The 46,860-nt window shown below is 72.8% G+C and carries 50 protein-coding genes and 3 tRNA genes; 28 read left to right on the forward strand and 25 right to left on the reverse strand.

Annotated features, from left to right (window positions below; all coding sequences use genetic code 11):
• The 7 genes from HGCM_RS16795 to HGCM_RS04175 all read left to right on the forward strand — a co-directional run.
• Positions 1-428 (forward strand): DciA family protein (locus HGCM_RS16795; protein ID WP_019135622.1); only part of this gene is annotated, 428 nt, incomplete at its 5' end.
• A gap of 199 nt (positions 429-627) precedes the next feature.
• Positions 628-2,667 (forward strand): DNA topoisomerase (ATP-hydrolyzing) subunit B, encoded by a 2,040-nt coding sequence (gene gyrB, locus HGCM_RS04150; RefSeq protein ID WP_019135623.1) that lies wholly within the window; start codon positions 628-630, stop codon positions 2,665-2,667.
• Positions 2,668-2,715: 48 nt separating this feature from the next.
• Positions 2,716-5,337 (forward strand): DNA gyrase subunit A, encoded by a 2,622-nt coding sequence (gyrA, locus tag HGCM_RS16800; protein WP_019135624.1) that lies wholly within the window; start codon positions 2,716-2,718, stop codon positions 5,335-5,337.
• Positions 5,334-6,335: a DUF3566 domain-containing protein gene (locus HGCM_RS04160; protein ID WP_019135625.1), complete on the forward strand. Its 1,002-nt coding sequence runs from the start codon at positions 5,334-5,336 to the stop codon at positions 6,333-6,335. The genes gyrA and HGCM_RS04160 overlap by 4 nt, the downstream gene beginning before the upstream one ends.
• Positions 6,336-6,417: 82 nt before the next feature.
• Positions 6,418-6,494: transfer RNA gene (locus tag HGCM_RS04165), tRNA-Ile, on the forward strand.
• A gap of 21 nt (positions 6,495-6,515) precedes the next feature.
• Complete coding sequence (locus HGCM_RS20240) at positions 6,516-6,635, forward strand: DLW-39 family protein (RefSeq protein ID WP_019135626.1); 120 nt, start codon at positions 6,516-6,518, stop codon at positions 6,633-6,635.
• A gap of 30 nt (positions 6,636-6,665) precedes the next feature.
• Positions 6,666-6,741 (forward strand) — tRNA-Ala (locus HGCM_RS04175).
• A 46-nt stretch (positions 6,742-6,787) separates the two neighbouring features.
• On the opposite strand, the gene HGCM_RS04180 is transcribed toward HGCM_RS04175, so the two are convergent.
• From HGCM_RS04180 to HGCM_RS04195, 4 genes are all read right to left on the reverse strand, one after another.
• Positions 6,788-7,333 (reverse strand): hypothetical protein, encoded by a 546-nt coding sequence (locus tag HGCM_RS04180; RefSeq protein ID WP_019135627.1) that lies wholly within the window; start codon positions 7,331-7,333, stop codon positions 6,788-6,790.
• 74 nt (positions 7,334-7,407) lie between these two features.
• Positions 7,408-8,073, reverse strand: coding sequence for a GNAT family N-acetyltransferase (locus HGCM_RS04185; RefSeq protein ID WP_019135628.1), 666 nt, complete (start codon positions 8,071-8,073; stop codon positions 7,408-7,410).
• 33 nt (positions 8,074-8,106) lie between these two features.
• Positions 8,107-8,691, reverse strand: coding sequence for a TM2 domain-containing protein (locus HGCM_RS19045; RefSeq protein ID WP_019135629.1), 585 nt, complete (start codon positions 8,689-8,691; stop codon positions 8,107-8,109).
• 146 nt (positions 8,692-8,837) lie between these two features.
• Positions 8,838-9,692 (reverse strand): hypothetical protein, encoded by an 855-nt coding sequence (locus HGCM_RS04195; protein WP_019135630.1) that lies wholly within the window; start codon positions 9,690-9,692, stop codon positions 8,838-8,840.
• Between the two features lie 161 nt (positions 9,693-9,853).
• On the opposite strand from HGCM_RS04195, the gene HGCM_RS04200 reads away from it, so the two are divergent.
• Positions 9,854-10,393, forward strand: a complete 540-nt coding sequence (locus tag HGCM_RS04200; RefSeq protein ID WP_019135631.1) for a peptidylprolyl isomerase — start codon at positions 9,854-9,856, stop codon at positions 10,391-10,393.
• 113 nt (positions 10,394-10,506) lie between these two features.
• A complete protein-coding gene (locus tag HGCM_RS04205) occupies positions 10,507-11,274 on the forward strand; it encodes a rhomboid family intramembrane serine protease (protein ID WP_019135632.1) in 768 nt (255 codons plus the stop codon).
• 144 nt (positions 11,275-11,418) lie between these two features.
• Here HGCM_RS04205 and HGCM_RS04210 read toward each other — a convergent pair whose 3' ends face one another.
• Positions 11,419-11,667 carry a cell division protein CrgA gene (locus tag HGCM_RS04210; protein ID WP_019135633.1) on the reverse strand — a complete coding sequence of 83 codons (249 nt, stop codon included), beginning with the start codon at positions 11,665-11,667 and terminating at the stop codon, positions 11,419-11,421.
• Positions 11,668-11,832: 165 nt separating this feature from the next.
• Here HGCM_RS04210 and HGCM_RS04215 point away from each other — a divergent pair, with 165 nt between their 5' ends.
• Genes HGCM_RS04215 through HGCM_RS04230 form a run of 4 tightly spaced genes read left to right on the forward strand, consistent with a single transcriptional unit; the run spans position 11,833 to position 14,418 of the window.
• Positions 11,833-12,687 carry a DUF881 domain-containing protein gene (locus HGCM_RS04215; RefSeq protein WP_019135634.1) on the forward strand — a complete coding sequence of 285 codons (855 nt, stop codon included), beginning with the start codon at positions 11,833-11,835 and terminating at the stop codon, positions 12,685-12,687.
• Entirely contained in the window at positions 12,680-13,576 is an 897-nt protein-coding gene (locus HGCM_RS04220) for a class E sortase (RefSeq protein WP_019135635.1), read from the forward strand. Before HGCM_RS04215 ends, HGCM_RS04220 begins: the two co-directional genes overlap by 8 nt.
• A gap of 25 nt (positions 13,577-13,601) precedes the next feature.
• On the forward strand, positions 13,602-13,763 hold the full coding sequence (locus HGCM_RS20050; protein WP_019135636.1) for a hypothetical protein: 162 nt from the start codon (positions 13,602-13,604) through the stop codon (positions 13,761-13,763).
• A 1-nt stretch (position 13,764) separates the two neighbouring features.
• Positions 13,765-14,418, forward strand: a complete 654-nt coding sequence (locus HGCM_RS04230) for an aminodeoxychorismate/anthranilate synthase component II (RefSeq protein WP_019135637.1) — start codon at positions 13,765-13,767, stop codon at positions 14,416-14,418.
• Between the two features lie 64 nt (positions 14,419-14,482).
• Here the strand turns inward: HGCM_RS04230 and pknB are convergent, their stop codons facing one another.
• From pknB to HGCM_RS04265, 7 genes are read right to left on the reverse strand one after another with little or no spacing between them, the layout of a single operon-like run.
• The gene (gene pknB, locus HGCM_RS04235) at positions 14,483-16,468 is read right to left on the reverse strand and encodes a Stk1 family PASTA domain-containing Ser/Thr kinase (protein ID WP_019135638.1); all 1,986 of its coding nucleotides are present in this window, start codon (positions 16,466-16,468) and stop codon (positions 14,483-14,485) included.
• Positions 16,469-16,470: 2 nt separating this feature from the next.
• Positions 16,471-17,763, reverse strand: coding sequence for a serine/threonine-protein kinase (locus HGCM_RS04240; protein ID WP_081596434.1), 1,293 nt, complete (start codon positions 17,761-17,763; stop codon positions 16,471-16,473).
• Positions 17,764-17,768: 5 nt separating this feature from the next.
• The gene (locus tag HGCM_RS04245) at positions 17,769-19,214 is read right to left on the reverse strand and encodes a peptidoglycan D,D-transpeptidase FtsI family protein (RefSeq protein WP_019135640.1); all 1,446 of its coding nucleotides are present in this window, start codon (positions 19,212-19,214) and stop codon (positions 17,769-17,771) included.
• Positions 19,211-20,728 carry an FtsW/RodA/SpoVE family cell cycle protein gene (locus HGCM_RS04250; RefSeq protein WP_019135641.1) on the reverse strand — a complete coding sequence of 506 codons (1,518 nt, stop codon included), beginning with the start codon at positions 20,726-20,728 and terminating at the stop codon, positions 19,211-19,213. Before HGCM_RS04250 ends, HGCM_RS04245 begins: the two co-directional genes overlap by 4 nt.
• A 1-nt stretch (position 20,729) precedes the next feature.
• Positions 20,730-22,082, reverse strand: coding sequence for a PP2C family protein-serine/threonine phosphatase (locus HGCM_RS04255; RefSeq protein ID WP_019135642.1), 1,353 nt, complete (start codon positions 22,080-22,082; stop codon positions 20,730-20,732).
• A 5-nt stretch (positions 22,083-22,087) separates the two neighbouring features.
• Positions 22,088-22,594: an FHA domain-containing protein FhaB/FipA gene (locus tag HGCM_RS04260; protein ID WP_019135643.1), complete on the reverse strand. Its 507-nt coding sequence runs from the start codon at positions 22,592-22,594 to the stop codon at positions 22,088-22,090.
• A 7-nt stretch (positions 22,595-22,601) separates the two neighbouring features.
• Positions 22,602-23,309 (reverse strand): FHA domain-containing protein, encoded by a 708-nt coding sequence (locus HGCM_RS04265; RefSeq protein ID WP_019135644.1) that lies wholly within the window; start codon positions 23,307-23,309, stop codon positions 22,602-22,604.
• A 279-nt stretch (positions 23,310-23,588) separates the two neighbouring features.
• Here HGCM_RS04265 and HGCM_RS04270 point away from each other — a divergent pair.
• The 9 genes from HGCM_RS04270 to HGCM_RS04320 all read left to right on the forward strand — a co-directional run bounded on the left by HGCM_RS04270 (position 23,589) and on the right by HGCM_RS04320 (position 28,534).
• Positions 23,589-23,671, forward strand: a tRNA-Leu gene (locus HGCM_RS04270).
• A gap of 126 nt (positions 23,672-23,797) precedes the next feature.
• Entirely contained in the window at positions 23,798-24,187 is a 390-nt protein-coding gene (locus HGCM_RS04275) for a hypothetical protein (RefSeq protein ID WP_019135645.1), read from the forward strand.
• A gap of 283 nt (positions 24,188-24,470) precedes the next feature.
• A complete protein-coding gene (locus tag HGCM_RS04280; RefSeq protein WP_147572650.1) occupies positions 24,471-24,941 on the forward strand; it encodes a hypothetical protein in 471 nt (156 codons plus the stop codon).
• Between the two features lie 271 nt (positions 24,942-25,212).
• Positions 25,213-25,827: a hypothetical protein gene (locus HGCM_RS18705; RefSeq protein WP_161604960.1), complete on the forward strand. Its 615-nt coding sequence runs from the start codon at positions 25,213-25,215 to the stop codon at positions 25,825-25,827.
• Between the two features lie 441 nt (positions 25,828-26,268).
• On the forward strand, positions 26,269-26,676 hold the full coding sequence (locus HGCM_RS04300) for a hypothetical protein (protein ID WP_147572654.1): 408 nt from the start codon (positions 26,269-26,271) through the stop codon (positions 26,674-26,676).
• 81 nt (positions 26,677-26,757) lie between these two features.
• Positions 26,758-27,081 (forward strand): hypothetical protein, encoded by a 324-nt coding sequence (locus HGCM_RS04305; RefSeq protein ID WP_147572656.1) that lies wholly within the window; start codon positions 26,758-26,760, stop codon positions 27,079-27,081.
• A gap of 190 nt (positions 27,082-27,271) precedes the next feature.
• Complete coding sequence (locus HGCM_RS04310; protein WP_147572657.1) at positions 27,272-27,643, forward strand: hypothetical protein; 372 nt, start codon at positions 27,272-27,274, stop codon at positions 27,641-27,643.
• Between the two features lie 123 nt (positions 27,644-27,766).
• Positions 27,767-28,249, forward strand: a complete 483-nt coding sequence (locus tag HGCM_RS04315; protein ID WP_019135651.1) for a hypothetical protein — start codon at positions 27,767-27,769, stop codon at positions 28,247-28,249.
• A 48-nt stretch (positions 28,250-28,297) separates the two neighbouring features.
• Positions 28,298-28,534 carry a hypothetical protein gene (locus HGCM_RS04320; protein WP_019135652.1) on the forward strand — a complete coding sequence of 79 codons (237 nt, stop codon included), beginning with the start codon at positions 28,298-28,300 and terminating at the stop codon, positions 28,532-28,534.
• A gap of 242 nt (positions 28,535-28,776) precedes the next feature.
• Here HGCM_RS04320 and HGCM_RS04325 read toward each other — a convergent pair whose 3' ends face one another.
• Positions 28,777-29,715, reverse strand: a complete 939-nt coding sequence (locus HGCM_RS04325) for an NADP-dependent oxidoreductase (RefSeq protein WP_019135653.1) — start codon at positions 29,713-29,715, stop codon at positions 28,777-28,779.
• A 103-nt stretch (positions 29,716-29,818) separates the two neighbouring features.
• Entirely contained in the window at positions 29,819-30,862 is a 1,044-nt protein-coding gene (locus HGCM_RS19275) for a MarR family transcriptional regulator (protein WP_019135654.1), read from the reverse strand.
• Between the two features lie 99 nt (positions 30,863-30,961).
• On the opposite strand from HGCM_RS19275, the gene HGCM_RS04340 reads away from it, so the two are divergent.
• Complete coding sequence (locus tag HGCM_RS04340) at positions 30,962-32,065, forward strand: alkene reductase (RefSeq protein ID WP_019135655.1); 1,104 nt, start codon at positions 30,962-30,964, stop codon at positions 32,063-32,065.
• Between the two features lie 51 nt (positions 32,066-32,116).
• On the opposite strand, the gene HGCM_RS04345 is transcribed toward HGCM_RS04340, so the two are convergent.
• The 10 genes from HGCM_RS04345 to HGCM_RS04390 all read right to left on the reverse strand — a co-directional run bounded on the left by HGCM_RS04345 (position 32,117) and on the right by HGCM_RS04390 (position 40,165).
• Complete coding sequence (locus tag HGCM_RS04345) at positions 32,117-32,878, reverse strand: ABC transporter permease (RefSeq protein WP_019135656.1); 762 nt, start codon at positions 32,876-32,878, stop codon at positions 32,117-32,119.
• Entirely contained in the window at positions 32,875-33,672 is a 798-nt protein-coding gene (locus HGCM_RS04350) for an ABC transporter ATP-binding protein (RefSeq protein WP_019135657.1), read from the reverse strand. The genes HGCM_RS04345 and HGCM_RS04350 overlap by 4 nt, the downstream gene beginning before the upstream one ends.
• Positions 33,669-34,037, reverse strand: coding sequence for a DUF1048 domain-containing protein (locus HGCM_RS04355; protein ID WP_019135658.1), 369 nt, complete (start codon positions 34,035-34,037; stop codon positions 33,669-33,671). Before HGCM_RS04355 ends, HGCM_RS04350 begins: the two co-directional genes overlap by 4 nt.
• On the reverse strand, positions 34,034-34,363 hold the full coding sequence (locus HGCM_RS04360; RefSeq protein ID WP_019135659.1) for a PadR family transcriptional regulator: 330 nt from the start codon (positions 34,361-34,363) through the stop codon (positions 34,034-34,036). Before HGCM_RS04360 ends, HGCM_RS04355 begins: the two co-directional genes overlap by 4 nt.
• A 96-nt stretch (positions 34,364-34,459) precedes the next feature.
• Positions 34,460-34,954 carry a GNAT family N-acetyltransferase gene (locus tag HGCM_RS04365; RefSeq protein ID WP_019135660.1) on the reverse strand — a complete coding sequence of 165 codons (495 nt, stop codon included), beginning with the start codon at positions 34,952-34,954 and terminating at the stop codon, positions 34,460-34,462.
• 39 nt (positions 34,955-34,993) lie between these two features.
• On the reverse strand, positions 34,994-35,404 hold the full coding sequence (locus HGCM_RS04370; RefSeq protein ID WP_019135661.1) for a rhodanese-like domain-containing protein: 411 nt from the start codon (positions 35,402-35,404) through the stop codon (positions 34,994-34,996).
• Positions 35,401-35,889, reverse strand: a complete 489-nt coding sequence (locus HGCM_RS16820) for a cysteine dioxygenase (protein ID WP_019135662.1) — start codon at positions 35,887-35,889, stop codon at positions 35,401-35,403. The genes HGCM_RS04370 and HGCM_RS16820 overlap by 4 nt, the downstream gene beginning before the upstream one ends.
• Before the next feature lie 312 nt (positions 35,890-36,201).
• Complete coding sequence (locus HGCM_RS04380; protein ID WP_019135663.1) at positions 36,202-37,116, reverse strand: endo alpha-1,4 polygalactosaminidase; 915 nt, start codon at positions 37,114-37,116, stop codon at positions 36,202-36,204.
• A 121-nt stretch (positions 37,117-37,237) separates the two neighbouring features.
• The gene (locus tag HGCM_RS04385) at positions 37,238-39,052 is read right to left on the reverse strand and encodes a glycoside hydrolase family 2 protein (RefSeq protein ID WP_019135664.1); all 1,815 of its coding nucleotides are present in this window, start codon (positions 39,050-39,052) and stop codon (positions 37,238-37,240) included.
• A 96-nt stretch (positions 39,053-39,148) separates the two neighbouring features.
• On the reverse strand, positions 39,149-40,165 hold the full coding sequence (locus HGCM_RS04390) for a LacI family DNA-binding transcriptional regulator (protein ID WP_019135665.1): 1,017 nt from the start codon (positions 40,163-40,165) through the stop codon (positions 39,149-39,151).
• A 213-nt stretch (positions 40,166-40,378) separates the two neighbouring features.
• Between HGCM_RS04390 and HGCM_RS04395 the strand changes: the two genes are divergently transcribed.
• From HGCM_RS04395 to HGCM_RS18710, 5 genes are all read left to right on the forward strand, one after another.
• Complete coding sequence (locus HGCM_RS04395; RefSeq protein WP_026075252.1) at positions 40,379-41,695, forward strand: ABC transporter substrate-binding protein; 1,317 nt, start codon at positions 40,379-40,381, stop codon at positions 41,693-41,695.
• Complete coding sequence (locus HGCM_RS04400; protein WP_019135667.1) at positions 41,688-42,671, forward strand: carbohydrate ABC transporter permease; 984 nt, start codon at positions 41,688-41,690, stop codon at positions 42,669-42,671. The genes HGCM_RS04395 and HGCM_RS04400 overlap by 8 nt, the downstream gene beginning before the upstream one ends.
• Complete coding sequence (locus tag HGCM_RS04405) at positions 42,668-43,573, forward strand: carbohydrate ABC transporter permease (RefSeq protein WP_019135668.1); 906 nt, start codon at positions 42,668-42,670, stop codon at positions 43,571-43,573. Before HGCM_RS04400 ends, HGCM_RS04405 begins: the two co-directional genes overlap by 4 nt.
• Positions 43,570-44,556, forward strand: coding sequence for a glycoside hydrolase family 43 protein (locus HGCM_RS04410; protein ID WP_019135669.1), 987 nt, complete (start codon positions 43,570-43,572; stop codon positions 44,554-44,556). The genes HGCM_RS04405 and HGCM_RS04410 overlap by 4 nt, the downstream gene beginning before the upstream one ends.
• A 141-nt stretch (positions 44,557-44,697) precedes the next feature.
• Positions 44,698-45,828: a M23 family metallopeptidase gene (locus HGCM_RS18710; protein ID WP_026075254.1), complete on the forward strand. Its 1,131-nt coding sequence runs from the start codon at positions 44,698-44,700 to the stop codon at positions 45,826-45,828.
• A 64-nt stretch (positions 45,829-45,892) separates the two neighbouring features.
• Here the strand turns inward: HGCM_RS18710 and HGCM_RS16830 are convergent.
• Positions 45,893-46,860, reverse strand: a 968-nt coding sequence (locus tag HGCM_RS16830; RefSeq protein WP_161604961.1) for a YhgE/Pip family protein, incomplete at its 5' end; no start/stop codon positions are given.

Here is a 46,860-nt window from a genome sequence, read left to right on the forward strand (position 1 = left end):
GCGGCTTCCGGCCGGGAGACCCGCCGCGCCGGCGGGGTGCGGCGGTCGCGACGGGGACGGCGGGCCCGGGACCGCGGGACCCCGTGACCGCCGGCGCAGCGCTCAACGCGGTCGTGGGCCAGCTCGGGTGGGCGCCGGGGATCGCGGCCGGGTCCCTGCAGGCGCGGTGGGCGCAGATCCTGGGCCCCGAGGTCGCGGAGCACGCGCAGTACGAGTCGTTCGAGCACGGCGTGCTGCGGATGCGGGCCTCGTCGACGAGCTGGGCGACGAACCTGACGTGGGCCGTGCCGACGATGCTGCGCCGGTTCGCGGAGGAGCTCGGCGAGGGCGTCGTCGTCGAGGTCCAGGTGCTCGGGCCGGGCGGGCCGGGGTTCGGCCGAGGGCCTCGGCGGGTGCCCGGGCGCGGGGTGCGCGACACCTACGGGTGAGGGCGCTGTGAGCCCGTTGCGAACACCCGTCCCGGGAAGCCGTCCCGAGGACGGGCGACGGGTAGACTGGAACCCGTCAATCCTGGCGCATCCAAGGCTGCGTCACGGCCCGAACTCCAGCGTCATGGAGTGATCCGACCTCTTCCGGGTCGGGCGACGCCCTACGACGCGCGAGTGACCTTGAGGAGCACCCCCGCCCGTGGCTGAGCAGACGACCGCAGCGAGCAACGTGTCGACGGGCAGCAACGGCGGGTACGACGCCAGCGCGATCACCGTCCTCGAGGGCCTCGAGGCGGTGCGCAAGCGTCCCGGCATGTACATCGGCTCCACCGGCGAGCGCGGGCTGCACCACCTCGTGTACGAGGTGGTCGACAACTCCGTCGACGAGGCCCTGGCCGGCTACTGCGACCACATCGAGGTGACGCTCCTGGCCGACGGCGGCGTGCGCGTCGCCGACAACGGCCGCGGCATCCCGGTCGAGCTGCACCCCACCGAGCGGCGCCCGACGCTCGAGGTCGTCATGACGATCCTGCACGCGGGCGGGAAGTTCGGCGGCGGCGGCTACGCGGTGTCCGGCGGCCTGCACGGCGTCGGCATCTCGGTCGTCAACGCGCTCTCGACCCGCGTCGAGTCGGTCGTCCGGCGGGACGGCTACACGTGGCAGATGAACTTCGCCGACGGCGGCAAGCCGCAGGGCGAGCTCCAGCAGGGCGAGCCGACGCAGGAGACGGGCACGACCCAGACGTTCTGGGCCGACCCGTCGATCTTCGAGACGGTCGACTACGACTTCGAGACGCTGCGCGCCCGGTTCCAGCAGATGGCCTTCCTCAACAAGGGCCTGCAGATCACCCTGACGGACGAGCGTCCCGCGCACGTCGTCGAGGACGACGAGGTCGCCGGCGAGTCCGACGAGGCGGACGAGGACAAGCCGAAGGCGCGCGTCGTCACCTACAAGTACGACGGCGGCCTGACCGACTACGTCAAGCACCTGAACTCGGCGAAGAAGGTCGAGCTCGTCCACCCCGAGGTCATCGACTTCGAGGCGGAGGACACCGAGCGCAAGATCTCCGTCGAGATCGCGATGCAGTGGACGTCCGCGTACTCCGAGTCGGTCTACACGTACGCCAACACCATCTCGACGACCGAGGGCGGGACGCACGAGGAGGGCTTCCGCGCGGCCATGACGTCCCTCGTCAACCGGTACGCGCGCGAGAAGAACCTGCTCAAGGAGAAGGACGAGAACCTCACCGGCGACGACGTCCGCGAGGGCCTCACGGCCGTCATCTCCGTCAAGCTCGGCGAGCCGCAGTTCGAGGGCCAGACGAAGACGAAGCTCGGCAACACCGAGGCGAAGACGTTCGTGCAGCGCGTCGTCAACGAGCAGCTCGGCGATTGGCTCGACTCGCACCCGAACGACGCGCGCGACGTCATCAAGAAGGCGATCCAGGCATCGGCGGCGCGGATGGCCGCCCGCAAGGCACGCGAGGCGACCCGGCGCAAGGGCCTGCTCGAGTCCGGCGGCATGCCGGGCAAGCTCAAGGACTGCCAGTCCCCCAACCCGTGGGAGTGCGAGGTCTTCATCGTCGAGGGCGACTCCGCCGGCGGCTCGGCGGTCCGCGGCCGCAACCCGCGGACCCAGGCGATCCTCCCGATCCGCGGCAAGATCCTCAACGTCGAGCGCGCCCGCCTCGACCGCGCGCTGGGCAACCAGGAGGTGCAGGCGCTCATCACCGCGTTCGGCACCGGCATCGGCGAGGACTTCGACATCGCCAAGCTGCGGTACCACAAGATCGTGCTGATGGCGGACGCGGACGTCGACGGCCAGCACATCCGCACGCTGCTGCTGACGCTGCTGTTCCGCTACATGCCGGACCTCATCACCCACGGCCACGTGTACCTCGCGCAGCCGCCGCTGTTCCGCATCAAGTGGAGCAACGCCGAGCACGACTACGTCTACTCCGACCGGGAGCGGGACGCGGTCATCAAGGACGGCGTCGCGGCCGGCAAGCGCCTGCCGAAGGACAACGCGATCCAGCGCTACAAGGGCCTCGGCGAGATGGACTACCAGGAGCTGTGGGAGACGACCATGTCCCCCGAGCACCGGACGCTGCTGCAGGTCACGCTGGACGAGGCGGCCGCCGCCGACGAGATCTTTTCGGTGCTCATGGGCGAGGACGTGGAGTCCCGCCGCACCTTCATCCAGCAGAACGCGAAGAACGTGCGGTTCCTGGACGTGTAGCGCCCCGCGCACACCCGGACCCCACGTCACCCCGAGGTAAGGACACCCGTGAGCGAGATCAACGACGGCGTCGAGCACGGCCGGATCGACCAGGTCGACCTGCAGCTCGAGATGCAGCGGTCGTACCTGGACTACGCGATGGCCGTCATCGTCGGCCGCGCGCTGCCCGACGTGCGCGACGGCCTCAAGCCGGTGCACCGCCGCGTGCTGTACGCGATGTACGACGGCGGCTACCGGCCGGACCGCCAGTTCTCCAAGTGCAGCCGCGTCGTCGGCGACGTCATGGGCAAGTACCACCCGCACGGTGACGGCGCGATCTACGACGCGCTCGTGCGGCTTGTCCAGGACTGGTCGCTGCGGTACCCGCTCGTCGCGGGCCAGGGCAACTTCGGCTCCCCCGGCGACGACCCGGCCGCCGCCCCGCGGTACACCGAGTGCAAGATGGCGCCGCTGGCCATGGAGATGGTCCGCGACATCGACGAGGACACCGTCGACTTCCAGGACAACTACGACGGCCGCACGCAGGAGCCCGCCGTCCTGCCCGCGCGCTTCCCGAACCTGCTGGTCAACGGCTCGGCCGGCATCGCGGTCGGCATGGCGACGAACATCCCGCCGCACAACCTGCGCGAGGTCGCCGACGGGGTGCAGTGGTACCTCGACCACCCGGACGCGACGAAGGAGGAGCTGCTCGAGGAGCTGCTCGTCCGGATCAAGGGCCCGGACTTCCCCACGGGCGCGACGATCCTCGGCCACCGCGGCATCGAGGACGCGTACCGCACGGGCCGCGGCTCGATCACGATGCGCGCCGTGGTCGAGGTCGAGGAGATCCAGGGCCGCCAGTGCCTCGTCGTCACCGAGCTGCCCTACCAGGTGAACCCCGACGCGCTGGCGAAGAAGATCGGCGACCTCATCCGCGAGAACAAGATCGCGGGCATCGCCGACCTGCGCGACGAGACCTCCGGCCGCACCGGCCAGCGCCTCGTCATCGTCCTCAAGCGGGACGCGGTCGCGAAGGTCGTGCTCAACAACCTCTACAAGCACACCCAGCTGCAGGACACCTTCGGCGCGAACATGCTCGCGCTCGTCGACGGCGTGCCGCGCACCCTGTCGATCGACGCGTTCGTCCGGCACTGGGTCACGCACCAGCTCGAGGTCATCCGCCGGCGGACGCAGTACCGCCTGCGCAAGGCCGAGGAGCAGATCCACATCTACCGCGGCTACCTCAAGGCGCTCGACGCGCTGGACGAGGTCATCGCGCTGATCCGCCGCTCCCCCGACGCCGACCAGGCTCGCGTGGGCCTCATGGAGCTCCTCGACATCGACGAGGTCCAGGCCAGCGCGATCCTCAACCTGCAGCTGCGCCGGCTCGCCGCGCTGCAGCGCCAGGAGATCCTCGACGAGCACGCGAAGCTCGAGGCGCAGATCGCCGAGTTCAACGCGATCCTCGCCTCGGAGCAGCGCCAGCGCACCATCGTGTCGGAGGAGCTCAAGGGGATCGTCGACAAGTACGGCGACGAGCGCCGCACGCACATCCTCCCGTTCGACGGCGAGGTCTCGATCGAGGACCTCATCGCCGAGGAGGAGGTCGTCGTCACGATCACCCGCGGCGGGTACGCAAAGCGGACCCGGTCGGACAGCTACCGGGCCCAGCGCCGCGGCGGCAAGGGCGTGCGTGGAGCGCAGCTGCGCGAGGACGACATCGTCGACCACTTCTTCGTCACGACGACGCACCACTGGCTCCTGTTCTTCACGAACCTCGGCCGCGTGTACCGGGCGAAGGGGTACGAGCTGCCGGAGGGCGGCCGCGACGCCAAGGGCCAGCACGTCGCCAACCTGCTCGCGTTCCTGCCCGGGGAGCGCATCGCGCAGGTGCTCGACATCCGCGACTACGAGCAGGCCGAGCACCTCGTCCTCGCGACGAAGCGGGGCCTGGTGAAGAAGACGCGCCTGGCGGAGTACGACTCCAACCGCACGGGCGGCATCATCGCGATCAACCTGCGCGAGGACGAGGACGGCCTGCCCGACGAGCTCGTCTCGGCGCGGCTCGTCGACTCGCACCAGGACCTCATGCTCGTCTCCCGCAAGGGGCAGTCCCTGCGCTTCACGGCGACCGACGACGCGCTGCGCCCGATGGGCCGCTCGACCTCGGGCGTCACGGGCATGAAGTTCCGCGCCGAGGACGAGCTGCTCGCGATGGACGTCGTGCGCGAGGACGCGTTCCTGTTCACGGTCACCGAGGGCGGCATCGCGAAGCGGACCGCGCTGACGGTGGACAACTACCGCCAGCAGGGCCGCGGCGGCCTCGGCATCCGGGTGGCGAACCTCCCGGAGGCGAACGGCGACCTCGTGGGCGCCCTCGTGACCGACGCCGACGACGAGGTCCTCGTCATCATGGAGCGCGGCAAGATCGTCCGGTCCGCGACCGCCGAGGTCAACGCGACCGGACGGACGACGCAGGGCGTCATCTTCGCCAAGCCCGACGCCGGCGACCGGATCATCGCGGTCGCCCGCAACATCGAGCGACACCTCGCGGACGATGCAGGTACCGTGGGCGCGGAGAACGGCGTGGATCCGGCCCGCGCGACCGCCGGCCCGGAGGCGCCGACGAGCCCCGACACGGGTGAGACCGCTGCCGACGAGCAGCCGGTCGAGCCCACGGAGGATGCATGAGCGCAGCGACACCGCCGCCGTCGATCCCGCCCCGCAAGCGCCCCTCGGGCGCCACCACGGGCGGGTCGTCGTCGGCGCCGCGCCCCGCGGGCGAGACGTCGGCCGGAGCCATCTCGGTGCCCGGCCGCGGCGGCTCCGGCACGACCACCGCGGAGGCGACGAGCGAGGAGTCGACCCGGCTGGGCTGGCCGAGCTCGTCGTCGCCCGAGTCGGAGGGGCACGACCAGGCTGAGCGCACGACCCGGGTCGCTCCCGCGTCGATCCCGCCCCGCACGAGGACGGGCGTCGGCCCGGACCGGGGCGCCTCGACGCCTGCGGCCGAGAAGCCCGCCGACTCCCCCACCAGCTCCACCACGTCCGGTGCCCCGGCAGCGCGCCCCGCCGGGACCGACGACGACGAGCCCACCCCGCTCGCGGCCGCCGTCGAGTCGGCGACGTCGTGGCTGAAGAAGGCCGGAGCGGCGACCAGCGCCGCGATCTCGTCCGCCGCACGGCCCAAGACCGAGGAACCTCCCGTGACCACGACCGCCTCTGCCGCCGGTGCGGCTGCCGCCGGAGCCGCGCGCCCCGCGGCCACCAACCCGTCGAGCCCGCGTCCGCAGACGGGGCGCATCCCGGTCGGCCAGCCGCACAGCGGCCCCCGGCGCGTCCGCCTCGCGATCTCGCGCGTCGACCCCTGGTCGGTGATGAAGCTGTCGTTCCTGCTGTCGGTCGCGATCGGCCTCATGATCGTCATCGCCACGGCCGTCGTCTGGTACACGCTCGACGGCATGCACGTGTTCAGCAAGGCCAACGACCTCATCACGCAGGTGACCGGCACCGAGAGCACCGTCGACATCCTGCAGTACGTCGAGTTCCGCCGGGTCGTCTCCGGTGCGACGCTCGTGTCGGTCGTGAACGTGTTCCTCATGACCGCGCTCGCGACGATCGGCGCGTTCCTCTACAACATCGTCGCGGCCCTGGTCGGCGGCGTGCACGTGACCATGACCGACGAGTGACGTCGGTTTGGGCGCCGCACCGGCCCTGAGGTAGTCTCGTCCGGCGCACCGAGCACGTCGCACGTCGACTGCCTGGAGCCACGGGCCTATAGCTCAGACGGTTAGAGCGCTTCCCTGATAAGGAAGAGGTCACAGGTTCAAGTCCTGTTAGGCCCACCACCGCATCCCTCGGGAGACGACATGAAGAAGGTCCTCCTCCTGGTCGCACTCGCGGCCGCCGGCTACGTCGTGTGGCAGAAGTACCAGCAGGACCGCGACGAGCGGGACCTGTGGGCAGAGGTCACCGACACCTTCGAGTGACCGCTCCCGGTCGGCACGCTCCGCGTGCACGGGGCCATGGCGCAATTGGTAGCGCACCTGCTTTGCAAGCAGGGGGTTAGGGGTTCGAGTCCCCTTGGCTCCACCACCGTGCCCGTCGACGGACGGGTCGCTCCCCTTGTGCGCCCTCCGCGTCAGCCCTGAGCGCGCGCGACGACCTCCACCGGCAGCCCGTCCGCGTAGACGGGCACCGGCTCGGGCGTGACCGGGCCGTCCTCGAGCGTCGCCCACTGCCACACCGGCGAGACGGTGGACGCGGTGCGGTCGGCCTGCAGCCCGACGTCGAGGACGAGCGCGTACCGGTACCCGAAGCGGCGCTGGAGGCCCTGGGCGGCCGCCAGGTTCGGGCGGTGAGCCGCGGACGCGTCCGCGGCGACGTGGACGAGGAGCAGGTTGTGCTCCGGCCCGAGCAGGCCGCGGTGGTGGACGATGAGGTTCGGCACCGCCCGCCCGCCGTCGAGCCGGACCGCGTCCTCGAGGAGCATGCCGGAGCGGTCGTACTCCGCGTCGACGCTCCACGTCGGGTCGACGGCCCGTCGCAGGTGCCAGCCGAGCTGGAATGCAACCGTGCGCTCGCTCGGGTGGCTCGTCCCGGCCGTGGCCGCGAAGAGCGTCCACTCCTCGACGAGCACGCTCGTCAGGGCGGCGCGGACGCGCGGCTGCAGGTCGGCCAGGAGCATGCGCCGGACGCTCGCGCGCTCCGACCGTGCCGCCGTGGGCCCTTCGACCGCGGCGGGACGGTCAACCCCCCGGGTCAGGGACGGGCGATTCCCAGGAACTCCCGGAGTGCGGGCGTCCCCTCGTAGGAGACGTCGAGGCGCTGCTCGTCGGGACGCGCCAGCCACCGCTCGCGGGTCAGCCGGAACCAGCGCTCCGGCGCCGGCCCTCCCCCGCGCACGGCGATGCTCTCGCCGTTGGGCTCGTAGCCGAGCTTGCGTGTGACGCCCAGCGAGGGCTGGTTGTCGGCGAACGCGCCCGTCGTCGCGACCTGGGCGTCGAGCTCGTCGAACAGCAGGTGCAGGATCACCAGCCGCATGCGCGTGCCGATCCCCTGCCCGTGGTGCGGCAGGCCGAGCCACGATCCGGTCTCCGCGGTGCGCGTGATCGCATAGTCCTTCGCGACGGCGCCCTGGGTGCCGACGAGCCGGCCGTCGACCCACGTCGCGAGCTCCAGCTGCCAGCGCTCCGGCGTCAGCTCGGCGCGCTGCTTCCAGTGCCAGCGGAGCACCGACCGCGCGACGTCCTCAGGCGTGCCGACCGTCCACGGGGTCATGAACGGCATGAAGTCCGCCGGGTGGACGCCCTCGGTCGCGGCCATCCGCGCCAGGGACTCCACCGTCGGGTCGTCGGCGTACCGCAGCTCGAGGTCACCGCTGACGACGCGGAGAGCCGACGGGGGCCACAGGTGCGCCAGGTCCATGGCCGCCACCCTGGCGAGCAGACCCGGCCCCGGTCAACCGACGTCGAGACCGACCGCTCCGGTCCCGAGCTGTGGCGGCCACGACACGATGCCGAGCTGCCGGAGCACGAGCGACGTCCCGAACGACCCGACGACGTAGACGACCGTCACCACGATCGCGACGACGTGGTGGCGGTCGTACCCGGCGAGGCGGTGACCCCGCGCGTCCCGGGCGCCGTCCGCGAGCAGCAGGACGAGGTCGACGAGGTACCAGATGCCCAGGCCGCCGCACGTGAGCACCTTGAGCACCCCGGTGCCGATCTTGCCGAGGTAGAACCGGTCGACACCGAAGTACCCCAGCAGCAGCGCGAAGAGCCACGCCGCGAGGAAGCTCTTGTCCGGGCGACCGCTCTCCCACGTCGGCGGCTGCTCGGCGACGGCCGCCGCGCGCGCGAGGCGGCCGTACGGGTCGGGAGCCGGTGAGTGGGGCGTGGGCGCGTACGGCTGGTACGCCGCCCAGTCGGCACTGTGCGAGGGTCCGAACCGCTCCGGCCCGCGCCGGCGCACGGCGGGCGTCCCGCCCGGGCTCGTCGCCGAGCCTCCCTGCTCCTCGTCCGGCGCACCCGGTTCCTGCGTCATGCGTCCGCTCCCCCCGCATCCGACGGTGACGGGGTGAACGTAGCGAGAGACGAGGTGGTCGCGCGGCCGTTTCGTCGGTCTGTGGACGACGAGAACGGCGCGGCACCCCGAGGGGGCGCCGCGCCGTTCGTCCGGCTGGTGCGAGGTCAGGACTCCGTGGTCGACCCGTCCGTCGGGGTGGTCGGCTCCGCCGGCTCCTCCGTCTTCTTCGTCGTGCTGCGGCGCGTGACCTTCTTCGCGGTCTCCGCGGCGGCCTCGGCGGCGTCCTGCACCTTGTCGCCGAGCTCCTCGGCCTTGTCGGCGGCCTTCTTGGCGGCGTCGCGGCTGCGGGCGACCGCGGCACCCGCGGCCTCACCGACCGCGTCCGCGGCGTCGCCGAGCGTCTCCTGCGCGCGGGTCGCGGGCGACACCGAGTCGACGGGCTCCCACGGCTCGGCCCACGGGTCGACGGTGGAGCGGGAGCGGGCCCAGGCGAACACCGCGCCGCCGGCGGCGACGAGGCCCGCGACGATCCAGAACGCCTTCGCGCCGCCGCCGCTCTTCTGGCTCTGCTCGGCAGCCTTCGCGGCCTCCCGGGCGGCGCGTGCGGCCTCCTTGGCGGCCTTCTTGCTCGCCTTGGCCGACTGTTCGGCAGCCTGCTCGGCGACCGCGCCGGCCCGGATCGCGGCCTCGTTCACGGCGGCGACGAGGCGGGGCAGGTAGTCGGCGACGATCTTCTCGTGCGCGGTGTCGACCGCAGGGGTCACCTTGTCGGCGGCGAGCTCGACGCGCGGCGCGGCGGCCTTCACGCTCTCCTTGTACAGGTGCTCGACGCGCGGCAGGAGCCAGTCGATGAACGCCTCGACCCGCGGGGTCGTCCACTCCTTGGCGTGCACCGCGGCGTCGCTGGCCCTCGCGCCCGCGTCCTTCGCTGCGACCGCCGCCGTCGCGGCGAGCGCGGCGGCCTGCTCCTTGATCCTCTCGGCGTCGACCTCGACGGGCTTGCTGCGGGTGAACGGCATGTCAACTCCCGGTTGCGGTAGGCGGCGATGCTGAGCCCACTCTGCCACCGCGCGGACGCCCGCGCAGTCCCTACCTGCGCGGTCATCACCCTTTCGTCACGTCTGGGCGCGGGGCCCTCGCGCCCGGGCGACGTCCCACGGGCGCGTGGAAGACTGGCGGCATGTTCGCAACCCTGCACACCTCCGCGGGCGACATCCGCGTCGAGCTGTTCCCGAACCACGCCCCGCGCACCGTCGAGAACTTCGTCGGTCTCTCGACGGGCGCCAAGCCCTGGACGGACCCGAAGACCGGCCAGGAGCGCACCGACCCGCTGTACGCGGGCGTCGTCTTCCACCGCGTCATCCCGGGCTTCATGATCCAGGGCGGCGACCCCCTGGGGAACGGCCGCGGCGGCCCGGGATACCAGTTCGACGACGAGATCCACCCGGAGCTCTCGTTCAACGAGCCGTACCTGCTCGCCATGGCGAACGCCGGCAAGCGCCCCGACCCGATCAGCGGCCGCCCGGCCGGCACGAACGGTTCGCAGTTCTTCATCTCCGTCGCGCCGACCACGTGGCTCAACGGCAAGCACACGATCTTCGGCAAGGTCGCGGACGACGCCAGCCGCGCGGTGGTCGACGCGATCGCCGCGGCGCCGACGCAGCCCGGCGACCGTCCCGTCACCGACATCGTCATCGAGTCGGTCACCGTCGAGGACTGATCGCCATCACCGAGCCCACCCTGCCGCCGGCCGACGCGGCCGACGCTCCCCCGGTCTGCCCCCGGCACCCCGACCGGGTCTCGTACGTGCGCTGCCAGCGCTGCGGTCGCCCGGTGTGCCCGCAGTGCCAGGTGCCCGCGGCGGTCGGCGTGCAGTGCGTGGACTGCGTCGCCCAGGCGAACGCCGCGCTGCCCTCGACGCGCACCGCGCTCGGCGGGGTCGCGCGCCGGGGGCGGCCGGTGGTGACCATCGGTCTCATCGCGGCGTGCGTGGTGATGTACGTGCTGCAGCTCGCCGTCGACGGCTGGACGGTGCGCTGGGCGTTCAACCCCGTCGCCGGGTGGTTCGAGCCCTGGCGGTTCGTGACGTCCGCGTTCCTGCACTCGCAGGGCTCGGTGCTGCACATCGCGATGAACATGCTCGCGCTGTGGTTCGTCGGCCCCTACCTCGAGGGGGCGCTGGGGCGCGCGCGGTTCGCGACCCTCTACGGCCTGAGCGCGATCGGCGGCTCGGTCGGGGTGCTGCTGCTGGCCCCGGTGCTCGAGGGCGGCTGGGAGCAGTGGGCGGTGGGTGCGTCCGGCGCGGTGTTCGGGCTCTTCGGAGCCGTGTTCGTCGTCCTGCGGCGGCTCGGCGGGGACGCGCGCGGGATGCTCGCCGTGATCGTCCTGAACGTGGTCCTGGGCTTCGTGCTGCCGGGCATCGCGTGGCAGGCGCACCTCGGCGGGCTCGTCGTCGGTGCCGCTCTCGGCGCCGCGTATGCGTACGCACCGAGGGAGCGCCGCGCCCTCACGGCGTGGGTCGCCCCCGCGCTGGTGGCTCTCGTGCTGGTCGGCGCGAGCCTCGCGACCTACCTGTCGGCGGGCTTCGGCTCGGTCGCCTGAGGCCTCCGTCCCGCCCGCCCGGTCGTCCCCAGCCGTGCTCACAGCTGTGGAACTACACCCGTGTAGTTATCCCCAGGGTTGTGCACCGCTGGGGACGACGAAGCCCTCGCACCGGCGTGGTGCGAGGGCTTCGGCCGGAGGGGGTCAGCGCCAGCGGGTCGTCATCCCGAAGCCGGCGATCACGAACACGGCGCCGATCGCCAGGTTCCAGGCGCGGATGCCGGGGATCGGGTACGCGAAGCTCGACAGGTACGTCACGACGATCCACGCGAGGCCGAGGATCATCAGCCCGAGCATCACCGGCACGAACCACGGCGGGTTGACCTTCGGGCCCGACGACTTCTCGGGGGGCGGGACGTACGCCGGCTTCTTGCGGGACCTCGACTCGGGCACGGGGGCACTCCTGTCCTGCGTGGTGCGGGCGGCCCGCACGATCGGTGGACGCTCACGGCGGGTGATCCGCTGCCGCATCGTCACGGTCGTGTGGCGTCGTGACCTAGCGTAGTGGCCACGTCGCGCGCGGAGGCACGCACGGTACCGCACCACCCCGGAGGACGAGTGAACGAGCACCCGCACCGCGCTCGCGCGCGGTTCACCCGCGGGACGCTCTCCGTCGCCCTCGTGCTCGCGCTCGCGGGCGTGCTCTTCGCCGCGAACGCCAAGTTCGCCCGCGCCGACGGCCAGCGGCACCCGGAGGACCTGGACGACCTCGCGCGCGTCGAGATCGCGCGCGTCGAGCGGCTGTCCTCGACCGTCGACGACCTGCGCGGCGAGGTCGACGACCTGGCGGAGGCGGAGAACGACGCGGCGGGGGCGAGCGTCGGCTCGCCGGCGGCCGGCTACGTCGTCGAGGGCGGCGCGACCCCCGTCAGCGGCCCGGGCCTCACGGTCACGCTCGACGACGCCCCGCAGGACGCGCTGCGCCCGGGCGTGGACCTCGACCGCTACGTCGTGCACCAGCAGGACCTCCAGGGCGTCATCAACGCGCTGTGGGCGGGAGGCGCCGAGGCCATGCAGCTCATGGACCAGCGCGTCATCTCGACGAGCGCCTTCCGGTGCGTGGGCAACGTGCTGCGGCTGCAGGGGCGCGTGTACTCGCCGCCCTACGTGGTGCACGCGATCGGCGACCCGGCGGCGCTGCGCGCGGCGCTCGACGCCTCGCAGGCCGTCTCGTCGTACGTCTCCGACGCCGCGCTCATCGGGCTCGGCTGGAAGGTCGAGGACGCGCAGGACGACCTGCGGCTGCCGGCGTACTCCGGGCCGACCGAGCTGGACGAGGCGGAGGTCCCGGCGGGGACCGAGGTGCTGCCGGGGCTCCCGGACGCGTCCGCGACCGCCACGCCGGGCTCGCCGGACGGCTCCGGCTCCGAGGACGCCGGCACGACCAGGGGCGCGGGAGGCTCGGGTGGCTGAGGTGCGCACCCCGCCCGGCGCGCGGGCCGGCGTCACCGGGCCGCCCCGGCACGGCCGAGGCCCGCGGCCCTCGTCGACCGGCCGGGTCGTCTACGGCGTCGTCGGCGTGGCGGGCGAGCTGCTGATCACCGTCGGCGTGCTGCTCCTGGCGTTCCTCGTCTGGCAGCTGTGGTGGACGGACGTCGAGGGCAACCGGGCGCAGGCCGGCATCGTCGACGAGATCGCCCGCGAGGCGGTGCCGACGGCCGACCCGACCGCGCCGGCAGGGCCTGCGATCGCCACCCGGCACACGGGCGACGCCCCCGTGATGGCCGAGCCGGCGCACGCGACGACGTTCGCGACGATGCGCGTCCCGCGCTGGGAGGGCGAGCCGGAGCGCCCCGTCAGCGAGGGCACCGACAAGGCCGGGGTGCTCGACCGGCTCGGCATCGGCCACTACGAGGGCGCGGCGATGCCGGGCGCCGTCGGCAACTTCGCCGTCGCGGGCCACCGGACGACCTACGCCAAGCCGTTCAACCGCGTCGCCGAGCTGCGCAAGGGCGACGCCGTCGTGGTGCGCACCGCCACGGGCGACGGTGGCGAGGGGTCGGACACCTGGTACGTGTACAGGGTCGTGTCGACGCAGGTCGTCGACCCGTCGCAGGTCTCGGTGATCGCGCCCGTGCCGGGCGACCCGGGCGCGACGCCGACCGAGCGGTACCTGACGATGACGACGTGCCACCCGATGTTCTCCGCGCGCGAGCGGTTCGTCGTCCACGGCGTCCTGGACTACTGGGCGCCGGTCTCCGAGGGCGTGCCGGAGGAGCTGCTCGCCGGCGCCGACGGCACGGTCGGCACGCAGGACGACGTGACGGTCGCGGAGCTGACGCGGTCGGGATCCGGGACGTGAGCGCACGCACGACGCCGGGAGGGCGATGATGTACGGATGGCTGTGGCGGCACCTGCCGGGCCCGGCTGCGGTGCGGGTCGTCCTGCTGGCGCTGCTCGCCGCGGCGGTCCTGGCCGCCTGCTTCCTGTGGCTGTTCCCGGCGCTCGCGCCGTACATGCCGTTCAACGACACGACCGTGGGTGAGTGAGATGACGACGCACGACGGCGCGACGAGGATCCTCGTCGTCGACAACTACGACTCGTTCGTCTACACGATCGTCGGCTACCTCCAGCAGCTCGGCGCGGAGACGGTCGTGGTGCGCAACGACGCGGTGCCGCCGGTGGAGGAGCGCGCGGGGTTCGACGGGGTGCTCGTCTCCCCCGGGCCCGGGACGCCGGCCGAGGCGGGGCGCAGCACCGACGTGATCCGCGAGTGCGCCGCCGACGGCACGCCGATGCTCGGCGTCTGCCTCGGCCACCAGGCGCTCGGCGAGGTCTTCGGCGGGACGGTCACGCACGCGCCGGAGCTCATGCACGGCAAGACGAGCGAGGTCGAGCACGACGGGCGCGGCGTGCTCTCCGGGCTGCCGACGCCGTTCACCGCCACGCGCTACCACTCGCTCGCCGTCGTGGACGGCACGGTGTCGGACGAGCTCGAGGTCACGGCGACCGTCGCGGGTCAGGGCCGGACGATCATCATGGGGCTGCAGCACCGGACGCTGCCGCTGTACGGCGTGCAGTTCCACCCCGAGTCGGTGCTCACGGAGGGCGGCCACCGCCTGCTCGCGAACTGGCTCGAGGTGTGCGGCTCGCGCGACGCCGTCGAGCGCTCGGAGGGGCTGCACCCGCTCGTGCGGCTCTGAGGGCGCTCACGACGAAGGCCCCGTCGGACTCACGTCCGGCCGGGGCCCTCGTCGTCGCTGGGGGTCAGCCGCCCGGGCTCGGCTCGTTGCCCGGCCCGCCGTCGCCGTTGCCGGCCGAGACGTGGATCTCGATGAGCTGGTCGAGCTCGACCTCCTCACCGCCGCTCGGGTTGGTGTAGATCACCGTGCCGACCGGGTCGTTGGACGGCTCGTCGACGCGCGTCACGTTCTTGAGGCCGACCTTGTCGAGCGCCTTGACCGCGTCCTCGTACGTCTGGCCGCGCAGGTCGGTCGGGATCGTCGCGGACGTCGGGGCCGTGGCGACCTCGAGGTTGATGACGGTGCCCTGGGGGACGAGCCCCGGCGCGCGGTCCTGGCTCACGACCGTGTCGACCTCGGCGTCCGCCGTCGGCTTCGGGGTCGTGTTGGCGGACAGGCCGAGCTTGTTGAGGATCTTCCGGGCGTCGTCGATGTTCTTGCCCTTGAGATCCGGCAGCTCGACGTTGCCGGAGGCGACGTACAGCGTGATCGTCGCGCCGTCGCTCACGGACTCGTCCGCGGGCGGGTCGGTCTTCGACACCTCGCCCTCGTCGAAGTCCGGCGTGTTGTCGGTCTTCTGGTCGGCCGAGACCTTGAACCCCTGCCGCTGGAGCTCGTCCGTCGCCGCCTGCGCGGACATGCCGGAGACGTCGGGCACCTTGACGGACGCGGGCCCCGTCGAGACGAAGACGGCGACCGGGGTCGACTTCTCCACCTCCTCGCCCTCGGCCGGGTCTGTCTCGATGACCTGGCCCTCGGGCACGTCCTTGGAGGCCTTCTCCTGGCGAGTGGGCACGAGCCCGGCCTCGGTGAGGATGTCCTCCGCCTCGGCCCACGTCTTGCCCGCGACGGGCGGGACGGGGAACGTCTCGGGCTCCGCCGAGCGGTTCATGTTGGCGATGAGCAGCGCCACGATCGCGCCCACGGCCAGCACCGCGATGCCGATGAGCAGGGGCAGCAGCCACTTGCGGCGGCCCTTCTCCTCCTCGTCCTGCGACGTCTGCTGGACCTCGAGCCCCGTGCTGGCCCACGGCACGGCGGGCGGCATGGCCTGGGTCGCCTGCGTGGCCGGCGTCATGACCTGGGTGGCGTCGGCGCCGGCCGCGACCACCGCGGCGGCGGCCGCCGCGCCGAGCGGCGGCGCGGTGACGGTGCCGCCGCGCAGCACCGCCTCCAGGTCGCCGCGGAACTCCGCGGCGGACTGGTAGCGGACCTCGCGGTCCTTGGCGAGCGCCTTGCCGACGATGCGGTCGAGCGACTCCGGGACGTCGGAGGCGATCGAGCTCGGGACGGGCGCGGCCTCCCGGACGTGCTGGTAGGCCACGGAGACGGGGGAGTCGCCGGTGAACGGCGGGCGGCCGGTCAGCAGCTCGAACAGCAGGCAGCCGGTGGAGTACAGGTCGGAGCGCGCGTCGACGGTCTCGCCGCGCGCCTGCTCGGGCGACAGGTACTGCGCGGTGCCGATGACCGCCTGCGTCTGCGTCATGGTCGCCGCGGAGTCGGCCACCGCGCGCGCGATGCCGAAGTCCATGACCTTGACGGCGCCCGTGGGGGTCAGCATGACGTTCGCCGGCTTGATGTCGCGGTGCACGATGCCGGCGTGGTGCGAGTACTCGAGCGCCGACAGCACGCCCGCGGTGATCTCGAGCGCCTCCTCGATGGGCGCGGCGTGCCCGTTGCGCAGGATGTCGCGGACCGTGTGGCCCTCGACGTACTCCATGACGATGAACGGCACGTGCGCGACGACGCCCGTCGGCTCGGTCACGACGTCCTCGCCCGTGTCGTACACGGCGACGATCGCGGGGTGGTTGAGCGCCGCGGCGGCCTGCGCCTCGCGGCGGAACCGGTTCTGGAACGACGGGTCGCGCGCGAGGTCGGAGCGCAGGACCTTGATCGCGACCGTCCGCCCGAGGCGGGTGTCGTGGCCGATGTGCACCTCGGCCATGCCGCCACGGCCGATGAGCTCACCGACCTCGTAACGGCCGGCGAGGATCCGGGGTCCTTCGTCCACGACTAGGCGTCCTTCGCTCGTGAGGATGTCGTCTGCGGGCCCGTGACGACGTCGCGCAGCCCGTCGTCGGTGCCCGTCCCACCGAGAGGGTATCCGGTCGGTGGCGTCACGCCGCTGACCAGCAGCGACGCGGGTGGCCCGTCGGCCTTGGTGATCTGGTTCGCGAGCCACGCGCCGAGCAGGCCGACGAGCAGCACGACGAGGGCGACGAGCGGCCAGGAGATGCGGCGCGGACCGCTGCGCAGGGTCTCCGACGTGCGCTGCGCGGCGACCTTGCCGGCGGCCGCCATGTCGGAGGGCAGGCGAGGGCGGCGAGCCGTCGGCGGCACCGACGGGGGCATGGGCGCGGCGACCGGTGTGCCGCCGGGCGTCGCCTCGGCCGGCACGTCCTTCGCGGCTGCCGAGTGCCGGCCGGCGACGGCCGTCGCGAACGGGTCGACCGCGCGCAGTGCACGCGTGACCAGCACCGGGACGCCGCTGGGCGGCGTCTTGGGCACGAGCTGGTCGAACATCTGGGCGAGCTCCTCGCCCGACGTCGGCCGATTCGACGGGTCCTTGTCGAGCAGGCGCATGACGAGCGCGGCGAGCGGCTTGTCGACGGCCGCGGGCAGCGGCGGCACGGGGTTGTTGACGTGCGCGACCGCGATGTCGACCGCGGTCGGGCCGGTGAACGGCCGGTGCCCGACGAGGGCCTCGTACGCGATGATCCCGAGCGAGTACAGGTCGGACAGGGGCGTCGCCGCCCGCCCGACCGCCTGCTCCGGCGAGAGGTACTGCGCCGTGCCCATGACCATGCCGGTCGCGGTCATCGTGGCCTGGTTGTGCGCGAGGGAGACGCCGAAGTCGGTGATCTTCACCCGGCCGCCGCGCCCGAGCAGGATGTTGCCGGGCTTCACGTCGCGGTGGACGACGCCCGCCTCGTGCGCCGCGTGCAGGCCGCGCGCGGTCTGGGCGAGGATCGGCAGCAGCTTGCGCGGCTGGAGCACCGGCTCGCGCTCGAGCAGGTCCGACAGCGGCTCGCCGACCACGAGCTCCATGACGAGGTAGCCGGAGCCGTCCGCCTCGCCGTAGTCGAACAGCTGGGCGATGTTCGGGTGGCCGAGCGACGCGGAGTTGCGGGCCTCGGTGCGGAACCGCTCCAGGAAGCCGTCGTCGCCGGCGAACTCCTCGCGCAGCACCTTGATGGCGACCGGGCGCGTCAGCGTCTCGTCGTACGCCTCCCACACCTCGCCCATGCCGCCCACGGCGATCTGCCGGACCAGCCGGTAGCGGTCCTCGAGCACGGCGCCCGTCATCGCCTTCACGAGCCCAGCACCGCCTGCATGACGGCGCGCGCGATCGGCGCGGCGACCCGGCCGCCCGTCGCGTCGCTGCCCATGTCGCCCCCACGCTCCACGATGACCGCGACAGCCACCCGCGGGTCGTCCGCCGGCGCGAACGCCGTGAACCACGCGTGCGGGTCGACGCCCTTGGCGGTCTCCGCGGTGCCCGACTTGCCCGCCACGTCGACGCCGCTGATCTGCGCCGCCGTGCCGGTGCCGCTGCGGACGACCCCGACCATCATCTCGGTGAGCTCGGCCGCGGTCTGCGGCGACACGGCGGTGGAGAGCTCCGACGGCTGCGTCTGCGAGACCACCTCCAGGTCGGCGGACCGGACGGTGTCGACGACGTACGGCCGCATGACGACGCCGTCGTTGGCGATCCCGGCGGCGACCATCGCCATCTGCATCGGCGTCGCGGTGACGCTGCCCTGGCCGATGGCCGCCAGCGCCGTCTGCGGGGTGTCGAGCTCCTCGGGGAACCGCGAGGCGACGACGGGCATGGGGATGGTGAGCTCGGAGGAGTTGAAGCCGAACTTCTCGGCCTGCTCCCGCAGCGCGTCGACGCCCAGGTCCATGCCGACGTTCGCGAAGGCGGTGTTGCACGAGACGCGCAGCGCGTCGGCGAGCGACACCTGCTCGCCGCCGCAGGACTCCCCGCCGAAGTTCGGCAGGTCCGTGCTCGTGCCGGGCAGGCGCAGCGTGCGGGGGGAGTCGACCTTCGTCTCGGGGGTGTAGCCGTTCTCGAGGGCGGCGGCGGCCGTCACGAGCTTGAAGGTGGAGCCGGGCGGGTAGGTCTCGAGGGTCGCGTTGCTGCGCAGCGGGTTGCCCTCGGCCTGCTCCAGCTTGCGGTACTCGGCCGTGGCCTTCGCAGTGTCGTTCTGCGCGATCAGGTTCGGGTCGAACGACGGCGTCGAGACGAGCGCCAGGATCTTGCCGGTCGCCGGCTCGATCGCCACGACGGCGCCCTGCTGCGACCCGAGGCCCTCGAGCGCGGCCTTCTGCGCGGCGGGGACGATCGTGGTCTCGACGGCCGCGCCCTCCGACGAGCGGCCCGTGAGCAGGTCCCGCACGCGCGTGAAGAACAGCTGGTCGCTCTGGCCGGTGAGGACGCCGTTCTCGGCGTTCTCCAGCGCGGTCTTCCCGACGATGGAGTAGAAGCCCGTCACCGTGGAGTACAGCTCGCCCTCGGGGTACTCGCGCTGACGCCCGAAGTCGTCGTCGACCTCCACGGAGCGCGCGACCGCGTCGCCGGCGACGACGATCGGCCCGCGCGGCCCGCCGAACTCGCGGTAGAGCTGGCGGGAGTTGCGCCCGTCCGCGTTGAGCGACCCCGCCTGGTGGTACTGGATCCACGTCACTCCGCCCATGAGGACGAGGAACATGCCGACGACGACCATCGCGACGTGGCGCAGCGGGGTGTTCACGACACGCCCCCGATCCGCTCCGTGGGGTGGTCGTCGCCGTGCGCGTCCTCGTCCGAGCCGGTGCGCGCGGGGCGCGCCGCGGCGACCGACGACGTGCGGGCCGGAAGCGCGTCGGCGGGCACCGCGTCGTCCTCGTCGGGGTCGGGCAGGTCGTCGATCGTCAGCACCTGCATCGCCGGCGCGGGCCGGCGCGCGTCGTCGGAGATGCGCAGCAGGAGCGCGACGATGATCCAGTTCGCCAGCAGCGACGAGCCGCCGTAGGCGACGAACGGCGTGGTCAGGCCCGTCAGCGGGATGATCCGGGTGACGCCGCCGACGACGACGAACGTCTGCCACGCCAGGACGAACGCGAGGCCGCCCGCGAGCAGCTTCCCGAACCCGTCACGCACGCCGATCGCCGAGCGCAGCCCGCGCTGGGCGAGCAGCAGGTAGCACATGAGCAGGGCGAACAGCCCGGTCAGGCCCAGCTCCTCGCCGAGCGAGGCGACGACGAAGTCCGACTGCGCGTAGGCGACGAGGTCCGGCCGCCCCTGGCCGAGCCCGGTGCCGAACAGCCCGCCGTTCGCCAGGCCGAACAGGCCCTGGACGAGCTGCCACGAGCCACCGACCTCACGGTCGTACACCTCGGGGTCGAGCGCGTGCAGCCACACGTCGAACCGGGCCTGGACGTGCCCGAACAGGTTCGCGGCGAGGGCGGCGCCGCCGACGAACAGCAGCACGCCGATGACGACCCAGGAGAACCGCTCGGTGGCGATGAACAGCATCGCGACGAACAGGCCGAAGAGCATGAGCGAGGTGCCGAGGTCGCGCTCGAAGACGAGGACGCCGAGCGAGGCGACCCAGACGATGAGGATCGGTCCGAGGTCGCGCAGGCGCGGCAGCTGCAGCCCGAGCACCTTGGGCCCGGCGAGGGCGAGCGCGTCGCGGTGCGTCACGAGGTAGCCCGCGAAGAAGATCGCGAGCGTGATCTTGGCGAGCTCCGCCGGCTGCAGGCCCGCCGGGCCGAGCCGCACCCAGATCCGCGCGCCGTTGATCGTCTGGCCGATCACGGGCAGCAGCGGCAGGACGAGCAGGACGAGCGAGACGACCATCGCCGTGTACGTGAACCGGCGCAGCGTGCGGTGGTCGCGCAGGAAGACGATGACCGCCGCGGCCAGCGCGATCGCCAGGCCCGTCCAGACGAGCTGGCGGCCCGCGAAGCCGTGCTCCTTGCCCGCGGCCTCGTAGCCGATGTCGATGCGGTAGATGATCGCCAGGCCGACGCCGTTGAGCGCGACCGCCAGCGGCAGCATCACCGGGTCGGCGAACGGCGCCCGCCACCGCAGCACGACGTGCATGCCGACGGACAGCACCGTGAGGCCGATGCTGTAGCCGACGACGTCGGCCGGCACCTCGCCGGACGTGCCGATGCCGACGAGCACGTACGCGCCGATGCCGACCGCGAGGGCCAGCACGAGCAGCACCAGCTCGGTGCCGCGGCCGGCCCGCACGGGGAGCGGCTGGACTGTCGCCATGTCAGCCCTCGACCGGGTCGGTCGTCGGCGGTGGCGGCGTGGACAGCGGGGTGCGGGTGGGCGCCGGGGTGCTCGGCGCGGAGGTCTGCGGCGCCGGCTCGACGGTCTGCTCCTCGAGCTTCGCGACGAGGTCGCGCGCCGAGGCCAGCGACGCGGCGTGGATCGTCTGCTCGAGCCGGTCGGCGAGGTAGCCGGGCTTGATCTCGTCGGCGCGGATGCCCGAGCGCTCGACGACGGTCGAGAGGGACACCGGCCCGACCGACGCGGGGACGCCCTGGAAGATCGCGATCTCGTCGTCGGAGATCCCGACGTAGTACTGCCCCCGGACGGCCACCGCCCCGCCGACGACGACGAGCAGCACCACGACGGCGGCGACCGCCCACCGCAGCCCGCGCCAGCGCCGGCCCGGCTCCTCGTCGGTGTCGTCGTCCTCGTCGCCGGCCGGAGCGGCCGCGCTCTCGTCCTCGCCGTCGTCCTTGGCCTGCTGCGCCGCCGCGGCCTGCGCGGCCAGGCTCGCTGCACGGGCGGCGGGGCCGTCGCCGGCACGCGTCGGCGCGTCCCGGTTCACGGCCGCGGCGCCGACGACGGTGGCCGACGTGCTGGGGCCCGTGCCGTCCGCGACGGAGTCGAGCTCGATGACGTCCGCGACGACGACCGTGACGTTGTCGCCGCCTCCCGCGCGCAGCGCGAGCTGCACCAGACGGTCGGCGCACGAGTCGACGTCGTCGATCGTCCGGAGCGTCTCGCCGATCGTCTCGGCGCTCACGAAGCCCGACAGGCCGTCCGAGCAGAGCAGCCACCGGTCGCCCACGCGCGCCTCGCGCACCGACATGTCGGGCGTGACCTCGGTGTCGAAGTCGCCCAGCACGCGCATGACGACCGACCGCTGCGGGTGGTGCTCCGCCTCCTCCGGCGTGATCCGGCCGATGTCGACGAGGTGCTGGACGAACGTGTGGTCGGTGGTGACCTGCGTGAGGACGCCGTCGCGCAGCAGGTACCCGCGCGAGTCGCCGAGGTGCACCATCGCGAGCTTGTTGCCCGCCCGCAGGATCGCGACGACGGTCGTGCCCATGCCGGCGAGCTCGGGCTCCGTCTCGGTCCGCGCGACGATCTCGTCCCGCGCCTGCTCGAGCGCCTCCTCGAGCCGCCCCAGCGCGTCGTCGGGGCCGTGCGACTCGCCGTCCAGCGGCGCGAACGCGGCGACCGCGACCGACGAGGCGACGTCCCCGCCCGCGTGGCCGCCCATGCCGTCCGCGACCATGAGCAGGTGCGGGCCGGCGTAGCCGGAGTCCTGGTTGTTCGACCGGACCAGCCCCACGTCGGACCGGGCCGCGTACCTCAGCGCGACGGACACCCGGGCTACCTCTGCAGCTCGATGACGTTGCGGCCGATCCGCACCGGCGTGCCCGTGGGCAGCGGCGTCGGGGCGGTCAGACGGCTCTCGCCGAGGAACGTGCCGTTGGTCGAGCCGAGGTCCTCCACGAACCAGCCGCCCTCGTGCGGGAACACGCGCGCGTGCCGGGAGGAGGAGTAGTCGTCGTCGAGGACGAGGGTGCAGGCAGGGGAGCGGCCGATGAGCACCGCGGACGAGCTGAGCGGGACGCCCGTGCCGGTCAGCGGCCCTTCGGTGACGACGAGCCGCCGGGCGTCGCCGCCACCGCGGGCCGGCCGCTGCGGCGGCTCCACGGGTGCGGGGCCGGGCGACGGGGACGGCGCCGGGCCCGCCGAGGCGGCGCGCGCCGTGCGACGACGGGAGATCTTCGTCCCGTACAGGTCGCGGCGCAGCACTGCGATGGAGGAGAGCACGAGCACCCACAACAGCGCGAGATACCCCAGCCGCAGCAGGGTGACCGTCAGCTCACTCATGCGCCCGTCACGCGTCCGGGTCCGGCTCGGGGCCCGTCCAGAACAGGATCCGTGTGCGTCCGATGGTCAGGGTGTTCCCGTCCAGCAGCGTCGCGGCCGGGACCTGGTGGCCCTCGACGTACAGCCCGTTCGTCGACCCCAGGTCGCTCGCGATCACGCCGTCCGGCGTCACGCGGATCTCCAGGTGCCGGCGGGAGACGCCGGGGTCGTCGACGATGATGTCCGCCTCCGAGCCGCGGCCGATGATCGTCACCGGGCCGGTCAGCAGGTAGCGCTGACCGTCGATGTCGAGCAGCGGGTGGCGAGCGCTCGGCGGCTGCGACGTCGCCGGGGCCACCGCGCCGCGCACCGTCGCGCTGTGCACGCGGAACCGGCCGGCCTCCTGCTCGACGTTCTCGCTGAACGACACGGTCACCGGCCCGACGAACGCGTACCGCTGGCTCGCCGCGTGCTCGGTGACGGTCGCGGCGAACTCGTCCGCCATCGCCTCCGCGCCCCACGCCTCCACCTGGTCGTAGTCGGCCGTGGACAGCTCGATCGTGAACTCGTTCGGCACGACCGTCCGGTCGCGCCCCACCACGGCGGCGCGGTCGTCGAGCTCGCGCCGCAGCGCGCTGCTCAGCTCCACCGGCTTCAGCTCGCTCTTGAAGGCCCGGGCGAAGGCGTTGTTCACGGCGCGCTCGACGCCGTTCTCGAACCTGTCGAGGAATCCCATCCCAGCCTCCTTCCTGGCGCGTGCGACCCGACCGTCGCGGGGACGGTCGGCGGGTGGGCCGTGGGCGGTCCGCGTCGATGGTATCCACGCCGGGGCTCCGGAGGGGTCCGACGGGGGGTGGACGCGCTGGCCGTCCTCGTGCGCCCGTGGTCGCGCACGCGGTCTCACCGGCGGATGAGCCCTGCTCACGGGCCTGCTGCGGTGGTCCGGCGTCGCCGCCTCGCGGCCGGACCGGCCGGTTCGGAGGCACCTCGTCGTCGTGCTAATCTTCTGCGGCGCGCGCGAGTGGCGGAACGGCAGACGCGCTGGCTTCAGGTGCCAGTGTCCGAAAGGGCGTGGGGGTTCAAATCCCCCCTCGCGCACACAGTGACTGACTCCCGGTCGGGGCTTCCCGGCCGGGAGTTCGTCGTCTCTCGCTGACCCTGCGGGTTGGCTCTCGAGGGTGAACTGGCGCACGGCCGCGGTCGACGGCGGAAGCGAGGATCAGCATGCGATTCATCGGACTTGAACCGCTCGCGTCCGACGTGGGCATCATCGAGCTCGAGACAGACGACTTCGGATACGTCGACCTCTACAACTATGCCGATCTGCGGTCGGTCTGCGTCGACTACGAGCAACGCGCGCTCGAGCTCGTGTTCGCGCTTCCTGACTCCCGCACTCTCGTCCTGCGGTTCGAGCAGATCTCCCGCTGGTCGGTCTCGAGCGATGGTTACGCGTTTACCGACATGCGGCACAACGAGTTCAACTTCCTCTCAGCGCCACCACCGCCGGTCGGAGACGTGTCGTACGAGCTCGGCGTGGACCTGGTCGACACGAGCTTCCTGTTCGACGCCGAGGTCGTTCGCGTGTTCGCGCCGACCGAGAACCAACGCCGCTGACCCCGTGCACCCGCCGTCGTCGAGCGGCCTCTGCGAACTCTTCGGTGACGCAGAGCGGCCACCTCGCTGCCGCCGCTCAGTCCACGCGGGACGTCAAAGTGCTTCCGGATCGCCGTTGCGCTGACGATGCGGCCCGGGTCGCTCGGTACCTATAGGCCTCGGCGCTCCGGTCTGGCCAGGGAGCGCTCGGGACGTCGAAGGCGCGTCCATCATCATGCGCAACGAGTTGCGCAGCCAACGAGGGAACGGTCCGAGGAGGTGTCGAGTGGTCGGGTGGCCTGTTGTGCCGATGCTGTCGGTCGTTGCGGGCCTGCTCGCTGCCCGGGACCCGCTCCTGCCGGATGAGCGCCGCTGGACTGCTGGGCTCGCGTGGCCGCTCTTCGGCGCCGTGGCGCTCACGGTCGGGACCTCGTTGCTCAACATCGCCTCCATCAACGAGCTCCTCGCCGGTGGATACGTCATCGCCATTGCTGTGACCGGTCTGCGGCCGGCGCTCCTGATGGACCAGCTCTTCTCCGCCGCGTGGCTTCGCAGACCAGCGCAGGCCCGACTTCGCCGCCGCATGCGCATCTCGGTAGCTGCGTTTATCGGCCTCGGCATCGGTTGGGCGCTCTTGCTCGAGATGGCGCCGCCCGAGACATGGTCCGGTCGCTACAGCCCGACCCGGCTAGCGCGCGACAGGCGTCAAGAGGAGAGCGGTCCCGGCTCGGTGCCCTTGAGTGCGAGTCGAGTCTGCAGCCCTACGGGAGCGTAGGGAGTGGGAAGCCGGCCTGGGCGAGCAGGTCAGGTGGCACGAGGCTGGAGCGAGCGGATTGAAGGTCGCCAACGGCCGCAAGAAAGAACGATCCGTCGACATCAGCCAGGTGGGGCCGCGAGGGCGCTTCCGGCGGTCTGGCAGGTCGGCTTCGTGCGACTGGAGGTAGCAGGCGATGCCCAGCCCAGTCGGGTGCACGGTCGTTGTGCTCGCAGTTGCCTCGCTCGCAGCGTGCGCAACGCCGGTCGCCGCTCGCGCAGAGGTCATCGAGATGTACGCCGGGCGCACCGAAGCAGTCGCTCGCGTGAACCCGGAACGGTCCTTGACGGACCTGCTGACGAACAGGCGGTTCGTCATCGACGGCGCACGTCCGGCGCCCTTGACCGCGGGTGTTGTCGTGGGGGTGGTGAGCGACGTCGAGCCGGGCAAGGCGTACATCGCCCCGGGTGAGGGTGCGACCAGTCAGGAGGTCGCCTTCGACGACGAGGACGCACTGTGGCGAACCGTCGACCTGGTCGTGCAGGTCGAGGAGCGTCTCGGCTTCGAGGACCAGTCCACGACGATCCGGCTCACCGTGCCCGTCAACGGGTCGCTGCCGTTCGACACGTACCGCAAGGGCATGACGACGATGGGGCCGGTCGTGTTCGTCGTCGACCACGGGCGAGAGGGCGGATACACCGTCCACTGGGCTGGTGCGTTCTTCGCGCCCGTCGACTCCACCGGGAAGTTCCACTTCGAGGCGCTGGGGGACGAAGGCGGTTCCCTGCAGGGGCTGGTCGACACGCTCGACGAGCTGCGCGCCGAAGCCTCCAAGCCGCCGGTCATCATCACCAGCGACCTCGGTGGCCAACACCGAAGCGAGCCCACACCCGCCCCCGCGCCGTAGCCAGCGCCATGCCGCGTCCAGGCGTCGACTGCTCAGGGACCAGCGTCGACGCCCGCCCGCGCAGCCGGCGCCCTCGCACGTCGGGCGTCGCGCTCATCAGCTCGACGCGGGCCTCGAACCCGCCGTCCCACTCCCCCGGAGGTACAGAACCCCGTCCTCAACCTGTACAAGCCCCTGACCAGCACGAGCATCCCCCGCAGGTCAGAAGTTCAACGAACACGCCACACAGTGACTGACTCCCGGTCCGGGATTGCCGGCCGGGAGTTCGCCATCTACGGGGTGGCTCGCGCCCAGCTCCGACGCATGCCCGCTCCGTCGATCGGGTGACGAGTGCCCGGGTCTGACGGCGACCGGGATGCTCGGCGATACGGTCGGGCGCAGCGCGTCCCTCCACCATCGCGCCGCAGACCTCTCCTGGCAGTACCTCGACGGGGATCGGTGATGATCGCGCTCTCTGTTGTCATGGCCGTCTGCGCGGTGCTCCTGGTCGTCCAAGGCGGCGGGATGTTCCAGCTCGGCTGGCCGGGATACCCGGGAACGGACGACGGCCTCATCGGTGCGGCAGTGCAGACGGCCGGCCTCGCACTGTTCGGCTCTGCGTTCGCGGCGTTTGCCTTCGGGGCGTGGGGGCTGACTGACAAGCCGGTTCCCGCCGGCTGCGTCGGCGTGGGTCTGGCCGTGATGGGAGTCGGCGGATTCGTGATACTGGCGATCCGCAGGGCTTGTCAGCGGCGCCAGCGGGAAGGGCGAAGGCCTGCTGCCGTTCCTGCGGCTCTGCTGTTCGTCGAAGCAGCGACATTCGTGGGCGGGACCGGATCGATCGTCTCCGGCATCGCGATGCTCTCGTAGCCCAGGGTCCTGACGTCAAGCACTCCACCCGCGCCGCCGCGCGGGCTGCGACCCCTGGGATGGCTAAGGTGCGACCGGCGCGTGATCCGGACAGAGGATGGGTCGACCGTGAAGAGGTCAGCGGCGAGCCGCGAGCTCAACGTTGTCGACATGCCGCCGACCACGCCGGCGTTGATGACCTGTTCTCTGTTGGGCATGGTCAGCGCGGCGGTGCTGATCGCCGGCCTGGTGGCCACGTTGCCGGACTGGATCTACGTGGCGGCGCTCGCGTCGTTGATCGCGGGTCTCGTCCTGACGGGCGTTGTGGCTTTCAAACTCGCGATCAGCCGAGGGCACTCCTTCGGCTGCGTCATCGCATCGACGCTGTGCGCCCCGATTCGGTTCTTCTTCGACTGGACCGTGTAGGCGAGGCGGCAACGTGGGGACCGAGATGATCGCCGGACCGCGACCGGCACTGGTGCTCGGACCGGTGACGAGCTCGCCGCGCCGGACAGTCAGCGACGGAGTGCAGGGGCTGCCTGCGGAGGAGATGCACGGTATGAGGTCAGCGGGTCCGTCGAGGCGGAGGAGCGCCGGCACTCGAACGGCTCTCGACGTGCTCAGGCACTTCTTCCGCGGGAGTTCCTCCCCCGACGCTGACGAGGAGCTGATCCGGCAGGGCGGCGAGGTCGTGATGGTGTGCTGGATCGTGCCGGGATCGGGACGGCCCAGACGCTTCGACCTGACGCTCGGCGAGACGGCGCAGGCTGCCGGGCGACTGCGCGACGCTCTCGGGCCGCCGCCCTACGGCGTGGTCTCGGTCTCGCCGGCCGAGTCCGCCTGGATCGGCGGTCTGGCCATGAGCGATGTCACCGGCACCAGCGACGCCGGAGCGAGACGGTGGACCGTGAGCGTGCCGTCCCGGGACGTGAGGACGTTGCGCGGGGTCCTCTCCAGGATCTCGGCAGGTGCGCCGCACAGCGACTGATCGACGGGACGGCCGGCTTCGTCAAGGGGCCCCTCCTTGCAGAGGCATGCCCAGGTGATGCGTCGACGCCCTTCAGGCGCGTCCGACGCGTGACGATGACGAGCGCGTGGATCTGAGCGCGCGATGAAGGGCATTCGCGCGATGGCGCTCGTCTGCGCGACGGCGGCGACGGTGGCTGCGTGCGACCCGGGCCTGCCCACGGCAGGTCTCGCTCTCGTGCATGATCGGGACGGCGGCGTGGTGGTCGTCGTGCAGGCGTGCGAGGAGTTCACCGCGATCGAGCTCGGTCCGGGCGACGACTTCTGGGGGAAGGAGACCGTCGTTCTCCAGACCGGTGAACCTGAACGGCACGCGCGCATCGACCTCGACGACGCGGAAGAGTGGTCGTTCGGCACCGGTTCAGCGACGACGCTCGGGGCCTTGCGCGCGCCGTTCTTCGCCCGGGTCGTGGCGCCCGAGGGCGGGGTCGTCGAGGTCGCTGCCTTCGATCGCACGCCCGAGCCGGGCCGAGCGCTCGCGGTCCAGCCCAGTGAGGACCCGCCTCTCGTCGACGTCCCGGCGGGAGACCTGGCGGACCTGCTCGCGGAGGCGTGCGCGTCTCGGTAGGCAGCGAATCGCACGGTCATGGTGAGACGACGAGGGAGACCAGAGCGGATGGACGACGAGCCGCAGGAGCTGGGTCCCGTGTCATTCGTCCTCGCCGTCCTGCTGCTCCTGGTGGGCGCCGTGGCGACGTACACCTTCTATGCGGGGATGCTGGTGCCGGCGGTGGTGCTCACCGTGGTCGAGGCCGGCGGGATCGGTGCGTTCGCCGTCCGCCACCAGCGGTGGGCAGCGGCGCGTGAGCGAGCCGCGGGAGGCGACGAGGACTCGCCGGCGGGATCGGCTTGAGGAGCTCGTCCACCTTGGGCGTCGCCAGGGCACGCCGGACATCGCCGCGGACAACCGCCGCGCGACGGCCGCGGCGCAGTCGTCGAAGTCGTCGGCGACGGACATCAGCCAGATGACCATGGCGACGAGCACTCCGGCGTGCCCGAGGACCACCCGAGCGCCTGGAGCGTGTCGCGCCGCATGGCGCGAGTCTGCTCCCTCGACGGGCGGCGTCGTGCGCGCTCGGAGGGCGACCTGCGGCCTCAGACCGCGGGTGGGATCGCGACGACCTTCCCGTGGACCTGCCCGGCCTCGGCGCGCTGGTGAACCGTCGGCAGGTCGCTCAGGGGCACCCGGTCGGCGATCGCGACGTGCAGCTCGCCGCTGTCGACGAGCGCGACGAGGTCCGCGAGCACCGCGGCGTCCGGGTGGACGTAGATCGTCACCGCCCGCACCCCGCGGGCCTCGTCGCTCGGCGTCGGGACGCGGGGCGTCGTGGAGACGACGACCCCGCCGTCACGCACCCGAGCGGCCAGGGCGGCGAAGTCGTCCGGCGTGATCGGGGCGAGGTTGAGCAGCACGTCGACGGGCTCGGTCACGGCGTCGAGCAGGGAGGTGGTCGTGTGGTCGACGACCTCGTCCGCGCCGGCGTCGACGACGAGCGAGCGGCTTCGCGGGCTCGCGGTCGCGATGACGTGCGCGCCGGCGCGCTTCGCGAGCTGGACGGCGTAGCCGCCGACGGGGCCGCCCGCGCCGTTGACCAGCAGGCGCTGACCCGACCGGAGCCCGGCGGCCTCGAAGAGCGCCTGCGAGGCGGTCAGCCCGACGGAGGGCAGGCCCGCGGCGTCGGCGAGCGGGATGCTCGTCGGGGCGGGGACGAGCGCGTCCGCCGGCGCGACGACGAACTGCGCCGCCGAGCCGTCCGCCGCCATGGGGATGAACCCGACGACGTCGTCGCCGACGGCCAGCCCGTCGACCTCCGGCCCTAGGGCGTCCACGGTGCCGGAGACGTCGTAGCCGGGGACGTGGGGGAGCGTCACGGGGATGGGGAGGAAGCCGCCGCGGATGCCGCCGTCGGCGGGGTTGAACGCCGAGCCGGCGACGCGCAGGCGCACCTGCCCGGCGCCGGGCGTCGGCACGTCGGCGTCCTCGTACCGCAGGACCTCGGGGCCGCCTGTCTCGTGGAACCGCACTGCCTTCATGGCTCTGTTCCTCTCGGTGGGGTGCGGGCTGGAGCCGCACGGCCTCACCGTAGCGCCTAAGCGGACGATGGCGTCCGGTTTCACCCCGGGCGGAACGCGACCCTCACGCCGGGGCGGCGATCGCGCGCAGGAAGAGCGCGCGCTGCTCCGCCGCGGCCTCGTCCCAGCCGGGGAACGTCGTCATCGGCTGCGCGAGCATCGCCCCGAACCGCACGACGGTCCAGCCGGTCACGTCCGGACGGACGGAGCCGTCGCTGTGACCCCGCTCGATGATCGCGGCGATGAGGCCCTTCAGCCGGTCGCGCAGCGCCGCCGACTCGGTGCCCTCCGTGAGCGGCGCGCCGTGCAGCGGCAGGACGTACTCGTCCCGGTGGGCGAACGTGCGGCTGAGGTAGCGGTCGATCGCGTCGAGCCCGGAGCTCGCCGACGCCAGCGCGTCCTCCGCCTCGGCGACGAGGAGCCGGTAGGCCCGGACCTGCAGGGCCTCGAGCAGGGCCTCACGGTTGGGGTAGCGCCGGTACAGCGTCCCGACGCCCACGCCGGCCTCGGCCGCGATCTGCGCCATCGGGACGGACCTGTCCGCGCCGAGGCCGGCCCGGACGGCGGCCGCGATCAGGCGCTCCGCGTTCTCGGCGGCGTCCTTGCGCAGGCCGGAGGCCGGCTCGGCCGGGGGGACGGCACCGGTGCCGGCCGGCGCCGGCGCAGCGTTCTCGCCGCCCAGCGCACCCTCGAGCAGGCCCAGAGCCGCGAGGGCCTGCCCCTGCTCGGCGCCGGTGAGCTCGCTCGCCGTCCGCTGCTCCAGCTCGCGCCAGGCGTTCTCCACCTTCTCCCGCAGGGCGTGGCTCGCGCGGGTGGGCGCGACGATCATCACCCGCCGGTCGGAGGACGAGGGCGTGCGGGTGACGAGGCCCGCCTTCTCCAGCCGGGTCACGCTGCGGGTCAGGCTGGGCGCGTCCGACTCGACCGCCGCGGCGAGGTCGGTCATCCGCTGCGGGCCGCGCGTCCACAGCGTCATGAGCACGAGCTCCTGGCCGGGGTACAGGCCGGCGTCGCGGAGCAGGCGCCCGGCGATCGCCTTGTGCGCGCGGGCGACCCGGAAGATCGCGTGGCTCACCGGCGCGAGGGACTCCAGCGACCGGTCGACCATCCCCCGAGCCTACCGAGGAGCTTGCTCGAGCAAGGAATGCAGATCGCGCGGAGCTTGTTCGGCTAACGACATCGCCACGCCTCGACCGAAGGACCGACCATGAGCCCCACCGCGTTCGACCCCCTGACCGCCGGCGCCCTCGCGCTGCGCAACCGCATCGTGATGGCCCCGATGACGCGCAGCCGCGCGGGCGACACCCGGGCCACCCCCGACATGGCGACCTACTACGCGCAGCGCGCGGGCGCCGGCCTGATCGTCACGGAGGGCATCCAGCCGTCGGCCGTCGGCCAGGGCTACCCCGCCACGCCGGGTCTGCACACCGCCGAGCAGGTCGCGTCGTGGCGCCGCGTCACGGACGCCGTGCACGACGGGGGCGGGCAGATCGTCGCCCAGCTCATGCACACCGGGCGGATCGGCCACCCGAGCAACACGGAGGCCGTCGGCCACGGCGCGCTCACCCCGGTTGGGCCGTCCGCGGTGGCGGCCGCGGGCCCCCTGTTCACCGCCGCCGGCCTGCAGGAGCACGTCGTCCCCGAGGAGCTCACGGCCGCGCAGGTCGCCGGGACGATCGAGGACTTCGCGGCGGCGGCGCGGAACGCCGTCGAGGCGGGCTTCGACGGCGTCGAGATCCACGGCGCCAACGGCTACCTGGTGCACCAGTTCCTCTCGACGAACGCCAACCGGCGCACCGACGAGTGGGGCGGGTCGGTCGAGAACCGGATCCGCTTCGCGCTCCAGGTCACCCGGGCGGTCACCGAGGCGATCGGGCCGGAGCGCACCGGCATCCGCCTCTCGCCGAACAACGGCCTCGGCGACACCGTGGAGGACGACTACGCCGAGCTGTACCCGGAGCTCGTCCGGCGGCTCGGCGGGTTCGGCCTCGCCTACCTGCACCTCATCGAGGCGGGCGACCCGGCCCTGACCCCGCAGCTGCGGCGGATCTGGCCCGGCGCGCTCGTCCTCAACCCGGTCAGCGGCCCGGACCTCGCGACGCAGACCTCGCGGCTCGACCTCGTCGCGAGCGGCGCGGCGGACGCCGTCTCCTTCGCGCGCCTGTTCATCGCCAACCCCGACCTGGTCACGCGCCTCGCCCGCGGCGCAGACCTCGCGGCTCCCGACCTCAGCAAGGCCTACGGCGGCGACCGCACGGGCTACACCGACTACCCGACTCTCGACGAGCAGGGCGTCGCGACGGCGTCCTGACGACGCGGCAGGCCGGGTCCGCCCTGGGACCCGGCCTGCCGCACCCGACGGTCAGCGGAACGACCGGCGGTACACCCGGGCCGCGAGGACCCACCCGACGACGAGGATCCCGACGCACCAGGCCACGGCACCCCACACGTCGGAGGCCACCGCGTGCCCGTCCAGCAGCCCTCGCACCGCGTCGACCACGACGGTCACCGGCTGGTGCTCGGCGAACACGCGGACCGGCGTCGGCATCGTCTCGGTCGGCACGAACGCCGAGCTGATGAACGGCAGGAAGATCAGCGGGTAGGAGAACGCGCTCGCGCCCTCGACCGACGACGCCGACAGGCCCGCGATCACGGCCAGCCAGGTCAGCGCGAGCGTGAAGAGCACGAGGATCGTCACGACGCCGAGCCACGCCAGCGGGCTCGCGGGGGAGCGGAACCCCATGAGCAGCGCCACGCCGACGACGAGCGCGAGCGACACCAGGTTCGCGGTCACCGACGTCGTGACGTGGGCCCAGAGAACCCCGGAGCGGGGGATCGGCATCGAGCGGAACCGTTCGAACACCCCCGTCGAGACGTCCATGAACAGGCGGTAGGCCGTGTACGAGACGCCCGAGGCGATGGTGATGAGCAGGATGCCCGGCAGCAGGTAGCCGACGTAGGAGTCGGAGCCGGTGCTGATCGCGCCGCCGAGCACGTAGACGAACAGCAGCATGATCGCGACCGGCGTGACGGCGGTCGTGATGACGGTGTCCGGGCTGCGGGTGACGTGGCGCAGGGTCCGGCCCGTGAGGGCGGCGGTCTCGCTGATCGCGTGCGTGGTCATGGCGTCGCCTCCGGGGCGGGCTCGCCGGCCGGCGCGGTCGCGCGGACGGGGCCGACGACGGCGAGGAAGACCTCCTCGAGCGTCGGCTGCTTCTCGACGTACTCGACGCGGGCGGGCGGCAGCAGCCGCTTGAGCTCCGCGATGGTGCCGTTCACCACGACGCGCCCCTCGTGCAGGATCGCGACCTGGTCGGCGAGCTGCTCGGCCTCCTCCAGGTACTGCGTCGTGAGCAGGACGGTCGTGCCCTGACGCGCGAGCTCCCCGACGGCGCGCCACACCTCGGCGCGGCCCTGCGGGTCGAGCCCGGTCGTGGGCTCGTCGAGGAAGATCACGGGCGGGTCGCCGACGAGGCTCATGGCGATGTCGAGCCGGCGGCGCATGCCGCCGGAGTAGGTGGCGACGCGCTTGCCGCCCGCCTCCGTGAGCGAGAACCGCTCGAGCAGCTCGTCCGCGACCGCGCCCGGGTCCGGTACGTGCCGCAGCCGGGCGACGAGAACGAGGTTCTCGCGCCCGCTGAGGATCTCGTCGACCGCCGCGAACTGGCCGGTCAGGGAGATCGCCCCGCGGACCTGGGCCGGCTGCGTCGCGACGTCGAACCCCGCGACGCTCGCGGAGCCCGCGTCGGCGCGCAGCAGCGTCGCAAGGATCCGGACGAGCGTCGTCTTGCCCGCCCCGTTGGAGCCGAGCAGCGCGGTGATGCTGCCCCGAGGGACGGTGAGGTCGACCCCGCGCAGCACGGGCGCGTCGCCGTAGGCCTTCTCGAGCCCGTGGACGTCGATCACGGCGGCGCTCACCGCTCGCCCTCCGTCCCGTCGTGCGCGGCGGCCTCGTCGATCGCCCGGGCGAGACGCACGCGCTCGCGGTCGACCCATCCGCCCTCGGAGTAGTTCCGGACGAACGCCTCGACGAACTCGACCGGGTCGTCGCCGACGACCTCGCGGACGGGCGTGCCGTCGGCGGCGGCCTGCTCGAACAGGTCCGCCAGGTCCTCGAACATCGTCGCCGCGAGCGTCCCGTCGCCCGGGCCGGCGTGCATGAGGTAGCGCTCGATCGCCCCGACCGCCTGCCGGTAGCCCTCGGGCAGCCGGGCGGTGCGGGCCTTGTACTGACGCCAGCGGCGCTTCTCGCCGACCATCTTGCTGATGATCCCCATGGTCATCGCTCCCCTTCTCGGAGCCGCTCCAGCCGCCCGGCCAGGAAGCCCCACGTGGTCCAGAACTCGTCCAGCTGCTCGCGTCCGCGCGCGTTGAGGGCGTACACCTTGCGCGGCGGGCCCTTCTCGGACGGGACCTTCTCGACGTCCACGAGCTCGCGCTGCTCGATGCGCACGAGCACGGCGTAGACGGTCCCCTCGGCGATGTCGGAGAAGCCCTGGTCGCGCAGCCACGCCGTGATCTCCGCCCCGTAGGCGCGGCGGGTGGCCAGGATCGCCAGGACGATCCCCTCGAGGATCCCCTTGAGCATCTCGGTCGCCTGCTTGCCCATCGGCCCTCCCTTCACTACTCAGCATCACTGACTACCGGTACATAGTAACGCTGAGTACTGAACGCGCAAGGGTCTTCTTCGCGGGGGTCGGACGGGTCAGCGCGCGGGGAGCGGGCGCTGCATGAGGACGACCTCGAAGCCCGGGCGGTCGGTCACGCCGACGGGCTCGAAGCCCCACGAGCGGTAGACGTCGTCGAGGTGCTGGTTCGACGACCGGTGGTCGAGCCGGAGCCAGGAGGCGCCCGCCTCGCGCGCCCGGGCGTCGGCCCACTCGACGAGCGCCCGCCCGAGGCCGGAGCCGGACGCGCGCCGGTCGACCATGAGCCCGTGCACGTACAGCGCCGGCGCGTCGTCGTCGCCCCAGTACTCGGGGTCGCTCGTCACGACGCGCGCGCTGGCGACGACGCCCTCGTCGTCCCGCACGACCCACCACTGGCCGTCGGCCACCTGGGCCGCGACGCGCTCGAGCGGCATCGACCCGACGGGCCACTGGTCGATGCCGCGGGCCGCCATCCAGTCCTCGAGCGAGCGCCGCAGCGCGTGGATCGCCGCGGCGTCAGCGGCGACGGCCTGCTCGGGGGTCACGGTCACCCGTCCGAGCGTAGGTGCCCGCCCGGGCACCCGGCGCGCTCAGCCGCGGTGCACGCTCGTCGTCGGCAGCCCGGCCCGGCGCCACGCCTGGAACCCGCCCACGACGTCGGTCGCCCGGTGCAGCCCGAGGTCCTGCAGCGCCGCGGCGGCCAGGCTGGAGGTGTACCCCTCCGAGCAGAGCACCACCGGCTGCACGTCGTAGCCCAGCGCCTGGGGGATGCGTGCGTCGCTGGCCGGGTCGAGCCGCCACTCGAGCACGTTCCGCTCGATGACGAGAGCCCACGGGACCGAACCCTCGGCGGCGCGCTGCGCCGCCGGCCGGATGTCCACGAGCAGCGCCCCGTGCCGCACGGCCTCCCACGCCTCGACGGGCGCGAGCCTGCGCAGGCGGGAGCGGGCGTCGGCCAGCACGTCGTCGATGCTGCGGCGGACCGCCGTCGTCGCGCTCACTCCTCCGGCTCCGTCGTCTCCTTGGTGCGGCTCACGACGAGCCCCTGCGGCGTCTGCCGGTAGTAGGTCATCCGGACCAGCGGCGGCGAGTACGCGTGGATGCTCACCGCCGGCTCGGTGCCGACGTTGACCACGTCGTGGACCTGCCCGGGCTCGACCTGCTGGGTCCGCCCGGAGCCGAGGTCCTGCGGCAGCAGCTCGCCCGCCTCGTCCGGACGCAGCTCGGTGAGCGTGCCGGCGACCACGGTGAAGGCCGCGGCGGAGTCGCCGTGGTCGTGCGGCTCGGTGCCCTGCGCGGGCAGCCACGACAGGATCCAGACGTCGACCCCGTCCGGCGCGGGCAGGCGGGTCCACCAACGGTCGCCCTCGGTGAAGCGGACGAGGTGGCGCCAGGTCTCGGGGCGGGCGGCGATGGCCTCGACGAGGGTGGTGAGCTCGTCGGCGTCGAGCGGGGGGCGGACGGGTCGCGGGGTCAGGACGGTCATGGCAGTGCCTCGGTCTCTCGGTGGTCTGCGGGAGTGGTCCGCCCGCACGTCGTCGTCGACGAGCGGGGACGGGTCAGGGCGACGCCGGCGTGGGCCGGGCGGTCAGTGGCTCTGACAGCAGACCGGACAGGAGGTCAGCGCACGGGCGACGGTCATCGCGGTGCTCCTCTCCTGCCGGGCGCGCCGCGGGGGCGCGGGGACGAGACGGCTCGTCACGGGGGTCGTCACTCGACGACGAGCCCACTGCAGCACGAGCGACGAGGGCGCGTCAAGATACGCGACCGATCTGATCGGATTTCGAGCGCGGCGCCGTCAGCACTGGTCGTACGCGTACGCGTCGTCGCCCTTCGCGACGAGGTCGCGGTCCCGCAGGATCGTGAGCGGCGCGCGGTCCGGGCGGGCGCAGACGTCCGCGAAGGGGTGGGGGAGGGCGTCGGTGTACTCGATCTGCAGCACGTGCTCGCCGTAGACGTCCGTGTACGCCGCGCACTCGTCCCACACCGCGCACTCCTCGGTGACCGCGAAGTCGAACCCCAGCCGGTGGAACGCCTCGGTGTGCTCCGCCGCGTTCTTCTGCGCGATCGCGAGCCCGGCGGCGTGCGCGCGCTCGATGTAGGCGGAGGCGAGCGCGACGGCGCCGGACTCGGGGATCTGGTCGAACCGGGTCCAGGTGTCGAGGTTGTCGATCTCGACGGCGTCGAACCCGTGGGCGGCGCAGCCGTCGATCACCGGACCCATCACCTCGAGGATCCCCGTGCGCTGTTCCTCGGTCGACGGGTCGAGCACGTGCTCGTCGGGCCAGTCCGGGTCGACGACGAGCTCGCCGGACGCGTCGTGGAGCAGCAGGTCCTCCCGCGCGCCGGCCCAGGTGGCCTCGTCGCCGGGCTGGGTCTGGAAGCCGTTGACGTAGCAGATCGAGTACGCGCCCTCGGCGGGCTCCGCCGTCGCGTCCCGGCCGACCACCGCGAGGCCCGGCAGGTCGTAGGCGCCGCCGAGCTGGTAGTCGAAGACGCCCCTCGTCGGCGGCAGCGCGTACGTCGTCGTCGGCTCCGGCTCCGGCTCCGGGGACGCGGACGCGGTCGCGGTCCCCGTCCCGCTCGTCGTGGAGCCCGGCACCGGCGTCGGACCGGCACCGGACGACGACTGACCGCACCCAGCGGCGAGGACGAGCCCGACGAGCGCGGCGGACGGGCGCAGCAGCAGGGCTGCACCCCGGGTGGTCGGCACCGGCTGGCTCCTCGCGTGGCAGGACCGCGCGGGTCCGCGCGTGCGCCCACGGTGCCGGGCGGCCCGCGACGGTGTCCAGGCGGCCGGCGGGAACGCTCGTGCGGGCTGCGCGGTCGGCGCCTCAGGAGCGCGTGCCGGTGACGATCGCCTTCAGCTGCTCGATCGGGAGCTTGGGCGTGCGGTCGGCGGCCACGAGCCCGTTCGTCTCCTGCAGCGTGTCGGCCAGCTGGGTGTAGCAGAAGCCGGCGAGCACCTCGCTCGAGCGGACCGCGTCGAGCAGCCCCCCCAGGCGCTTGGCGAAGTCGTCCGGGTTCGTCGCGGCCGTGTAGCCCCAGGCCTCGTCGACGGCGTCGACGTCGTAGGAGATGCCGCCGAACTCGGTGAGCATCACCGGCGCCTCGTCGACGTCGCCGGAGAGCACGAGCCGCCGGCCCGCGGGGCCGAACCCGGCGACGAGCGCGTCGACGGCCGCGCGGTCGCGGTAGCGCGGACCGACGACCGCCGGGTCGCCCTCGTAGTCGTGGATGGCCAGCACGTCGGTGTCGACCTGCTCCCAGCCGTCGTTCGAGACGACCGGTCGCGTCGCGTCGAGTGCCTTCGTGAGCGCGACCATCGCCCGGGCGTGCTCGCGCATGCGGGCGTCGTGCGCCAGGTGCTGGACCCCCCAGCTCTCGTTGAGCGGCACCCACGTGACGATCGACGGGTGCGAGAAGTCCCGCCGGACGATCTCGAGCCACTCCCGGACGGTCCGCTCGACGGAGGCGGGGGTGAAGGTGAAGCTGGCGGGCGCCTCGCCCCAGACGAGCAGCCCGAGCCGGTCGGCCCAGAACAGGAACCGCGGGTCCTCGAACTTCTGGTGCACGCGGGTGGCGTTGAAGCCCAGGTCCTTGACGAGCTGCGCCTCGGCCCGCAGCGCCTCGGGCGAGGGCGCCGCGAGGTGCGACTGCGGCCAGTAGCCCTGGTTGAGCACCGAGCGCACGTAGTACGGGCGGTCGTTGAGGACGAACCGCCCGCGTGCCACCTCGGCTGAACGGATGCCGAGGTAGGACGAGACGCGGTCCTCGCCGACGTCGAGCGTCGCGTCGACGAGCCGCGGGTGCTCGGGGCTCCAGAGCAGCTCCTCGTACGCCTGGCCGTTCATGAGCGCGGGGACGGGGAGCACGACGGTCGCCTCGGCGCCGGTCGTGACGGTCGTGACGTCCGCCAGCCGCTGGCCGTCGTGCGTGAGGCGCACGCGCAGCGGCAGGTCGCCCTCGGGCCGGGCCGTGAGCCGGATCTCCGCGGTGACGGTCGCCGCCCGCGGGTCGGCGGTCCAGTGCAGGCTGTCGACGGCCACCGCGGGCACGGCCTCGAGCCACACCGGCTGCCAGATCCCGCTCGTGCGGTGGTACCAGATGACGTGGGGCTGCTCGCGCCAGTCCTGCTTGCCGCGCGGCTGCGCCACGTCGTGCGGGTCGTCCTCGGTGCGGACGACGAGGACGTGCTCGTCGCCGTCCCCCAGCGCGTCCGTGACGTCGAACGCGAACGGCGTGTGCCCGCCCTCGTGCTCACCGACGAGCTGCCCGTCGAGCCAGACGCGGCAGCGGTAGTCGACCGCGCCGAACCGCAGCATGAGGCGGGTGCCGGTGCCGTCCTGCCGGACGTGGCCCGCCGCCGCCAGGTGCTCGGCGGTGAGCGTGCGGCTGTACCAGGCGACGGGGTGGAACCCCGTCTCGCCGACGCCCGACGCGGGCGACTCCGGGGGGTACGGGACCTCGATCGCCTGGTCCCCGCCCGGCCACGACTCCCACCAGCGCTGCGTCCGCCCGGCGTCCTCGTCGTCGAAGCGGAAGCGCCACGTGCCGGACAGGTCGACCCAGTGCGCGCGCAGCAGCTGCGGGCGCGGGTGCGTCCCGTCCTGCGTGCTCGCCACGGGGCGCTGGTCGTCGTCGATCATGGCGACAGCATGGCCGATTCTTGCAGCGCTGTAAATCCTTCTCCGAACGAGGCCGTCGAGAGGTGACGAGCGGGGAGGGTGAGGCGCGGGTGCGGTTCAGGGAGCGCTCTCGCGCACGACGACCCGGTAGGGCACGGTCTCGTGCCGCCCGGTGCCGTCGAAGCCGCCGACGCGCTCGAGCAGGAGGGTCAGCGCGCGCTCCGCCAGCGCCTCCAGGTCGGGCGCCACGCTCGTCAGGCTCGGGAAGGTGACGGCGGCGAGCCGGACGTCGTCCCACCCCGTGACCGCGACCTGCTGCGGCACCCGCACCCCGTGCTCCTGCAGCGCCCGGAGGGTCCCCATCGCGGCCAGGTCGTCGCGGCAGACGAGGGCGTCCACGTCCAGCCCCGACGCCAGCGCGGCGCCCACCGCTCGTACCGCGCCCGCCGCGGAGATCTCGTCCGTGGCGACGAGCAGCGCGGGGTCCGGCGTCAGGCCGGCCTCCTCCAGCGCCTGCTGGTAGCCCGCGATCCGCTGGCGCGACGTCTCGGAGAGCCCCGCGCGCTCGTGCCCGACGAAGCCGACCCGTCGGCGGCCCTCGGCGAGCACGTGGCGCGTCACGTCCCTGGCGGCGGCCACGTTGTCGATCATCACGCGGTCCATGGTCAGCGGCGCGGCCGTCTCCCCGAGCAGGACCAGCGGCAGCTCGGCGCGGTGCCGGGCGATCTCCGTCGACGTCATGACGCTCGGCTGGAAGAGCATGCCGTCGACGAGGCCCGACTCCGAGCTCGCGAGCAGCGCGCGCTCGCCGTCGAGCGTCGCGTCGGTCTCCTCGATGAGCACCCGGTAGCCGTGCCGCAGCGCGACCCGGGACACGACACGCGACAGCTCCGCGAAGTACGGGATCCCGATGTCGGCGAACGCGAGGGCGACCAGGCCCGTGCGGCCGGTGGCGAGGCGCCGCCCCATCATGTTCGGCCGGTAGCCCAGCTCGTCGATCGACCGCTGGACCCGCAGCCGCATCCGCTCCGAGACGTGCGGCGCGTCGCGCACCACGTTCGACACCGTCTTCATCGAGACGCCGGCGTGCTCGGCGACGTCCTGGAGGCGCACGCGCCCGCGCTCGCGGCCCATCGCACCCTCCCGCCCGTCGTCGCCGCGGATCACCCTAGCGGCGCGCCGCCCGCGGCGGCACGGGACCGGCCCGTGCGGCTCGCGCGGCAACGCGGGCCCGCCGCGCCACCCTTGACCCGGACATTTCAGCGCTGTAAATTCCGGGGACCGGCCCAGCCCGTCGAGACGTCGGCGGTCGCTCGGTCGCACCCTCACACTCAAAGGAGAGCTCGCATGAGGAAGTCATGGACCAGGGGGATCGGCGCCGGGCTCGCGGCCGTCGTGGCCCTCGCGCTCGCCGCCTGCTCCGGGTCGGGCTCCGGCTCCGGCGGCGGGGGAGGCGCGGTGACCGGCAGCGGCGAGTACGACGGCCCGAAGGTGCAGATCACCTTCTGGCACGGCTGGACCGGTGGAGCCGCGCCGACGCTCGTGCCGCAGCTGATCGACAAGTTCAACTCCGAGCACGACAACATCGTCGTCAAGGCCGTCCCGCAGGAGTGGGCCGACATCGCCTCGAAGCTCCCGCTCGCGATCAAGGCCGGCAAGGGCCCCGACGTCGCCGTGCTGCACGGCGACGACCTCGCCACCTACGCCGCGCAGAAGCTGCTGCTGCAGGCCGACGACATCGTCAAGGCGCTCGGCTACACCGCCGAGGACTTCCCCCCGGGGGTCTTCGACAAGGGCAACTACAAGGACGCGCAGTACGCGGTGCCGTGGAGCGTCACCCCGCTCGGCCTCTACGTGAACAAGGAGGTCATGGCGAAGGGCGGCGTGAAGGACGTCCCGACGGACAAGGCGTCCTACGAGGCGGCGCTCAAGGCGCTCAAGGACGCCGGCGTCCAGGGCGAGTGGGTGGACGGCTACGTCTTCACCGGCACCTTCGAGTTCCAGAGCCTGCTGTGGCAGTTCGGCGGCGACCTGTACAACGAGGACGTCACGGAGGCGACCTTCAACTCCGACGCGGGCGTCCAGGCGCTGACCTGGATGCGCAGCCTCATCGACGACGGCTACAGCCCCGCGAACGTCGCCCAGGACGGCAACATCAAGGCGCTGCTCGCCGGCGACACCGCGTTCAACTGGAACGGCGTCTGGCAGACGACGAACACGGCGTTCGACGGCCTCGACTGGGCCGCCGCGCCCGTCCCGCAGATCGGTCCGGAGAAGGCCGTGTGGTCGAGCTCGACGCACTGGGTGTTCCCTGCGAACAAGGGTCAGGACGAGAACAAGACCTCGGCCGCCGCGACGTTCGTCAAGTGGATGAACGACAACTCGGCCGGCTGGGCCGAGACGGGCGAGCTGCCGGGTGCGAACTCGGTCCGCGACGACCCGGCCCTCGTCGAGAAGTACCCGAACCTCGCCCCGTTCATGGAGGAGCTCGAGTACGCCCACTACGAGACGGTCTCGCCCGGCATCAACGAGGCGAACGCGCTCGTGACCACCGCCATCAACGAGGCCCTGACCGGCAAGAAGACGCCGAAGGCGGCGCTGGACGACGCCAAGGCGAAGGCCGACCAGATCCTCGAGCAGAACCGTGCGAAGTACGGTGACTGACTCCACCGCGACGGCCGCCGTCGCCCCCCGGCAGACCGCCGGGGGGCGCGGCGCCTCGCGCGCCGGCGGACCCGCGCGACGTCGCCGCCGGACCCTGACCGCCTACCTGTTCCTCGCGCCGTTCCTCGTGCTCTTCACGACGTTCGTGCTGGCCCCGGCCGTCTACGGCCTGTGGATCAGCCTCACGGACTGGAGCCCGTTCCGGGACGTGCAGAGCTTCATCGGCCTCAAGAACTACGCCGACCTGTTCACCTCGGGCTCGACGACCCACGACGACTTCTGGCAGTCGATGGGCGCTACCGGGATCTTCGTCGTGGCGAGCGTGCCGCTGCTCGTCGTCATCCCGCTGCTGGTCGCGGTGCTGCTCAACCAGCGCATCCGGGCCGCGACGACGTTCCGGACCATCTTCTTCGCGCCCTACGTGCTGGGCGTGGCCGTGGTCGGGCTGGTGTGGGGCTACGTCCTCGACACCCAGTCCGGCATCCTCAACCACCTGCTGCACAGCATCGGCATCCGCGGCGACATCCCGTGGACCGTGGACACGCCGTGGGTGTGGGTCTCGCTCGTCGGTGTCACGGTGTGGTGGACCGCGGGCCTCAACACCGTGATCTTCCTGGCGGGCCTCAAGGGCATCAACGCCGAGCTGTACGAGGCGGCGGCGCTCGACGGCGCCGGGGCCGTGCGGTCCTTCTTCGCCGTCACGCTCCCGGGCCTGCGTCCGGTGATGCTGTTCATCACGACGACGACCGTGCTGGCCTCGGCCAACATGTTCGGCCAGTCGTACCTGCTGACCGTCGGCGGCCCGGGCAACGCCACCCGGACGGCGATCATGTACATCGCCGACCAGGGCCTCTCGCAGAACAACATGGCGCCCGCCGCCGCGATGAGCTACGTCCTGTTCGCCTTCCTCGCCGTGGTCAGCATCGTGAACTTCCGGCTCCAGCGCGAGCGCGTCGAGAAGGGGGTCACCCGATGAGCACGCCGATCCTGCCCGCCGCCGCGGCCGCCGCCGCCGTCGAGCCGGTCGACGAGCCGCGCCGCACCCGCCGCCGCGGGCCCCGCCGCCCGGTCGCGACGACGATCCTCTACGTCCTGCTGATCCTGCTGGCGCTCGTCGTGATCCTGCCGCTGGTCTGGATGGTCGTGACGTCGTTCAAGACGGACGCCGACGCCATCCGCAACCCGTACTCGCTGCCGAGCCCGCTCTCGCTGGACGCGTACCGGACGCTCGCCGGCGGGCAGCAGCCGATCCTGCTGTGGCTGTGGAACTCGTTCGCCGCGGCGACCCTGCAGACGCTGCTCATCCTCGTCACCGCGTCCATGGGCGCCTACGCGCTCGCGCGCCTCGACTTCGCGGGCAAGAAGGTGATCTTCGGCCTCATCATCTCGACGCTGCTGGTGCCGCCGGTCGTCTTCCTCATCCCGAACTACCTCATCGTGCAGAACCTCGGCTGGCTCGACACGATCCTGGCGATCACCGTGCCCGGCGCGGCCGGCGCGTTCGGCATCTTCTTCCTGCGGCAGTTCTTCGTCGGCCTGCCGGTGGAGATCGAGGAGGCCGCGCGCATCGACGGCGCCGGCGACCTGCGGATCTTCCTGCAGGTCGTCCTCCCGCTGGCCCGGCCCGCGCTCGCGACGCTCGCCGTCCTGTCGTTCCTCAACAACTGGAACGACTTCCTGTGGCCGGTCTACGTGCTGCTCTCGCCGGAGAACATGACGCTGCAGCCGGGCCTGTCGATGCTGCAGGGCGCCTACCGGACGCACTTCGCGATCGTCATGGCGGGCGCCGTGGTGGCGTCCGTGCCGGTGCTCGTGCTGTTCGGCATCGCGCAGCGGCAGATCGTGGAGTCGGTGACCGGCGCGGCGGTCAAGGGGTGAGGCCGCTCGGCGGGGTCGTCGCGCTCGGCATCGGCGCGCTGCTCGTCGTCGCGGGCTGCGGGGCGGACGGTGCGTCGAGCGGCTCGTCCTCCGCGCCGGCACCGGCCTCGTCGTCGGCCGACCCCGACGCGCCGCTGATCGACGAGGACTTCCCCGACCCGGACGTCGTCGCGACCGACGACGGATGGCGGGCGTTCGCGACGGGCATGAACGGCCTCAACATCCGCACCGCCACCACGCCCGACCTGCGCAGCTGGACGGTGGAGCGCCGCGACGTGCTGCCGACGCTGCCCGCCTGGGCCTCGACCGGCCGCACGTGGGCGCCGGACGTCTCGCAGCGCGCGGACGGCACGTGGGTCATGTACGTCACCGCCCTGCACACCGACTCCGGGCGGCAGTGCATCGGCGTCGCGACGAGCCCCACGGCCGACGGCACGTTCACGCCGGCCGACGACGAGCCGCTCGTCTGCCCCGTCGACGAGGGCGGCGCGATCGACGCGAGCACCTTCACCGACGACGACGGCACGCGCTACCTGCTGTGGAAGACCGACGGGAACTGCTGCGGCCTCGACACGTGGATCGAGATCGCCCCGCTCTCGCAGGACGGCCTCGCGCTCGCGGGCGAGCCGACGCGGCTGCTGCACCAGGACCAGCCGTGGGAGGGCGACCTCGTCGAGGCCCCGACCCTGGTCCGGCACGACGACGCGTACGTGCTGCTCTACTCCGCCAACGCCTACGGCGGGGACGCCTACGCCGTCGGTGCGGCGCGCGCGTCCGACCTGCTCGGGCCGTACACCAAGCAGCCGGACCCGCTGCTGGCCTCGCACGGCGACCTGCGGGGGCCGGGCGGCCAGGACGTCGTCGCGACCGACGACGGCGACGTGCTCGTCGTGCACGGCTGGGACGAGCTCTACACCTACCGGGCCCTGCACTCCGTGCCGCTGCGGTGGGACGACGACGGGACCGTCTCGACCGACCCGTGAGACGGGCGCCCGTCCGGCCGCGTGCCTGACCTGCGGTGACGCGTGGGACACGTGGGACGCATGACGTGTTGCGCCCGATTCCTCAGGTTCAGGGCGGAGTCGGCCGATAAGGGAGACACCGCCCTCGAGAGGAGTCCCCTCGTGCCCCTGTCCCGACCCTGGCGAGCCGCCGCGTCGCTCGCCGTCAGCTCCCTGGTCGTGGCCGGGCTCGTGCTGCCGGCCGAGGCCTCCACCGCATCGCCCAGCCCGACGCCGAGCCCGACGTCGAGCGCGACGGCCACGCCGAAGCCCACCCCGACGCCCACGGCCACGGCCACGCCGAAGCCCACCCCGACGCCCACGGCCACGCCGAAGCCGACGATCCCGTCGAAGCTCACGAAGGCCACGGCGCCCGACGGGCAGACGCTCGTCATCCCCGTCGCGACCAAGGAGTACGCGCTCGTCTCCGGCTACGGCCCGCGCTGCATCCCGACGGTCGGCGGCTCGACGTTCCACCTCGGCCTCGACATGTCGGCGCCGGACGGCTACGGCGTCTACGCCGTCGCGGCCGGCACGGTGTCGCACGTCGTCCAGCCCCGCGGCGGCGCGTCCGGCTACCTCGTCGTGCGCAGCTACGTCGACGGCAAGACGACGTACCTCGCGTACATCCACCCGTGGAACCCCGGCAAGTACGTCAAGGTCGGCCAGAAGGTCGCCGCCGGCCAGCGCATCGCCGACGTCGGCGCGTCCGGTCCGGCGTCGGGCCCGCACCTGCACCTCGAGGTCTGGACGGGCGCGTTCTACGGCGTCGGCCGCTCGACGGACCCGGCGGCCTGGCTCCGCGCGCACAACCTCGACGTCGTCAAGGCGTCGACGGGCGACCGCCGGGCCAAGGCGCCCACGAAGTGCGTCTACTACTCGTCGGCGACGCTCAACGTGCGCGCCGCGGCGACGACCGCGTCGAAGGTCGTCAAGGTCGTCGCGGCCAACACGACCCTGGCCAACAAGCCCGGGACGATGGTCAACAAGTTCGTCCCGGTGACCGTGACGACGTCGACCGGCAAGACGTACAGCGGCTGGGTGCACTCCACGTACATCCGCCAGTACAAGACCTACTCGATCGGCGCGACGACCGCGGTCCGCGTGGCCGCGACCTCGAAGGCGCGCTCCGTCGCCACGGTCGCGAAGGGCCGCGCGCTCACCCGCGTCGCGACGTCCGGGACGTGGACCAAGGTGCGCGTGAGCGGCGTGACGGGCTGGGTCCCGAGCAAGAACGTCCGCGCGGGCCTCTGACGCGCGCGAGGGCGGGCCGGCGCTGCGCCGGCCCGCCCTCGTCGCGTCCTCGTCGCCTCCGCGGCTAGAGGACGAGCTCCGGCTGCAGCCGGTTCGACGTCCAGACCCGCTGGCGGCGGGCGACGAGGGTCGTCGCCGCGATCGTCGCACCCAGCACGACGACGAGGACGCCGACGTCCCGCGAGACGGTGGCGAGGTTGCCGCCGTACAGGAGCTGCCTCAGGCCCTCGACCGTGTACGACATCGGCAGCACCCGGTGCAGGGAGGCCAGCGGCTCCGGCAGCGTCTGCCACGGGAAGGTGCCCCCGGCCGTCACGAGCTGCACGAGCATGAGGACGAGGCCGAGGAACTGGCCGGCGGCGCCGAGCCACACGTTGAGGAGCTGCAGCACGGCGACGAACGTGGCCGTCATGAGGACGAGGAACGCCGCGGTGCCGAACCCGTAGGCGGGGTCGATGTCGAGCGCGAACTTCGTCACGGAGAACATGGCCGCGACCTGGGCGACCCCGATGCCGAACGGCACGACCCACGCGCCGAGCACCGTCCACACCGCCGAGCGGCCCGCCGCGAGGGCGCGCGTCGACAGCGGCCGCACGAGCAGGAAGAGCACGTAGGCGCCGATCCAGGTCGCGAGCGAGAGGAAGAACGGCGCCAGCCCGCCGCCGTAGGTGCCGGCGGACGAGAGCGCGTCGGCGTGGACGCCGACCGGGTCGGCGATGGTCGACGCGGTCGCCTCCCGGGTGCGCTCGTCGACGTCCGGGACGCGCTGGACGCCGTCGGCGAGGCCGTCGTGGAGCCGGACGGCGCCGTCCTCGAGCCGGTCCGTGCCGTCGACCAGGTCGGCCGACCCGCCGGCCAGCCGGTCGGCCCCGGACGCGAGCCGCCCCGCGCCGTCGTCGAGCTGACCTGCGCCGCCGGCCAGTCGCGCCGCACCCGTGACGAGACGCCCGGTGCCGTCGGCGAGCCGGCCGGCGCCGGCGGCCGCCTGGTCCACGCCGTCGACGAGGGCCGGCGCCGCGTCCGCGAGGGAGC

The sequence above is a fragment of the Cellulomonas massiliensis JC225 genome, assembly GCF_000312005.1.
Lineage (GTDB): Bacteria > Actinomycetota > Actinomycetes > Actinomycetales > Cellulomonadaceae > Cellulomonas > Cellulomonas massiliensis.

What these genes read in the sequence shown, in the direction of transcription:
- HGCM_RS04240 (WP_081596434.1), bottom strand. Translation starts at nt 17,763, where the DNA reads ATGACGGGCGCCGTGCTCGAGGACCGCTACCGGCTGGTCCGGCAGATC.
- HGCM_RS20240 (WP_019135626.1), top strand. Translation starts at nt 6,516, where the DNA reads ATGAAGAAGGTCCTCCTCCTGGTCGCACTCGCGGCCGCCGGCTACGTC.
- HGCM_RS04250 (WP_019135641.1), bottom strand. Translation starts at nt 20,728, where the DNA reads ATGGCGACAGTCCAGCCGCTCCCCGTGCGGGCCGGCCGCGGCACCGAG.
- HGCM_RS04200 (WP_019135631.1), top strand. Translation starts at nt 9,854, where the DNA reads ATGTTCGCAACCCTGCACACCTCCGCGGGCGACATCCGCGTCGAGCTG.
- HGCM_RS04300 (WP_147572654.1), top strand. Translation starts at nt 26,269, where the DNA reads ATGATCGCGCTCTCTGTTGTCATGGCCGTCTGCGCGGTGCTCCTGGTC.
- HGCM_RS19275 (WP_019135654.1), bottom strand. Translation starts at nt 30,862, where the DNA reads ATGGTCGACCGGTCGCTGGAGTCCCTCGCGCCGGTGAGCCACGCGATC.
- HGCM_RS04385 (WP_019135664.1), bottom strand. Translation starts at nt 39,052, where the DNA reads ATGATCGACGACGACCAGCGCCCCGTGGCGAGCACGCAGGACGGGACG.
- HGCM_RS04405 (WP_019135668.1), top strand. Translation starts at nt 42,668, where the DNA reads ATGAGCACGCCGATCCTGCCCGCCGCCGCGGCCGCCGCCGCCGTCGAG.
- HGCM_RS18705 (WP_161604960.1), top strand. Translation starts at nt 25,213, where the DNA reads ATGTACGCCGGGCGCACCGAAGCAGTCGCTCGCGTGAACCCGGAACGG.
- HGCM_RS19045 (WP_019135629.1), bottom strand. Translation starts at nt 8,691, where the DNA reads ATGACGCAGGAACCGGGTGCGCCGGACGAGGAGCAGGGAGGCTCGGCG.
- HGCM_RS04395 (WP_026075252.1), top strand. Translation starts at nt 40,379, where the DNA reads ATGAGGAAGTCATGGACCAGGGGGATCGGCGCCGGGCTCGCGGCCGTC.
- HGCM_RS04320 (WP_019135652.1), top strand. Translation starts at nt 28,298, where the DNA reads ATGGACGACGAGCCGCAGGAGCTGGGTCCCGTGTCATTCGTCCTCGCC.
- HGCM_RS04230 (WP_019135637.1), top strand. Translation starts at nt 13,765, where the DNA reads ATGACGACGCACGACGGCGCGACGAGGATCCTCGTCGTCGACAACTAC.
- HGCM_RS04185 (WP_019135628.1), bottom strand. Translation starts at nt 8,073, where the DNA reads ATGGACCTGGCGCACCTGTGGCCCCCGTCGGCTCTCCGCGTCGTCAGC.
- HGCM_RS20050 (WP_019135636.1), top strand. Translation starts at nt 13,602, where the DNA reads ATGATGTACGGATGGCTGTGGCGGCACCTGCCGGGCCCGGCTGCGGTG.
- HGCM_RS04265 (WP_019135644.1), bottom strand. Translation starts at nt 23,309, where the DNA reads ATGGGATTCCTCGACAGGTTCGAGAACGGCGTCGAGCGCGCCGTGAAC.
- HGCM_RS04340 (WP_019135655.1), top strand. Translation starts at nt 30,962, where the DNA reads ATGAGCCCCACCGCGTTCGACCCCCTGACCGCCGGCGCCCTCGCGCTG.
- HGCM_RS04275 (WP_019135645.1), top strand. Translation starts at nt 23,798, where the DNA reads ATGCGATTCATCGGACTTGAACCGCTCGCGTCCGACGTGGGCATCATC.
- HGCM_RS16820 (WP_019135662.1), bottom strand. Translation starts at nt 35,889, where the DNA reads ATGACCGTCCTGACCCCGCGACCCGTCCGCCCCCCGCTCGACGCCGAC.
- HGCM_RS04360 (WP_019135659.1), bottom strand. Translation starts at nt 34,363, where the DNA reads ATGGGCAAGCAGGCGACCGAGATGCTCAAGGGGATCCTCGAGGGGATC.
- HGCM_RS04390 (WP_019135665.1), bottom strand. Translation starts at nt 40,165, where the DNA reads ATGGGCCGCGAGCGCGGGCGCGTGCGCCTCCAGGACGTCGCCGAGCAC.
- HGCM_RS04345 (WP_019135656.1), bottom strand. Translation starts at nt 32,878, where the DNA reads ATGACCACGCACGCGATCAGCGAGACCGCCGCCCTCACGGGCCGGACC.
- HGCM_RS04180 (WP_019135627.1), bottom strand. Translation starts at nt 7,333, where the DNA reads ATGCTCCTGGCCGACCTGCAGCCGCGCGTCCGCGCCGCCCTGACGAGC.
- HGCM_RS04325 (WP_019135653.1), bottom strand. Translation starts at nt 29,715, where the DNA reads ATGAAGGCAGTGCGGTTCCACGAGACAGGCGGCCCCGAGGTCCTGCGG.
- HGCM_RS04355 (WP_019135658.1), bottom strand. Translation starts at nt 34,037, where the DNA reads ATGACCATGGGGATCATCAGCAAGATGGTCGGCGAGAAGCGCCGCTGG.
- HGCM_RS04160 (WP_019135625.1), top strand. Translation starts at nt 5,334, where the DNA reads ATGAGCGCAGCGACACCGCCGCCGTCGATCCCGCCCCGCAAGCGCCCC.
- HGCM_RS04260 (WP_019135643.1), bottom strand. Translation starts at nt 22,594, where the DNA reads ATGAGTGAGCTGACGGTCACCCTGCTGCGGCTGGGGTATCTCGCGCTG.
- HGCM_RS04315 (WP_019135651.1), top strand. Translation starts at nt 27,767, where the DNA reads ATGAAGGGCATTCGCGCGATGGCGCTCGTCTGCGCGACGGCGGCGACG.
- HGCM_RS04195 (WP_019135630.1), bottom strand. Translation starts at nt 9,692, where the DNA reads ATGCCGTTCACCCGCAGCAAGCCCGTCGAGGTCGACGCCGAGAGGATC.